Genomic DNA, 54,737 nt, shown 5'->3' with positions numbered 1-54,737 from the left:
GTCAGCATGTCGGAGAAGCCGGCGGAGCCCATTCCGCGTGTCGCCGAGGCGACGCCGTCCTGCGCCAGGAAGCTCAGATCCTGCTTCTCGCTCTCCGGCGGCGCCTCGGTCAAAACCGCGATCATCCGCTCCATGCCGAAACTGGTGTCGGTGAAAGCCAGCAGCCCCTCTTCGAGCATGGCTTGCGGGGCGAGGCGTTCGGCAACGATATGAGTGATCGAATAGTCGCTGCCGACATAGAGCACGTTGATGTCGACCAGCAGGTCCGAGCCGTTCTTGGCCAGCACATGCACTTCGTCGCCCGGCGACACGCGCGGCACCACCGAATCCTGCAGCGGTTCGAGGCCATCCTTGTCGCGACGTTTGACCTGAAACTGAACGTCGACGTCCTCGGGCTTGTAGTCCGAGGCCGCCGCCAGCCGCGAAAGCCCGGTGGCGCGGAAGATGGTGCGCAGGTTCCTGGCCGTTGCATCGGCCAGTTTCTGGCGGTCGTGAATGATTATCAGCGGCGGTTTGCCGCCCTCCTTCAGGCTCACGTCGCCCGATGCCGGCAGGAACCACAGCGCCGGCTTGTCTGTCGCATCCTTGGGGGCACCGGGAACAGCATTCTCGCGCATCACCGCGAGGCGGAGGTCGGCGCTCTTGCCGGGCTCGACCAGTTCGATGTTGAAGCCGGTCTCCCTGGCCGTGGCCAGTTCGTCGAGAACCGAATTGACCAAAGCGGTTTCCTTCTCAAGTCCCTTGGCTATGGCCGGCCGCGCCAAGACGAGCTTGTAGTCGACGGCGATCTCCGCCACCCGCGCATAGGCGTTGGCGGGAATGTCGGCGACTTTGAGCGCCGGCTTCTTGTCGAACTCGACCGGCTTGACGCGGCTTTCCAGGTTTTTTGCCGACTGCACTTCCAAAAATCCGACAGCGTCGGACAGCGGCGATAGCGCCGACGGCAGGATGGCGAGCTTGCTGCCGGGGGTGAGGCGATGCAGCAGCCCGGCGCCGATCGTCGCTTCGCCGTCCTTGATGACGACAGGCCACTGCATGACCGCGTCGGTCTTGTCGGTGCCGAACACCCGCGCATCCAGTTCGCCCTCGAACAGCGGTGTCGGCCGGGTGCGGCTGTCGGCCGAATATTGCTGCAGCACGGCCTGGCCCAGCTGGCGGTAGGTGACGTTGGGATTCTCGGCCAGTTTCGACAGGATGGTGAAGGTGAACAGGCCGAACCGGGGCGCATCCGGCGTGCCCTTCGGCAGCGGCATTTCCGGTGTCGTCTCCACCGTCTGCGCGGCATAGAAGGCGACCAGCTTGCCCTTGGCGATCGGTTCGCCGCCGGTAGGGCTCAGGCTGAAGGCAGGCTTGCGCGTGCCATTGTCGTCGATGCCGCGCGAGCCGGCGGACGAAATCACCTCGTCATAGGCCTTGATCGCGGCAGCCCGTTCGGCCTCGTTGCCGCCGACCAGGTCGGCGAACTCGACCTTGCGTTCCAGCTCGTCATCGACCTCGACGGCGCGTGTCGCGGTGCCGGAATGGCAGCAGTCGAACACGACCCAGACGAAAGCACCCTTGTCGCGGATGGCGTCGAGTGCCGCGCCGATCTCGTTGTCGATCAGCGCATTGGGCACGCCGGCATCGCGGTTGATCCATTTGCCGATATCGACGGGCAGGAAGATCTCGTCGAGCCCGTCGGTTTCGTCGCCCTTGACCATCTGCGGCTGCTGGGCGCCGTGACCGGACAGATGCAGGTAGACGAAATCGTCGCGCTGAACCTTGGCGGCAAGGTCAGCCAATGCGGTTTTGATGGCCGCATGGGTCGGCAGGCCACTGGCGCCGGGGACATCCTTGGCGAGCAGCGTGACGTTCTCCGGCGCGAAGCGCACCGGGTCGGGCACATTCTTCAGGAGATAGTCGCGGATGAGGGCTGCATCGTTCTTCGGCCCGACCAGCCAGTTCCTCTGCGGCAGGTTGGGATATTCGGTGCAGGCGACCAGCAGCGCATGATAGGTGCGCGATGCGGCCATGGTCGGGAACGACACCACGCCGGCCATGGTCAAGGCGGACGTGCCGACCAGCAGCGTCCGCCGCGTCAATTTGATCATGATTGCTTCCCCAAGCCCGACCGAATTTCCAAGCGCGGCAATCCTTGCCGAAGATATTGTCAGTATTTTGAACGCTACATCGCAAAGCAACCTGCCTGTTGCGCCGCTCCGATCGATGTTCTCGACCGCCTTGCAGGCAGAATGCTGGAAACAGTAGCAAAAATGCCTGTTCGTCGCTATCTGGATGGGACATGGATCGTTTGTGCGCGGCACAAGCGACGCAAGGCGAGTTGGAAACAGGATCATGGCGGCAAGGGATGTGCTGACGAAGAACCAGCTGTGCGTGCTCGAGAAACTCGAGACCGCCAGCGGACCGCTCAGTGCCTACACCTTGCTCGACCAACTGCGCGAGCGCGGTTTTCGCGCGCCGCTCCAGGTCTATCGCGCGCTCGACACGCTGGTGAAGTCAGGTTTCGTGCATCGGCTCGAAAGCATCAACTCCTTCGTCGCCTGCGCCGAGCCGCACGACCACAGCCATTCGATGACCGCCTTCGCCATTTGCGACACATGCGGGCAGGTCACCGAAATGTCCGACCACGATGTCGGCCACCGGTTGGACGAATGGGTGCGCTCCACCGGCTTCGCCGCCAAGAAGGCGGTGATCGAGTTTCGCGGGACGTGTGCCAAGTGTTTGGCCGAGGCCGCTTAAGGCCCCTCGCTTCGTCATCCTAGGGCCTGCGCCGCGTCGCTTCGCTCCTTGCTTCGCCCTAGGATGACGAAGCGAAGGGCTTCAGTGCGCCTCGTCCCAGTTGTTGGCGGCCCGCGCATCGACATGCAGCGGCACCGACATCGATACCGCTGGCATCGCCGCGTTTTCCATGACGTGACGCACGACCGGGATCGTCGCCTCGACTTCCGCCTCGACGGTCTCGAAGATCAGTTCGTCATGCACCTGCAGCAGCATGCGTGCGGAAAGCCCTGCTTTTTCCAGCGCCTCCTCCATGCGGATCATGGCACGGCGGATGATATCGGCGGCGGTGCCTTGCAGGCGGGCGTTGATCGAGGCGCGTTCGTTGAAGGCGCGGAGCGAGGGATTGGACGATCTTATATCGGGGTAATGGATGCGGCGGCCGAAGATCGTTTCGACAAAGCCATGCTCGCGGGCATAGGCCTTGGTCTCCTCGATGTAATCGCGGATGCCGGGGAAGCGCTCGAAATACTTCTTGATGTAGTTGCCGGCCTCCTCGCGCGGGATCGACAACTGGTTGGCGAGACCAAAGGCCGAAATGCCGTAGATGATGCCGAAATTGATCGCCTTGGCGCGGCGGCGGACTTCCGAAGGCATGCCTTCGACCGGCACGTTGAACATCTCCGACGCGGTGATGGCATGGATGTCGGCGCCGTCGGCGAAAGCCTGCCGCAATTGCGGGATCTCGGCGACATGGGCGAGCACCCGCAGCTCGATCTGGCTGTAGTCGGCCGAGACCAGGCGGTGGCTCTTGTCGGTGATGAAGGCGGTCCTGATCTTGCGGCCTTCGGCGGTGCGCACCGGGATGTTCTGCAGGTTCGGATCGGAGGATGACAGGCGGCCGGTCGTCGTCGCCGCCAGCGCGTAGGAGGTGTGGACGCGCTTGGTGTCGGGGTGGATGAAGCCCGGCAGCGCATCGGTATAGGTCGATTTCAGCTTGGTCAGCTGGCGCCAGTCGACGATCTTGCGCGGCAGTTCGTGGCCTTCGGCGGCGAGATCTTCGAGAAGCTGCGCCGAGGTCGACCACTGGCCGGTCTTGGTCTTGGAACCGCCGGGCAGGCCCATGCGCCCGAATAGGATGTCGCCGAGCTGCTTTGGCGAGCCGATGTTGATGCGTTCGCCGATGAGCTGGTAGATTTCCTCTTCAAGGCGAGCGGCGCCCTGCGCCAGTTCGCCGGAGAGCCGCGACAGGATCTGCCGGTCGACCGAGATGCCGCGCTGTTCCATGCGCGCCAGCACCGGCACCAGCGGCCGTTCCAGCCGCTCATAGACCGACACCAGGCCTTTGGCGGCAAGCCGCGGTTTCAGCACCAGCCAGAGCCGCAGCGTCATATCGGCGTCTTCGGCGGCATGAGCGGTCGCCTTGTCGATGTCGACCTGATCGAAACCGACGGAGCTTTTGCCGGAGCCGGTGACGTCCTTGAGCAGGAGAGGGGTATGACCCAGCCATTTCTCGGCTAGCGAGTCCAGGCCGTGACCATGGGGCGTGCCGGCATCGAGCACGTAGGAGATCAGCATGGTGTCGTCGAACGGTGCGACATCGATGCCGTAGCGGCTCATGATGACAAGATCGTATTTCAGGTTCTGCGCGATCTTGAGAACCGATCTGTCTTCCAGCAGCGGTTTCAGCACGGCCAGCGCCTCGCGAAGCGGTATCTGGTTTTCGAGCGCGCCACCACCGAGCAGGTCGCCATTGCCGCTCATGTGGGCAAAGGGGATATAGGCGGCGCGCCCGGGCGCCGTGGCGATGGCCATGCCGATCAGTTCGGCCTGCATCGGGTCGGCGGATGTGGCCCTGACATCGAAGGCGGTGATGCCGGCCTCTCGCGCCTCCGCGACCCAGGCTTTCAGGGCCGCGATATCGCGGATGCAGTGATAGGCCGAAGTGTCGATCTTGCCGGTGGCCGCGCGCTCCAGCCTTAGTGCCGCGAGCAGGGAAGGGGTATCGCCTTGTTTTGACGTCTCCGCCGTCCCGCCGGCTTCGTCCGCTCCAGTGCCGGACGCGTTTCGGGCAACCGGCGGCAAACCGGCCCCAACATCCGGGCCATGGGCATGGTCGGCGCGTTCGACGGTGACCGCGACGGCCTGGACATCGCCGGCCTCGGTGCTGGTCGCCTCCGCGACACGGCGGGTCAGCGAGGTGAATTCCATGGTCTTGAGGAAGCCGATCAGCTTCGGGCCGTCCGGCGCGTGCAGGACGAAATCGTCCAGTCCCTCGGCGACCGGCACATCGTTCATCAGCGTCACCAGCTGACGCGAAATGCGCGCCTTGTCGGCGTTGGCGATGATCGATTCGCGCCTCTTGTCCTGCTTGATCTCGCCGGCCCGGGCCAGCAGCGTGTCGAGGTCACCGAACTGTTCCAGCAGTTGCGCCGCCGTCTTCGGCCCTATGCCGGGCACACCAGGCACATTGTCGACCGAATCGCCGGTCAGTGCCTGCAGATCGACCATCTTTTCCGGCGGCACGCCCCATTTTTCGATGACCTCCGGAATGCCGATCTGGCGGTCCTTCATCGGGTCGTACATCCCGACCGTGTCGCCGACCAGCTGCATCAGGTCCTTGTCGGAGGAGATGATGGTGGTATCGCCACCGGCTTCGCAGGCCAGCCTCGCATAGGTGGCGATCAGATCGTCAGCCTCGTAACCTTCGATCTCGATGCAGGGCAGGTTGAACGCCCTGGTCGCCTGGCGGATCAGGCCGAATTGCGGGATCAAATCCTCCGGCGGTGCCGAGCGGTTGGCCTTGTATTCGGGGTAGAGGTCGTTGCGGAAGGTTTTCGACGAATAATCGAAAATGACGGCGAAATGCGTCGGCACAATGCCTACATCGGTGTTGCGGGCGTCGAGCATCAGCTTCCACAGCATGTTGCAGAAGCCGGAAACGGCGCCGACCGGCAGACCGTCGGACTTACGGGTCAGCGGCGGCAGCGCGTGATAGGCACGGAAGATGTAGCCGGAGCCGTCGACAAGGAAGAGATGATCGCCTTTTTTCATGTCGGCAGGGATAGCGCGGCGCGGCGGCTTGGTCCATGCCAAAGGCAGCCTCGACTATCGGTTCCGGCAACACCCTGACAGATCGCCGTCACCCCGCTCACGCCTATGTTACAAAACTGTAATTTTCGTGCCCTTGAATCGCCACGTTCAGAGACCCAAATACACGTCATCGGCAGTTTTCGCCGAGTCCGGAGCAAGGCCCGTCCCCCGCCTATCCCGGACACCTGCGGCAGCCTATCCCCCCTCTCCGGGCTGCCGCATCGTTTCGAGTAGAAGGCCGCCGTGGTTCCCCCTCCACCACGGCGGTCTTTTTTATCCCAGACAGACGTTTGCAGCCCGTGGTCCAATGATCGCGGGCTTTTCGTTTTCCTGTCCTGCCTTTACGGTTCCGGTTCTGAATCGAAAGGCTTCACATATGTCCGCAGTTTCCCCCGTCCTCGACCGTCTCGACAACAATCTCGACCAGAGCCTCGAGCGTCTGTTCGGCTTGCTCAGGATCAAGTCGATCTCCACCGACCCGGCCTATGCCGCCGACTGCCGCAAGGCGGCGGAATGGCTGGTGGCCGAACTCAAGCTGATCGGCTTCGATGCCAGCGTTCGCGACACGCCAGGCCACCCGATGGTGGTTGCGCACCATGACGGCCCGGCCGGTTCGCCGCATGTGCTGTTTTACGGCCATTATGACGTTCAGCCGGTCGACCCGATCGAATTGTGGGAAAGCGATCCGTTCGCGCCTGCTGTCAAGGAGGTCGGACCGGACCACAAGGTGATCACCGGTCGGGGATCGGCCGACGACAAGGGCCAGTTGATGACCTTCGTCGAGGCTTGCCGCGCCTGGAAACAAGTGCACGGCAATCTGCCGTGCCGCATCACCATCCTGTTCGAGGGCGAGGAGGAATCCGGCTCGCCCTCGTTGAAGCCGTTCCTCGAAGCCAATGCCGACGAACTCAAGGCCGATTTCGCGCTGGTCTGCGATACCGGCATGTGGGACCGCGACACGCCGTCGATCTGCGTCGGATTGCGCGGACTGGTCGGTGAGGAGATCACGGTGAAGGCCGCCGACCGCGACCTGCATTCCGGGCTCTATGGCGGCGCCGCCGCCAACCCGATCCGCATCCTGGCCAAGGTGCTGGCCGATATCCACGACAAGGACGGTCACATCACCATCCCGGGCTTCTATGACGGCGTCGAGGAAACACCGTCGCAGATCCTGAAATCATGGGAGACACTCGGCGAGACCGCCGAGACGTTCCTCGGACCAGTCGGCCTGTCGATCCCGTCGGGCGAAAAGGGCCGTTCCGTGCTAGAATTGACCTGGGCGCGGCCGACGGCCGAGTTCAACGGCATCATCGGCGGCTATACCGGGAAGGGCTTCAAGACGGTGATTGCGGCCGAAGCCTCGGCGAAGGTGTCGTTTCGCCTCGTGCACAAGCAGGATCCCAAGAAAATTCGCGCTGCGTTCCAGAAATTCGTCAAGGAGCGCATCCCGGCCGACTGTTCGGTCGAATTCCATCCGCATGGCGGCTCGCCGGCAATCCAGCTTTCCTACGACTCGCCGTTCCTGGCCAAGGCCAAGGATGCGCTATCCGACGAATGGCCGAAGCCGGCGGTGACGACGGGCAGCGGTGGCTCCATTCCGGTTGTCGGCGATTTCCAGACCTATCTCGGTATGGAATCGCTGCTGGTCGGGTTCGGCCTCGATGACGACCGCATCCACTCGCCCAACGAGAAATACGAGCTCAGCTCCTTCCACAAGGGCCAGCGCTCGTGGGCGCGGATTCTCGATGCCTTGACGCGCTGAGCAGCGGCACCCCTGTTTTCCTGTTGATTTTTCAGCCGATCGCGGCGAGGACGGGCCACAAGATAAAGCGCTGCAGCATCCCCTGCGGGTCAGGGGACACTGTAGGGCTCGACCGGAGAAGATAATGGCCGATATCCGTTTCCATAAAAACGACCTGCCCGACCTCTCGCACTACAATGTCGGGGCAGTGGCCATCGACACCGAAACGCTCGGGCTCAATCCGCATCGCGACCGGCTGTGCGTGGTGCAGATTTCGCCCGGCGACGGCAGCGCCGACGTCATCCAGATCGCGCCCGGCCAGAAGAAGGCGCCGAACCTCGTCAGCCTGCTGAGGAACCGTGGCGTAACCAAGCTGTTCCACTACGGCCGCTTCGATCTTGCCGTTCTCTACAATGCGTTCGGCGTCATGCCGGAGCCGGTGTTCTGCACCAAGATCGCCTCGCGGCTGACCCGCACCTATACCGACCGCCACGGGCTCAAAGACATCTGCTTCGAGCTTCTCGGCGTCGGGCTGTCCAAGGCGCAGCAATCGTCGGACTGGGCGGCCGAGACGCTGTCGCCCGAACAGCTCGAATATGCGGCTTCCGACGTGCTCTATCTGCACCGGTTGCGCGATGTACTGGCCGGACGGCTGGCGCGCGATGGGCGGACCAAGGAGGCCGATGCCTGCTTCCGCTTCCTGCCGACGCGTGCCAAGCTTGACCTGATGGGCTGGGACGAAGAGGATATCTTCGCCCATAGCTGAGGGCCGTTGGCGCGCTCCGCGGGCCGGTGACCGTTTGGAACCGGATACAGGCCGTCGCGTTCTGTCGGCTCAGTTTGTCGGTGCAATTGGGGATAATGACATGGCGGACAGAAAGCCGATTGCGACCGCGCCGACAGACGGCTCCAAGGTCTCCGTGACCTGGAAGGACAGCGACGGCGTCATCAACGAATCCATCGCGCAATATCGCGACGACGGCTGGTGGGTCTATATCGACAGTCACACGCAAAAGAAGGTCGAGCCGACCAGCTGGCGCCCTGCCGCAAGCGACGACGACGACTAGAGCAGTTCACCGTTTCACGGAAACGGCGAGCTGCTCTAACTCTTTGTTTTGACGCAATTCTCTAGGGGAAGCGCTGCGCGCTTTCCCGGGAAAACCGCTTACACTTTTCCTAGAATTGCTCTAGTGAGCGCGCCGCTGGTGAGGCCGGCTGCTTTCGAATAGCCTGAAGCTGTTGATATCGAGGCCGATTCGGGGCTTTCCGTTCCGCGGTCGCCCTCTTGCTCGGAGGAAATCGCTATGGGTGTCGAAAGCCTGCTCGTCTTCATCATCATCGGTGCCATCGCCGGCTGGCTCGCCGGTCTCATCGTTTCCGGCTTCGGCTTCGGCTTGATCGGCAACATTATCGTCGGCATCGTCGGCGCGTTCATCGCCGGCTGGCTGTTCCCGCGGATCGGTTTTTCCATCGGCGGCGGCACTCTCGCCGCGATCATCCATGCCACGATCGGCGCCATCATCCTGCTGGTGCTGGTCAAGGTCCTGAAAAGAGCCTGAGGCTCGACAACGCAAAGAGCGCGCCATGAAACAGAATACGCTCTATCTCGTCATTGGCGCGCTCGTCGTCGTGGTCATTGCGCTCGGCATCTACGTCTATCGCGAGCAGACCAAACCCAAGGGCGTCGAGCTCAAGATCGACGACAAGGGCATTTCGATCCAGCAGAACTAAGCCATGCGGGAGCGCGACATGGTTGCTTCTGACGTCCCGGAAGGCGTCGATCAGCCTGGGATTACCGTGGCGGAATGGGAGAGGCTGAACAGGCCGCCAAGACGCGAGGCGCTGCTGCGCTATCATTGGCGGGTGTTTCGCTTTCTGAGGACATCCGCGCCGGTCAGCGAATTGCAGGGGCAAGAGCGGGTATTCCGCGATGCGGTCATCGCCACCGTGGCCTTCAACCGGCCCGAAATGATCGAATGGCAGATCCACCTGGTACGCCGATACCTGGCTGAGCACGAAAGCTACATCGTCTTCGACAACAGCAGCAAGGGCGAGGCAAGGGAAGCGATCCGTGACCTCTGCCGTCGCCAGCATGTCCCCTATGTCGCATTGCCGAAGAACAGGCTGGTCGTCAGCAGGTCGCACGGTCAAGCGCTCAACTGGATCGTGCGGAATTTCTTGCCCAGGTTCGGGCCGAAGCTTTTCGGCTTCATCGATCATGACATCTTTCCGACTGAGCCATTTTCGATCCGCGCCCGGATGGAGGGCAATAGCCTCTATGGCAGCGTGCGGCGCGATACGCCGACGCCGGGCGGCTGGTTCCTGTGGCCCGGCTTCTGTTTTTTCGAGGGAAGCCTGTTGCGGCGGCGGCTGGATTTCGCCCCGAGCTACAAGTTTCATATGGATTCCGGCGGCGGCAACTGGCCGGTGCTCTACAGGTCGATCGATCCGGCGCTGGTTCGGTTCGCCGAAAACAAATCGCTTCGCTTCGGCGCTGGACATGATCAATCCGAGGATTTTTTCATGGTGGTCGATGGCTGGCTGCACGTGACGAACGCCTCGAACTGGAGACGACAGCAGCTTGACAGGGGCGAACACATTCTCGCGCTGTTGCGGCAAGCCGGGGGTCCCGACCAGCCGGATGTGAAGTTCGAGCCCATCTGAACGAGACACCGAACAGCGTGGTGGCAGTGACCTGCAAAGAGCAGACGCTGGCCTTTTCGTTGCCCAACCCCCAAGGCCGGCATTCGAACACGACTTAACCCGCCCTTAAATCGCCGCATCTACTCTTCAACCCGAACGCCATAGGCATCGGGGATATCAAGCACAGCGCATGGCGAACCGCAGAGACAGTCGCATCGAACCCAGTTTCGAGGGACCGCCGCAGGCGCGGTCCTCGGCTGGTCTTTCGGTGAACGAGGAGGATCGCGTCGTGCCGAGCAATCGCAAAGCCTCCGCCAAACGCAAGCCGGCCAAAGGGAAATCGTCGCGGGCCAAGCGCGGCAGAAGCCGGCGCGGCCTGTTCGGCGTGCTCGGCCGGCTGTTCTACTGGTGCTTCGTGTTCGCCATCTGGGGCGGCATCGCGGGGGCCGGCATCGTCATCTACTATGGCGCCAAGATGCCGGCGGCGACGACCTGGTCGATTCCCGACCGCGCCCCCAACATCAAGATCGTCTCGGCAGATGGCCAATTGCTCGCCAATCGTGGCATGAGCGGCGGCGAGGCCGTCGGCCTGCATGAGATGTCGCCCTATATACCGGAAGCCGTCATAGCCATCGAGGACCGGCGCTTCTACTCGCATTTCGGCATCGACCCGATCGGTCTGTCGCGCGCCATGGTCACCAATGTGCTTGGCGGGCGTTTCTCGCAGGGCGGTTCGACGCTGACCCAGCAATTGGCGAAGAACCTGTTCCTGACACCCGACCGCACGCTGGAACGCAAGGTGCAGGAAGTGCTGCTGGCGCTGTGGCTGGAGCACAAGCACACCAAGGACCAGATCCTCGAAATGTACCTGAACCGGGTCTATTTCGGTTCCGGCGCCTATGGCGTCGAGGCCGCCTCGCGGCGTTATTTCGGCAAGAGCGCGCGTGACGTCACCCTGTCGGAAGCCGCCTTGCTTGCCGGCCTGTTGAAGGCGCCGTCGCGGCTGTCGCCGGCACGCGATCCGAAGGCTGCCGAGGAACGCTCGCAGCTGGTGCTTGCCGCCATGCGCGACGAGGGCAAGATCAGCGCCAAGGAACTGACCTCGGCGATGAGCGCGCCGGCAACGCGTGCGCCGTCCTATTGGACCGGCTCGGAGAATTACGTCGCCGACACCATCATGGAGGAACTGCCCGACCTGATCGGCGACGTGCGCGGCGACATCGTCATCGACAGCACCGTTGACCTGAACCTGCAGAAGCTCGCCGAGCAATCGATCCGCAGGCTGATCGACGACAGCGGCAAGAAGCTCAACGTCACACAGGGCGCGCTGGTGTCGATCGACGATTCCGGTGCGGTGCGCGCAATGGTCGGCGGCTACGACTATTCGACCAGCCAGTTCGACCGTGCTTCGGAGGCACGTCGCCAGCCGGGCTCGGCGTTCAAGCCGTTCGTCTATATGGCTGCGCTTGAGGCCGGTCGCACGCCCGACAGCATCCGCAACGATGCGCCGATCAAGATCGGCAATTGGACGCCCGACAATTACGGCGGCAAGTATTTCGGCAAGGTGACGCTGGCCACCGCGCTGGCCAAGTCTCTGAACTCGGTCGCCGCTCAGCTGACCATGGAGGTCGGGCCGAACGCGGTCGTCGAGGCGGCGCACCGCATGGGCATCCAGTCCGACCTGATAGCCAACACCTCGATCGCGCTCGGCACTTCGGAAGTGACGCCGCTGGAGCTGACCTCGGCCTATGTCCCCTTTGCCAATGGCGGCTACAAGCCCGACATCCATTTCATCCGGCGGGTGACGACCACCGAGGGCAAAGTGCTCTACGATAGCGGCGGCGGCAGCGCGCCGCGCGTCGTCAAGCCCGAGATCGTCGGCATGATGAACTCGATGATGACGGGCACGGTTGAGATCGGCACTGCCCGGAAAGCGGCTTTCGCCTGGCCATCGGCCGGCAAGACCGGCACCAGCCAGAATTCGCGCGACGCCTGGTTCGTCGGCTACACCGCCAACCTCACCACCGGCGTATGGTTCGGCAATGATGATGGCAGCCCGATGAAGAAGGTCACCGGCGGCGCACTGCCGGCGCAGGCCTGGCACGAGTTCATGGTTGCGGCCCACGAGGGTGTGCCGGTGCGGCCGCTGCCCGGCACCTGGAAATCGACGCCGGCCGACACGATCGTGCCCGACGAGATACCCTCGGCGAACAACACGGCACCGGTTCCGTCCACGTCGGTCGGCCAGCAGGCACCGGCGCGGCCAGCAGCGCCGGTTGCCCAAGCGGCGGTCCGCGCGACTCACCCCGCCCAAACCGTTGATGCCGATGGCCTTTCCATGCCGGAGGATGACGGCGCCACCGCATCGATCAAACATCCGGTTCCGCCAGGCGACGTCGGCGGTCCGCGCAAGAAGCGGCAGACCTCGATCCGCGACCTCCTTGGCGGCTGATCCGATCCGCTAATTCCGTGGCTTGGCGCTGCCCAACTTCTTGCTGTCAAAGGTCAGTTTGTCGCTGTGAATCTTGCCGTCGCTGATGGTGAGGTGCTTGGCGCAGGAAAGCGCGCCGGACGACTTTGTCATCAAGTCATACATCAGCAGAGCCTGGTGATCGTCTCCGAAGGCCGCAATCATGCGCACACCGGTCACATCCTGCGAAAGCTTGGTCAGGCCCTCGAGATAGGGTTTCTTGCCGGTCGATTGCTGCATCGGCCCATCAAAGACGACGTCGTCGGCGACCAAGGATGCTGCTTTCTCGAGGTCGTGGCTTGTCCACGCCTTGGTGAAGGCGGTGGCTATGTCGAGGGGTGCTGTCTGCGTCATGGCTCTGTCCCGATTGATTTGATCTGAGACCCCGCGCCCTTGTCCTGCAACTCCCGAACCAACGGCGAGCCGGCTTCCCGGTTCCTCCTCTGAAGTGAATGGTGACATTTCGGCCTCTCGCCACCTCGGCGGCGTTCGGCTACATCTGCCGGCCGGAGACCTTGAAATGACTGAGCTCGACACCCGAAAGACCATCGTGCTGACCGGCGCCAGCCGCGGCATCGGCCATGCCACCGTCAAGCGTTTTTCGCGCGAGGGCTGGCGCGTCATCACCTGCTCCAGGCAGGCTTTCGCCGAGGACTGCCCGTGGCCGGCCGGGCCGGAAGACCACATCAAGGTCGATCTCGCCGATCAGGAGGATGTCGGCATCGCCGTCTCCGAAATCCGCCACCGGCTGGAAGCGCATGGCGGCCAGTTGCATGCGCTGGTCAACAATGCCGGCATTTCGCCGAAGCTCAAGGACGGCAACAGCCGCATGGATTCGATCGACACGCCGATGCATGTCTGGCGCGACGTGTTCCAGGTCAATTTCTTCGCGCCGATCATGCTGGCGCGCGGCCTGTTCAAGGAGCTGGCGGCGGCCAAGGGCTCGATCGTCAACGTAACCTCGATCGCCGGAACCCGCGTGCATCCCTTCGCCGGCACGGCCTACGCGACATCGAAGGCGGCACTAGGCTCGCTGACGCGCGAGATGGCACATGATTTCGGCCCGCACGGCATCCGCGTCAATGCCATTGCGCCCGGCGAGATCGACACCGCGATCCTGTCGCCGGGCACTGACAAGATCGTCGAGACCATTCCTCTCAGGCGCCTTGGCACCACGGCCGAAGTCGCCGACATCATCTTCTTCCTGTGCTCGCAGCAGGCGTCCTATGTGACCGGCTCGGAAATTCACATCAATGGCGGCCAGCACGTGTGACAAAACAGGATGCTCATCCTGTTATGGTGAGAACGGCCTTGCCGCTGAAGCTGCGCTGTCGCAGTGCGTTCAGCGCTTCGGCGATGTCTGTCCACGGCACGGTCAAGGCCACGCGCGTTTCGAGCCGGCCGGCTGCGACCAGAGCGAGCAGCGAGGCGATGTCCTCGCCAATGCCTGGACCAGACGTGTAGTACGCGAAAGTCTGGAGCCTTGCCCCTTCGTGATCCGGAACGAACTGACGGAATCCAATGGGCGTCAGGTCGCCACTGCTCGAACCGAACATGACGATGGTCCCGCCAGGTGCGACGCGCTCGATCGCGTGAGCGAGGCTTTTGCCGCCCACCGACTCCGTGATCAGCGAGAACGGTTCCTCGGCCAGATCGATCGCTTCGACAACCTGCTCGGCTCCAAGGCCGCGGAGATCCTCGGCGTGCCGGGTGGCGGCGATTGCCGTCACCGAGGCGCCCTGCTCGCGGGCAAGCTGGATCTGGAAACGGCCGACCGCACCGCTTGCGCCGGTGATCAAGACCTGCTGGCCGGCGAGGTCGCCGCCATGGCGTAGAGTCCTCAGCGCCGTCGTGCCCGCGACTGGCAACGTGGCGGCGGCGGCAAAGCTGACGTCATCGGGCAGGACGGCGAGACGGTCGGTCGGAACGGCGACACGTTGCGCCCATCCGGCTTGATCGACCAAAGCCGCGACGCGGGCGCCAACGGCCGGTCCTGAGCCATCGGCTGCTGCCCGTTCGACGATCCCAGCGATGTCCTGGCCGGGTATCCAGCCGTTCGGACGTATGCTGAGCAGGCGCAGTTCGCCGCGATTCAACGAGGTCGCGTGGACCGAGACAAGCGCCTCGTTCGAGGCCGGTTGAGGCTCGGCAAGCTCCGAGATACTCAGTCCGGTCGCGCTGTCGGAGGAAATGACGAGGGCGAGCATGGTTGATACCTCCTGGCTGCGCGGCGGTCGCACCGCTCATTCGCAAGTGTACCTTATCGACTTTTGCCTTTGAATAATTTAGATATGAAGGCAATTGATCGCTAAAAGCCGTCAACCATGAAGCAGCCTCTCAGCTATCCCTGGCCCGATTTCGATGTGGATGACCTTTCCGCGCCCGCGATTGCCGTGCGCGTCGATGTCCCAGAGACCAGAGCGGAGGTACCCTCCCATTGGCACCGCAAGGGCCAACTCGTTTTCGCGCTTGCAGGCGGCGTCACATGCCGCGTCCCAAGCGGTTTATGGATGGTGCCGCCGCATTGCGGGGTGTGGATCCCCGGCGGCATGGAGCACAGCAATGTCGCAACCGCCAACGCCCGGATTTTTTTCGTCTACATAGAGCCGGGAGCCGCCGATCTGCCGGAGCGGTGCTGCACGCTTTCGATCTCGCCACTGCTGCGCGAATTGATCATCGAGCTTTCCGATCGGGTGGAGGAGGACGGGGCGAGGGGCGAACTCTTGATCAAGATACTGCTCACCGAATTGCCACGCATGGCTGTCCAGCAGCTACACCTGCCGATCTCGTCCGAGCCGCGCTTGAACAGCATCGCCGAGGCGTTGGCGCAGGACCCCGCCGACCGCAGCACACTGGCGGAATGGGCCAATCGCGTGGCGCTCAGCGAAAGCAGCCTCGCCCGCCTTGTGGCAAAGGAGACAGGGCTGAGTTTCGGGCGCTGGCGCCAGCAATTGCACTTGATCGTTGCAATTCGGGAACTGGCTTCCGGCAAGAGTGTCCAGCAGGTCTCGGGCGATCTCGGCTATGGTTCCGTTACGGCCTTCATCACCATGTTCAAGAAGGCGCTTGGGAAGCCGCCGGCCAAATACCTCAGTGGGATCGCGCAAAATGGCGGCTCTGCATTCGTGGCGTGATGCTCGCTTGAAAGGGTGGTCGAGCCGATCACGATGCCAGCGTGCGAGAGTGCAGCTTGGGCTTTGGAACTCAGGCCACCGATGGCTCGGCGGTTTCGCGCCTCAACTCCGGTTTGGAACCGAGAACTTCTTCCACAATCCCGCGCGCAATCTCGCGTTCACCCATGATCACCGTATCGGCGCCCAAACCCTTGAGATGTTCGACCTCGGCATCGGAATGGGCACGGGCGATGACGTTGATGCCAGGGTTGGCGGCGCGGGCGCGGAGCACGATCTGGCCGGCTTCGAAGGCATTGGGGATAGCAAGGATCAACCGGCTGGCGCCTTCGGGATTGGCGGCGGCGAACACTTCGGCATTGGCCGCATTGCCGGCGACGGTCTCGATGCTGTCCGCTTTCAGCTTCGCCAGCGTCTTGTCGGCGTCCTCGATGACCAGGAAGGGCATTGCCGCGTCTTTCAGCGCCGAGCCGACCAGGCCACCGACGCGGCCGTAGCCGATCAGGATGGCATGGCCGGTGAGTGCCGTCTTTGGCGGCGGCCCATCCTCCCTTTTCGTCGCTGCCGCGACAGAGGCTACCTGGCCCGGCTCCGTCGCCGGACCAACCGGTTTTGCCTCGACCGGCGGTGCTGTCCTGGCGGCGCGCCGTTCCAGCCACGGCTTCATCCAGTCGATGGCCAGGAACATCAGCGGATTGAGGACAATCGACAGGATCGCACCGGCCAGAATGAGGTCGCGGCCCTGTTCCGGCAGCAGCTTCAGCCCGACGCCGAGTTCAGCCAGGATGAAGGAGAACTCGCCGATCTGGGCAAGGCTTGCCGAGATTATCAGCGCCGTGGCGATGGGATAACCGAAGGCAACAACGATGGCGAACGCGGCCAGTGATTTGCCGATGACGATGATGGCGAGCGTCGCCAGGATCGGCCAGCCATTGCTGATCAGGCTGAACGGGTCGAACAGCATGCCGACCGAGACGAAGAACAGCACGGAGAAGGCATCGCGCAGCGGCAGCGATTCTTCCGCCGCGCGGTGGCTGAGCTCGGACTCGCTCATGATCATGCCGGCGAAGAAGGCGCCCAGCGCCAGCGAGACACCGAACAGTTTTGCCGCACCGAAGGCGACGCCGAGCGCGATGGCCAAAACCGCCAGCCGGAACAGTTCGCGCGAGCCGGTATGGGCGACGTAATGCAGGATCCAGGGAATGACCCGGCGGCCGACCACCAGCATGACGATCACGAAAGCGGCGACCTTGGCCAGCGTGATGCCAACGACACCCCAGATGCCGTAGCTGGCCGGCAGCGACAGCAGGCCGCTGGCATGGGCGTCAGCCTGCTCCTGACCGCCGAGCACGCCGGCGAGCGCCGGCAGCAGCACCAGCGCCAGCACCATGGCCAGATCCTCGACGATCAGCCAGCCGACGGCGATGCGGCCGCGCTCGGTCTCGATCATCCGCCGTTCCTGCAGGGCACGCAGCAGCACCACGGTCGAGGCGACCGAGAGCGCCAGGCCGAACACCAGCCCCGCGCCCATCGACCAGCCAAGCATCCAGGCAAGACCGGCGCCAAGTGCGGTGGCAAAGCCGATCTGGACGATGGCGCCCGGTACGGCGATGGCACGCACCGACAGCAGGTCCTTGAGCGAGAAGTGCAGCCCGACGCCGAACATCAGGAGGATGACGCCGATTTCGGCCAGTTCGTTGGCAAGGCCGGCATCGGCGACGAAGCCGGGCGTGTTCGGCCCGACGAGCACGCCGGCTACGAGATAACCGACCAGCGGCGGAATACGGAAGCGGTTGGCGAGAGCCCCGAAGACGAAAGCCAGCCCCAGACCGGCGACGATGGTGGCGATAAGGGGCGTGTCATGCGGCATTGTCTATGGAGCGCCTTTCAAAAACAGCGATGTTGGATGAGCGCCGCCCAAAGCCGCCGCCTGTTTGCAATATGGTGGATGGTATGTTGGCGATGCAACCCGCAAAGCCATGAAATCGACCGCGCTGCCGCAAATATTTGACCGGCAGCGGAAAAGCTGCCGGCCGGATCGGAATTCGTGCGGTGCTATTCGTCTCGATCGGTCAGGGCCGATCGACAATGATCAGGCTGCCCGCAGCAAGGCCTCGATTTCCGGTATGGCATGGTTGGTCAATGTCTTGGGAATTTCGGCGGTGACCTTGTCCCCGACCTCCTTGTGCAGCTTCTTGCGCATTGTCCCAAGCACCACCGGCGGTGCGACGAGCACGATCTCGCGGAATTCGCCGTCATGCGCGAGCTTGTAGAGCCGGGCGGCGATTTCATCGGCGAAACGCTCCTTGCCGATGCGGTGCCAGTCCGTATCCTCGACTGCGCTACGGTGTACGGAGGGACCATCATTGTATCGGCCCGGGCTGTCACTGCCTTGCTCGCGGGTGGGCGGGTTGTCCTGCTGCATTTCGTGCACCACCTCGAGATTCGGATATTTGTTGTCGCCGGCGTTCCGGAGGAAAAGCGCCTTCTCGCCATCGGCCACCATGACCCAGATACCGTGCTTGAGTATGATTGTGCTCATGATGACAGGCTCCTTTTAGTTAGCCGCGTGGCGGCCTTTCTTGGCATTCCGCAGCCGGGTTTCGATCCGACATGACGGGCCTTTTGAGAACGCACCCCGAGCCGGTAATGTTCCAGTCGGCACCCGCGTCGGCGTTGGACATTCTGGCTATCCGGTGTTTGCGACTTTAATCTACTAATTTGGTAGAATTTAGAAAAAACAGTTTTGCGGCTTTTCTCGCCGGGCGCTAAAAGAGCCACAAATCAAGGCCTGCGACAGCAGCTTCAATCGGCTCTATCTGTTAATGAGAAATATTTTTCTCTTGGCCGGGATGCTTTCAGAAAAGCAATTGCATCCCGATAAGGGATGCGCGAGTGCGTTCCTTCTGGTTTCTCGCGCCTGCGCGTAGAACTGCAGGCTCATTGAGGATTCCGCTCGCGTCCATGTCGCACACTGCTCCCAAGCTCAACGCCTTCCCCGTGTTCATGCGGGTCGAGGGCGAAGCCGTGGCCATCGTCGGCGGCGGCGAAGAGGCGCTGGCCAAGGCGCGGCTGATCGGACAGTCGAGTGCGGTCCTGCGGATCATCGCGGAACACGCCGAGCCGGACCTGCTGGCCTTCATCGCCCAGACCGGCGCGAGCCATTTTGCCGCCGCTTACGACGCTTCGCGGCTCGAAGGCGCGGTCTTGGTGTTTGCCGCCAGCGGCGACGAGGAACTCGACCGCCGGGTGGCCGCGGATGCGCGCCGCCTAGGCATTCCGGTCAATGCCGTCGATCGGCCTGAGCTTTGCGATTTCTTCACCCCGGCGCTGGTCAACCGCGCGCCGGTCGCTATCGCCATCGGCACCGAAGGTGCAGGCCCGGTGCTTGCCCAGATGTTGCGCGGCCGCATCGACCGCATGCTGTCGCCGTCGCTCGGGCCGCTGGCAATTCTTGCGGCTTCGTTTCGCGGGGCTGCCGAGAAGCTGCTGCCGAGAGGCAATGCCCGTCGCCGCTTCTGGAATGATTTCTTCTCTGGTGCTCCTGCGCGCGCGGCCGAAGCTGGCCACCTTTCGCAGGCGCATGACGCTGCCGTCGATCTTCTGCTGTCGAACACGCCCGCTTGCGGTCACATCGCGCTGGTTGGCGCCGGTCCGGGCGCCGAGGATCTTTTGACCTTGCGGGCCCATCGTCTGCTGATGGAAGCCGATGTCATCGTCCATGACGCGCTGGTGCCCGAGGCGGTCGTTGCCATGGGTCGCCGCGATGCCGAGCGCCTGCCGGTCGGAAAGCGCAAGGGCTGCCACACCAAGAGCCAGGCTGAGATCAATGCGCTGCTGGTCGAGCTTGGCCGTGAAGGCAAGCGTGTCGTGCGGCTGAAGTCAGGCGATCCGCTGGTTTTCGGCCGGGCCGGCGAGGAAATGGCGGCACTTCGCGATGCCGACATCGCCTATGAGGTGGTTCCGGGCGTCACCGCGGCCTTTGCCGCCGCCGCCGATTTCGAACTGCCGCTGACCTTGCGCGGTGTCTCCTCGTCGATGGTGTTCACCACCGGCCACGACCTCAAGGGCAATTCGCTGCCCGACTGGGCCAAGCTCGCCATTTCGGGCGCCACCGTCGCCGTCTATATGGGCCGCTCGGTGGCCGCCGAGGTTGCCGGACGGTTGATCGAGGCCGGTCTGTCGCCGGACACTGCGGTGGCCGTGGTCGAGAATGCCAGCCTCGCCAACCGGCGTCGCTTCCACGGCACGCTTGCCGACCTGCCGTCGCTGGAAGCGCGCGCCGATCTTTCCGGCCCGGTCATGACCATCATCGGCGATGCGGTCGCCGGCGCCAACTTTGAACGATCCGAGCCGCTGGCGGCACACAGGCATGAAGGCGCGTCCAGTTCGATCGCCGCAGGAGTTCAGCAATGAAGATACTGACCGCCAACCGCCTCACCGACGGCATTGCCGTCTGGTACGCCGATGGCGGCTGGGCCGAGACGGTGGACCATGCCGACCTCGCCCATGACAAGGCAGCCGAGGACAGGCTCGAGGCGATCGGCGCCAAGGCCTATGCCGCCAACGAAGTGGTCGACGTCAATTTGATCGACGCTGAAGTCGTCAACGGCGTCGTCCAACCGGTGCGGCTGCGCGAGAAGATCCGCGCCGCCGGCCCGACCATCCGCAACGATCTCGGCAAGCAGGCTGCGCGGGCAGCATAACCAAGACACCAGGCATGGGCGGACGCGCCCTGAAAGACCAAGCATGTACCGTTACGATGAGTTCGACCACGATTTTGTCCAGGCCCGCGTCGCCGAGTTCAGCGACCAGGTGCAGCGCCGCCTTGCCGGCGAGATCACCGAGGAGCAGTTCCGGCCATTGAGGCTGATGAACGGCGTCTATCTTCAACTGCATGCCTACATGCTGCGCATCGCGGTGCCGTACGGCACGCTGAACGGCAAGCAGTTGCGCATGCTTGGCCACGTCGCCCGCAAATACGACAAGGGCTACGGCCACTTCACCACACGCCAGAACATCCAGTTCAACTGGCCGGCGCTGTCGGACATTCCGGCGATCCTGGCGGATCTCGCGAGCGTCGAGATGCATGCCATCCAGACCAGCGGCAATTGCATCCGCAACGTCACTGCCGACCATTTCGCCGGCGCTGCCGCCGACGAGGTCGCCGATCCGCGCCCCTATGCGGAAATCCTGCGCCAGTGGTCGTCGGTGCATCCGGAATTCTCGTTCCTGCCGCGCAAGTTCAAGATCGCGGTGACGGGTGCCGAGCGCGACCGCGCCGCCATCCAGACGCATGACATCGGGCTGCACCTGAAGAAGAACGCCGCTGGCGAACTCGGTTTCGCGGTCTATATCGGCGGCGGTCAGGGCCGCACGCCAATGGTTGCCCGGAAAATCCGCGACTTCCTGCCGGAAGCCGACCTTCTGTCGTACTGCACGGCGATCCTGCGCGTTTACAACCTCTATGGCCGCCGCGACAACAAGTACAAGGCGCGCATCAAGATACTTGTCCATGAGACCGGCGTCGAGGAGATCACCCGTCAGGTAGAGGCCGAATGGCAGGAGTTGAAGGACGCCGAGCTGAAGCTGCCGGAAGCCGACATCCGCGCCATCGAGGCCTATTTCGCGCCACCGGTGCTCGCTGGGCGGCCGGAAGGCGACCAGGCGGTCAAGCTGGCGCGGCTCGATTCCAAGGGGTTCTCGGAGTGGCTCGACCGGAATGTCGTGACGCACCGCCATCCCGACTATGCGGCGGTGACGATCTCGCTGAAGGGCATCGGCGAGGTGCCCGGCGACGCCTCGGACAGCCAGATGGAAGCGATCGCCGACATCGCCGAGAAATATGGCTTTGATGAGCTGCGTGTCAGCCATGAGCAGAACCTGATCCTGCCGCATGTGGCCCGCGCCGACCTCAAGGCGGTCTATGATGCGCTGGTCGGCATCGGCCTGGCGACGGCCAATTCCAATTTGATATCGGACATCATCGCTTGCCCGGGCCTCGACTACTGTGCGCTGGCCACGGCGCGCTCGATCCCGATCGCGCAGGAAATCTCGCGCCGCTTCGCCTCGCTTGAGCGGCAGCGCGAGATCGGCGAACTGAAGCTGAAGATCTCCGGCTGCATCAACGCCTGCGGTCATCACCATGTCGGCCATATCGGCATCCTCGGGGTCGAGAAGAAGGGCTCCGAACTCTATCAGGTGACGCTGGGTGGCTCGGCCGACGAAAACACCTCGGTCGGCGAGATCATCGGCCGCGGCTTCTCTTCGGAAGAGATTACCGACGCCATCGAGCAGATCGTCGAGACCTATCTCGGCCTTCGGCTCGACCCACAAGAGAAATTCATCGACGCCTACCGCCGAGTCGGTCCCGCGCCGTTCAAGGAGGCGCTCTATGCTGGCGAAGCCAAGGCCGCTTGACCGTATCGGAGACGTCGATGACGGCATCGCCGCCAAGGCGGCGGGGCTCGACGCGCTCTATGGTCATCTGAAACCGCTCGAGATCATCGAACGCTCGGCCCGCGAGCTGTTCCTCGACGAGATCGCGGCGGTGTCGTCGTTCGGCGCGGATTCGGCCGTGCTGCTGCACATGATCGCCAAGATCGACCGGACGCTGCCGGTCATCTTCCTCGACACCGGCAAGCATTTCGAGGAGACGCTGGGCTATCGCGACGCGCTCGCCGCCGATTTCGGGCTGACCAACATAAGGGTGATCAAACCCGAGGAAGCGGCGCTCGAACGGATCGATCCGACGGGCAATCTGCATCAGAGCAACACCGACGCCTGCTGCGACGTGCGCAAGGTGGAGCCGCTGGCGCGCGGTGTCGCGCCATTTCGTGCCTGGCTCACCGGCCGCAAGCGTTTTCAGGCCGCGACGCGGGCAGCGCTGCCGGTGTTCGAGGCGGTCGGTCCGCGCATCCGTATCAATCCGCTGGCGCATTGGACGACATCGGACCAGGCCGACTATATGCGCGCGCACGCGCTGCGCGAAAATCCGCTGGTCGCTTATGGCTATTTGTCGATCGGCTGCTTCCCGTGCACGCAGCCGGTGCAGCCGGGCGAGGACGCGCGCAGCGGCCGCTGGGCCGGTCATGCCAAGACCGAGTGCGGCATTCACCTGTCGGGGCTGGAGAAGTCGCTGACCGACGCATCACTATAGGGTATGCTGATATTCAGCCGGCCTGCGAACGGCGACCTTCACCCGGAGGCCGCCGGCTTTGCGTGGGACGGACTTTCAGCGGACTTGGATCTTGGGGCTTTAGGAATCTTTATGACTGAACCGACGACACCGGAGACCCGGCTCTGGACCCCTGCGGGTTTTCACGAGGATGAGTGGGCCCATGCCGAAAGTGCGGATGCGCTGTCCGGCAACGGCCGCTTCATCGTGCCGTTGCAAGTCTTCCTCGATCTGGATCCGGAGGTGCGCCGCTCGGCCAAGGAACGGCTCGGCGTCCTGCTGCAGCCGGGTGATCAGATCGAGAAGATTGCCGACCTGCTCGACCAGCTGTCGCTGGTGGCATTGGCCTTCCCGGCCTTCAGCGACGGCCGCTCCTTCTCCAAGGGAGAACTGCTGCGCGGCCGCTACCATTTCGAAGGTGCCGTTCGCGCCACCGGCCAGGTGCTGATCGACCAACTGCCGCATATGCTGCGGCTGGGCTTCGACGAGTTCGAGATATCGAACCCCGTGCTGTTGAAGCGCCTGGAGGAGGGCCGCACCGGCGGATTGGGGCTCTACTACCAGCCAGCCGCCGTGCCGGAACCAAAAGGCCCGAAATATTCCTGGCGGCGCGTTCGCAGCAGCTGACGTTGCGGTAATTCCGCGCGTCTTTACATCAGTCGTGTTCAGGCCTTCTCTTGATCATCCGGATGGAAAATCCGTGGACGATCGGGGAGGGGTCTTCATGCGTTACGACTATGTCATAGCCGGCGGTGGGTCCGCCGGCTGTGCGCTTGCCGCGCGTCTTTCGGAAGATCCATCGAAAACGGTCTGCCTGATCGAAGCTGGCGGCGAGGGCCGGGATATGCTGATCCGCGCTCCGGCTGGCATTATCGGCATGCTTTCCGGCCGGCCCAGAATCAACAACTGGGCCTTCGAGACCGTGCCGCAGCAAGGTCTTGGCGGCCGCAAGGGCTACCAGCCGCGCGGCAAGGCGCTGGGCGGCTCCAGCGCCATCAATGCAATGCTCTATGTCAGGGGTCATCGCAGCGACTATGACGAATGGGCGAATCTGGGCTGCGAGGGCTGGTCGTGGGATGAGGTGCTGCCTTATTTCCGGCGCGCCGAGGGCAATGAGCGCGGCACTGATGCTTTGCATGGCGGGGACGGCCCGCTGAAAGTGTCGAACCAGCGCTCGCCGAGGCCGATCGCCAAGGCCTTCATAGAGGCTTGTGCCGAGAACCAGATTCGCGCCTCGGACGATTTCAACGGACCGGAACAAGAGGGCGCCGGCTATTTCCAGGTGACCCAGTTTGCCGGTGGTGCCCGCAATGGCGAGCGCTGTTCGACTGCCGCCGCCTATCTCCATCCGGTGATGCAGCGGACCAATCTGACCGTGATCACGCGGGCGCACGCCACAGGCATCGTCCTTGACGGCAAGCGCGCCACCGGCATCCGCTACCGGACACGCAAAGGCGAGGCAGTGGCGCAGGCCTCGCGCGAGGTGATCCTCTGCGGCGGTGCCTTCGGTTCGCCGCAGCTTCTGTTGCTGTCGGGTATCGGCCCGGCGGCCGAACTTGCCGTGCACGGCGTTCCCGTCGTCCACGAATTGCCGGGCGTCGGCAAGAACCTCCAGGACCACCTCGATTTCATCGTTGGCTGGAGATCGAAGGACACCGATATGCTTGGCATGAGCCCGCGCGGCGCGTTGGGTTTCCTCAGGCATATCGCGCAATGGCGGCGGGATGGAACCGGGCTGATCGCCTCGCCGGCGGCCGAGAGCGGCGCTTTCGTCAAATCCGACCCGGCGCTTCAGCGCCCTGACCTGCAGTTGCAATTCGTCATCGGCTTGGTCGAAAACCATGCGCGCACGCTGCACTACGGTTTCGGCTTCTCCTGTCATGTCTGCATATTGCGGCCGCACTCGCGTGGCGAGGTTGGGCTGGCCAGAGCCGATCCACTTGCCGCGCCACGCATCGATCCGCGCTTCCTCGGCGACCAGCGCGATGCGGAACTGCTGCTGAAAGGCGTGAGGATCACCCGGCAGGTGTTGGCTTCGCCGGCGCTGACGCGCTACCGGCACAAGGAAATGCACATCGCCGGCGAGCCGAGCGATGCCGATCTGATGACCCATATCCGTACCCGCGCCGACACGGTGTATCACCCGGTCGGCTCCTGTCGGATGGGGGTTGACGAGATGGCGGTGGTCGATCCGCAACTCAAGGTGCGCGGGCTTGACGCCTTGCGTGTCGTGGACGCCTCGGTGATGCCGACACTGATTGGTGGCAACACCAATGCCCCAACCATCATGATCGCCGAAAAGGCCGCCGACATGATCAAGGCTGCCTGATCGGAGCTCCAGGCCGCGGCGCCCAGGGAAAACGTTACGTGCTTTCCCTGGAAAACCGTTCAAACTTCTCGTGGAATTGCTTAAACCGCCGCCCGTGCCTCGCGGAACGACACCAGCTTGCGGCGGTTCTCGTCCCACAATGCCAGTTTGACGCAGCGCAGGCTTTGGAGCAGCGTGACACGACCGATGTCGCGCAGCTCGGGATAATCGCGCAGCACTTCCTGCAACCGGTAGCACGGCACCTTGGCGGAGAGGTGATGGACGTGGTGGACACCGATGTTTCCGGTGAACCAGTTCAGCACCGGCGGGAGATCGTAATAGGACGATCCGTGTAAGGCAGCGTGCTGGAATTCCCAGTCGGCATCCTTCGCCCATTCCGTTTCCTCGAACTGGTGCTGGACGTAGAACAGCCAGATGCCGGCCGAACCGGCGAGGATGACGATCGGCAGATGGACCACCAGGAACGCGCCGGGGCCGACGAACCAGATGAGGATGGCTGCTGCGACCGCGATGCCAAGATTGGTGGTCATCGACGACACCCAAGGGGTCAGGCCGCCGCGCATCATGCCGACGGGCAGCCTCTGCTCGAAGATGAACAGCCAGATCGGTCCGAGCCCGAACATCACCAGCGGGTGGCGATAGAGACGGTAGGCGAGGCGGCCTCGCCATGACATCTGCCGGTATTCCGCAACGGTCAGCGTCCGGATGTCGCCCATGCCGCGTTCGTCAAGATTGCCGGCGCTGGCGTGGTGCGTCGCGTGGGCGCGCCGCCAGCAATCGTAGGGCGTCAGCGTCAGGATGCCGAGCGCGCGGCCAATCCAGTCGTCCGCGTAGCGGTTGGCGAAGAAGGAGCCGTGGCCGCAATCGTGCTGGATCATGAAGATGCGCACCAGAAATCCGGCCGCGGGGAGGATGAGGATCAGTCCCCACCAATGGCCATAGGCATAGGCCGCCGAGGACAGTCCCCAGAGTATGGCGAATGGGATGAGGGTGATGGCGAGTTCGACGGCGCTGCGCCGCCTGTCAGGCTTCTTGTAGCGGGCGAGAATTTTCAGCCAGGCGCGCTTGCTGTTGGCGACCGCCTCAGGGGAAATCATGTTCATCAGGAAGCATAGGCGCGGTGCCTCGCCGCCGCAAGGCAACATCACGCAAAATTACTGTGCGTAATTGTCGCGTGGCTCGGCGGTCGAGCCAGCCGACCGCCGGTTTTCCGTTGACGTCGATCGCTATTCGCGATCGAGGATGGGACAGCCGCGCTCGGTGCCAAAAGTCACGCGCACGCGGTCGCCACCCTGTCTGCCGCGGACCGTGATCTCCCGGCGGCCGACGGACTCTATCCTTGCGCGGCGAATGCCCATTCGGTCCGCCTTGTCGAGAGCCCGGTCTTCCGTGCAGCCTCGTTGACGGCGGTCGCGCCGATCGTCGCGACGGGGGCCTTCGCAATCGTCGTAGGCGGGGTCGCAATCTTCCATGAGCTTCAGCCGCGGGCCATGTTTGCCCAATTGCAGCTGCAGATTGTCTGCTTGTGCCGGAAAGGCCGCCAAGGTGATGGCGCCGAGGCCGACAAACGCCATCAGCGATGAGGTGATCGAAACCTTGCGCATTACGTCCTCCATTTGAACCACAACACATCTATCCTTAGATGGTTCGGCTCTCCCCGGCTATTGCCGATAGGAGGTTTGCTGCCAGGATCGATTGTTGCGTCACCGCCGGCGCCAGCCGATATCGCCGCGCTCCGCCCCATCGAGGCGGTCGAGCAGTTCTCTGAGCCGGTCGGGAATGTCGGCCTCGGTGCGGAAGGCCGGCAAGGTGCGCAGAAAGCGGGTCATCGCCTCGCCACCCAACTGGCGCCTGACCTCGATGGCCAGACCTTCTGCCTTTTCGCCCATGTTGCGGGTCATCATCTCAAAATCCTGTGTCGGCTTCGAAACTCCTCCAGCAAGCGAATGGTTCCCCCATCCTGCCTGTGTGGCAAGCAAAGCCGGCGGTTAAGGTAAAATTTGAATTAAAATCGAAATGTCTTGGCCGTCATTGTCCGGCCTTGGCTGGCGGCCTCTCTAATCGCTTACCCCTTGATTTTTGACCGCCAAACATCGATATCGGGCACAAAATCCACATCATTCGAGATTGACGGGAAACGGCGATGAGCGACCAGGCAAAAGACGAACGCGCGCCCGATGAAGTCGAGGCGACCGAGCCCCCAGCCGAGCGCACGGAAGGCAGCACCGACGGTGACTATGAAGCCCTTGTGCGGCTGCTGAAGGAAAATGAAGAGCTGAAGGACCGCGCGCTGCGCGTGGCGGCCGAGATGGAAAACCTGCGTCGCCGCACGGCGCGCGATGTCCACGATGCGCGCACCTACGCGGTCGCGAACTTCGCCCGCGACATGCTCTCGGTGTCGGACAATCTGCGCCGCGCGCTGGATGCGATTCCCGCCGAGGCCAAGGCATCGGGTGACGCTGGCTTCAAGGCGCTGATCGAAGGCGTCGACCTCACCGAGCGCGCCATGCTGTCGGCGCTGGAACGGCACGGGGTCAAGAAGCTCGCGCCTGAAGGCGAGAAGTTCGATCCCAATTTCCATCAGGCGATGTTCGAAGTGCCCAATCCGGATGTTCCGGCCAACACCGTGGTCCAGGTCGTGCAGCCGGGCTATTCGATCGGCGACCGCGTGCTGCGCCCGGCCATGGTCGGCGTCGCCAAGGGCGGTCCGAAGTTCGCCGCCGCCGAAGCATCGGTCGAGCCGGGGCCTGTCAATGAACAGGCTGAGAAGGATGCATAGTTAAGGGTAGGGGAGTAGGGAAGCGTACCAACGGTGCGGCTTTGTGATAAACATACTCCCCTATTCCCTTACTCCCCTGGTCTGCATGAATGCCATCGTGCTTCTCGACTATGCCGGTGTCGCCGTCTTCGCGGCGACCGGGGCGCTTGCGGCTTCGCGCAAGCAGCTCGACATCATCGGCTTTCTGTTCCTGGCCAGCGTCACCGGGATAGGCGGCGGCACGCTTCGCGACGTCATTCTCAACCTGCCGGTTTTCTGGGTCGCCAACTCCGGCTATGTGCTGGTCTGCGCCGCGGTTGCGGTGCTGGTCTTCTTCAGCGCGCATCGTGTCGAATCGCGCTGGAAATGGCTGCTCTGGCTCGACGCCATCGGGCTCGCCGCCTTTTCGGTAATGGGCGCGGCCAAGGGGCTTGCGATTACCGGCTCGCCGGTCGTCTCCGTCATCACCGGCGTGCTCACCGCCACTTTTGGCGGCATTCTGCGCGATCTCCTTGCCGGCGAGCCATCGGTGCTGCTCAGGCCCGAAATCTACGTCACGGCGGCCCTTGCAGGTGCCGGGCTTTACACACTTGGCGATCTTGCCGGACTGCCGCCGCTCGCCTCGAACCTTGCCGGCTTTGCGGCCGCGTTCCTCGTGCGTGGCGGTGCGCTCAAATTCGGCTGGTCGTTTCCGTCCTACAAGAGCCGACCCGGCCGGCGGCCGGAGGATATTCCGTGAAAAGGAAGCGAGTAGCGAATAGGGAGTAGCGAATAGGGGCTGAACGAGATAGCTCTCGCTACTTTCTATTCGCTATTCGCTATTCGCTATGCTGCGAAGCGCTGGGCTTCGCCGCCATAATAGTTGACGTAGCGTGCGCCGATCTCCTTGACCGGCATCACGACGAACACATCGACCGTCGAGAATTCGCGATCGATGACGCAGCCGTCGCCGATGCGGGCACCGACGCGCAGATAGCCCTTGACCAAAGGCGGCATCGCCGCGATCGCCGCCTTGGCATTGACGGCCTCGATCGGCATCAGGTCCATCGAGCAATAGCGCCCGGACACCGCGCGCACGTCCCAGGCCGAATTGGTGCGGCAGTGGTGGGCGAGGTAGGTGAGCGCCTCGGCATGCGCCGCCGGCACGGTGCCGTGAAAGGACGCGCAGCCGGTCATCACACCGATTTCGTAATGGTTGATGTAAGCCCAGATGCCTTGCCACAGCGCCTCGATGGTGCGCTTCGAGCGGTATTCCGGTAAAACGCAGGAGCGGCCGAGCTCGAGGAAACGCTGGCCGGGGTGACGGGCGATGAGCTTGGTCAGCTCGAATTCCCCTTCGGAATAGAAACCACCGGCCGTGGCCGCGATTTCTTGCCGCAGCAGCCGATATGTGCCGACGATGCGGCGATGTTCGGGGCCGGAAAGCGTGGTGTCCAAAACCAGCAGATGGTCGCAGAGCGGATCGAAGCGGTCGGCGTCACGGCGGTCATGGGCCTGGAACAGGTCCTTCCTGGCGCCAAGTTCGTCGTAGAACACCCGGTAGCGCACTTCCTGCGCGGCCGCGATCTCGGCCTCGTTGCGAGCGAGCCGCACTTCAAGATTGCCTATACGGCCCAGCGCCGCGCCCTTTATGACGGAATCGACGTTACGTCCGGCAAGCAAGGCGCTGCTGGCGTTCGGCCGAGTGTCACATTCCGGCATAACTGTATGCACGAGTGATTCTCCTTCGAGCCATCCCTCTTGGCACGGGGATACGGTGTAGGTGCAACAGGATTGTGACAGTACCGTGATACGACGCCGTGGGCAATACTTCGTCGGCTGGCGAATACGATCAACCGGCTACGTTTAAGTGATCGCGCGGCGCGGAATGGGCGGTGGAAAGCTCAGGCCGCGACGACCTGGCCCTCGACCGCATTGACCAGCGCCTCGGGGTCGAGCGGCTTGGTGACAAAGCCACTGGCGCCATGGGCCAACACCGCATGGCGGGTCTTTTCCTGGCTGTCGGCCGACAGCACCATGATCGGCACCGGCCGCACGGCACTTTCTTCCTCATGGCGGCGGATGGCGGCGATCGCGTCCAGCCCGTCCATGACCGGCATGTGCAGATCCATCAAGACCACGTCGAAGCGGTCCTTGTGCGCGGCGCCGGTGACAGCCTCGACGGCGGCCTTGCCGTTGCCAACCACCTTGACGCGATGCCCGGCCTTCAGCAGCGTGGCGCGGGCCAGCATGGCGTTGATGTCATTGTCCTCGGCGATCAGCACCGACAGGCCGCGCTGGCGGTTGCCGACGGCGCGCAGCGACGGCGCGCCGCGCTTTTCGGGCTGCGGCGGGCCGAGGCTCGGAGCATGGCTGCTCAACAGAACACGCAAAAGTGTTCCGCCGCGCACCGGCCTGGCCAGGAAGGTTGCGTAGCCGCTGGCACGGAACTCGCCAAGCATGCCGCGATCGGTCGGCGCGATCAGCGTGATCGCCTCACAGTCGGAGAAGCCGCTCTGGCGCAGGCGCTTGAGCAGCCTTCCGTCGCCTTCTTCCATCGCTGCATCGACCAGGATCGCATCGCAGCCAGCGGCGAAAGGCGCGGCCTGTGCGGCAGTGGTGGCAATGTCGACCGCGCCGCCATTGGCGCGGATGGTGCGGGCGATGGCGTCGGCCTCGACAGCGTTCTTCGACAGGATCACCGCGCGTCTGCCCGAGAGAGCATTCTGGTGGCCCTGCGGCGCTTCGGTGGCCGCTGTCGCAGGGATTTCGAAGACGAACTCGGATCCCTGACCGAGCCGGCTGGATACCGAGATCGTGCCGCCCATGGCGGCCACCAGGCGCCTGGAGATGGCAAGGCCGAGGCCGGCCCCGCCATGCGTGCGTGTCGACGTGCCGTCGGCCTGCTCGAACTCCTCGAAAATGCGCTCCAGGTCGGCATCACGCAGGCCCGGACCGGTATCGGCTATGGTGAAGCATATGCGGTCGCTGGTTTCGGTGCGTGCGCGTGCAATGCTCACCAGCACGCCGCCGCTGTCGGTGAACTTGATGGCGTTGCCGATGAGGTTGAGAAGCACCTGCCTGACCTTGCCCGGGTCGGCGGTGATCAATTGCGGCACGTCGGGTTCGACATGGCAACCCAGCCCGATATCCTTGGCGAAGGCGCGCGCGGCCAGCAATTCGATGATGTTGTCGGCGATCTCGCGCACCGACATCGGCTGCGGCTCTGGGTCGAAGCGTCCGGCTTCGATCTTGGAATAGTCGAGAAGATCCTCGATCAGGGCAAGCAATGCGCTGGCTGAGGTCGAGACGGCGCCGACATAGGTTTGCTGCTCCGGCGAGAGGCTGGTGTCGGCGAGCAACCTGGCCATCCCCATGATGCCGTTCATCGGGGTGCGGATTTCATGGCTGACGGTGGCGAGGAAGCGCGATTTGGCCTGGCTGGCATATTCGGCCCGTTCGCGCGCGGTGATCAGCGAGGATTCGGCGCGTTTGCGGGCGGTGATGTCGCGGGCGATGGCGCGGTGCGAAACCGCGCCGCTGTCCTTGTCGCGCACCGACAGTTCGATCCACGAGAACCAGCGCTGCCCGCTCGGCGTGCTGATGGAGACATCGGTGGAACTCAGGCACTCGTGGTCGGAAAAGGCGGCATCGGGAACCATGCCGACCTCGATGCCGAGTTCCGCCAAGGTCTTGCCGGCAAGATCGCGCTGGTCGATCTCGACGAGATCGGCGAAGACCTTGTTAGCATAGACGATGTAGCCGTCGCGGTCGCGGTGGATGACGAGATCGCCAAGCGCGTCGATCAGGCCGCGAAAGCGTTCATCGCTCTCCTGCATCTCCCACATGCGGTCGGCCAGCGTCTCGATCTCGGCGCGGCTGCGGGCAGTGGTTTCGTCAAGAAGGGCGGAGGTGCGATGTTCGCTCCGCCTGGCGCGCAGATGCAAGGCAAGACCGGCAAGACCGGTTGCCAGCAATGCAACGCTGATGAAGATTGGTGCCCCGGTCAGATGCGCCGGCCCGGCCACCACCACGATGGCGACGAACGTCAGAAAGGGCAGGCTTTCGCGCCTGGAGAATTCCGGCTCGGGCACCAGCGGCGGCGCGGCGACGAAGCGCCGCGTCGACGCCGGCGGGAGCACCGCATCGACGTCGTCGCCAGTGTCCGCCTGTTGGCTGCCGGATTCCGCGATCATGCGAAATCCTTGCCAGACAGAGATTATGGAAAATTGCGGCGGATCGTTCGAATTTTAGCGGATGAGCGCTTTTTGCCGAGGCGCGGCGGATTTGCCACCAGACCTGGCGATTCCATCTACCCTTCCGGGGTTGGGCTCAGTCACATATCCACGACGACGCGGCCGCGGATTTTGCCGTCGACGATGTCGCGTGCGGCATCGACGATGCCGTCGAACCCGATGGTGCTGGACAGGCTGGCGAGCTTCTGCAGATCGAGGTCGGTGCCGATGCGGCGCCATGCCTCGAGGCGGACTGCTTTCGGCGCCATCACTGAATCGATGCCGAGCAATGAGACGCCGCGCAGGATGAAGGGCGCGACGCTGGTCGGCAGGTCCATGCCGCCGGCCAGGCCGCAGGCGGCGACCGCGCCGCCATAGGAGGTCATCGAGAGCACATTGGCCAGCGTGTGGCTGCCGACAGCGTCGATGCCGCCCGCCCAACGTTCCTTGGCCAGCGGCTTGGCCGGCCGGGCAAGCTCCTCGCGCGATATCACTTCGGCGGCGCCAAGGTCGATCAGATAGGGGCTTTCGGCATTGCGGCCGGTGGAAGCAATGACATGGTAGCCAAGGCTGGACAGGATCGAGACCGCGACCGAGCCGACGCCGCCGGCCGCCCCCGTCACCACCACCGGGCCGCGATCGGGCATGATGCCGTGCCGCTCCAGGGCCATGACGCAGAGCATGGCGGTATAGCCTGCGGTGCCGACTGCCATCGCGTCATGCGGGCTGATGCCTTGCGGCAGCGGCACCAGCCAGTCGCCCTTGACGCGGGCACGGCCTGCATAGGCGCCGAAATGGGTTTCGCCGACGCCCCAGCCGTTCAGAATGACCTTGTCTCCGGTGCGCCAGTCGGGATTGGAGGACGAGATGACGGTGCCGGCGAAATCGATGCCCGGCACCAGCGGCCAGCGGCGGATCACCGGCGCCTTGCCTGTGATCGCCAAACCATCCTTGTAGTTCACCGTCGTTGCCTCGACCGCGACGGTGACATCGCCTTCCATCAGGTCGGCGTCGGTGAGATCGGTCACGCTGACCGACTGCTTTTTCTCGGCGTCACGCGAAACGAGGATGGCTTTGAAGGTTTCGGACATCTCTTTCTCCGCGATCTTGACGACATAACTGTGCGGCGATGGCCGCACGGGGTCAATCCTTGGAAGGCCTGGCTTTGGGCTCGCGCCGCCAGCCGAACAGCTCGTCGAAGACGACCAGTGCCGCGCCCACCGAAATGAAGGCGTCGGCAAGGTTGAAGACGGCGAAGGACCAGACCGGCGTGTGGAACAGGATGTAGTCGATGACGTGGCCGTAGACGGCGCGGTCGATCAGATTGCCGAGCGCGCCGCCGACGATCAGTGCAAAGCCGGTGCGGGCAAGGATCTGGGACGGCGCGATCCGCGTCGCCAGGAACAGCACGAAGGCAACGACGCCAAGCGAAATGACGATCAGCCCGGTGTCGCCGAAGGACGAGAACATCGAGAAGGCGATGCCGGTATTGTAGGTGCGAAACAGCGCCAGGAAGGGCAGCAGATCAACCTTCTCCTGAAAAGGCAGATCGGCCTCGACCAGGTATTTTATCCACTGGTCGAGCGCGATGGCCGCGACGACGAGCAGTGCGTAGGGAGACCATGATCTCACGGGCAGGCAACCTTCATTGCTGGTCCAGGATTGGCTCGAGCTTCAGCGCGCCGCGCCGGATCTCGAACAGCATGATGCCGGTGGCAACGGCCAGATTGAGCGAATCGGCACGGCCCGCTTGCGGAATCCTGAGCAGCCTGTCGCAACTCGCAGCCAGGCTTTCGGGCAGTCCCTGCTGCTCGTTGCCCATCATCAGCAGCACGGGCCCGCGGGAAAAATCGACCGAGCGGTAGTCGACGGCGCCTTTCAGGTGGGTTCCGGCGACGAGGCCTGAGAAGCCGCCTCGCCAGGCAAGGAAAGCCTCGGTTGTCGCCTTGGCCACCGGCACGGCAAAGATCGAACCCATGGTGGCGCGCACCGTCTCCACCGAAAAAGGATCGGTGGTATCGCCGACCAGGATGACGCCCTTGGCGCCGACGGCATCGACGGTGCGGATGACGGTGCCGAGATTGCCGGGATCGCGCACCCGGTCGAGCGCCACCCAGACGTCGCCATTGTCGGCGCGCACATCCTTCAAGGCGAGGAATTTTTGCGAAAAGACGCCGACCACCATTTGCGGATTGTCGCGACGGGTGATGGCGACGAGCACTTTTTCCGACACTTCGAGCACCATGCCGCCGGCGGCAACCGTGCGTGCCGCGACCTTCTCCACCGCCGCGTTGCCGCGCCCGGCCTTGGAGAAAACCAATGTCCTGATTTGCCAGCCGAGATCGAGCGCATCGATGACCAGCTTCAGTCCCTCGGCCATGAAGGCGTTCTGCTGGTCGCGGAATTTCTTCTGCGCGAGCGCCTTGATGTCCTTGACCAGCGGATTGGCGAGGCTGGTGACCTCCTTCACCTGGCCAGGTGCGCCTGCATGCCGCTCGTTCATTCAGCCACCCAACGCGAAAACAATGAGGTCGAGAGCGCCCGGCCGGCGGACTTTTCGCGGATGATCAGCTCACCCGATTCAATCTTGCCGCCCATGCCGGCAAAGGTATCGCGCATCAAGGCGTGGATGGCGAAGAAGGAGGCGCGGATCGAATAGGCGGTCAGCACCACGGCAAGCGGCTTCGGCGTCAGGATCGCCCGGCAAAGGTCGGTCAAATCAGGCAGGTCCTCGAACAATTGCCAGACCTCGCCCTTGGGGCCGCGACCGTAGGCCGGCGGGTCGAACAGGATGATGTCGTAGCGGCTGCCGCGGCGCTCCTCGCGCTCGGCGAATTTGACCGCATCGTCGACGATCCAGCGGATCGGCTTGCTGCCGAGGCCTGCCATCTCCTGGTTTTCGCGGGCCCAGCCGATCGCTTTCTTCGAGGCATCGACATGGGTGACCTCGGCGCCGGCGCGAGCCGCCACCAATGAGGCGAGACCGGTATAGCCGAACAGGTTCAGCACCTTGACCGGCCGCTTCGCCGCCGCGATCAGTCCGGCCATGTGGTCCCAATGGGAGGCCTGCTCGGGAAAGACGCCGACATGACGAAACGAGGTGAAACGGCCGAGATAGTCGATGCCGTCATGCTTCATCGGCCAAGTCTCGCCGAGCGGCAGCTTGGGGAAACGCCAGCGGCCGATGCCCTCCTCGTCGGTGTCGCCGGTGAAGACGGCGTCGGCGCGCTCCCATTCCTTTGCCGGCAAGGCCTTTTGCCAGATCGCCTGGCCCTCGGGCCGCACGATACGGTAGGGGCCATATTGTTCGAGCTTTTGGCCGGTGCCGCTGTCGAGCAGCGCATAATCGGCATTGGGCGCCACTTCCAGGATCACGGGAAGATGTTCGGCGGGCAGGGCGCCTTCGCGGCGGGCCAGGATGCGCGGCGCCGAGTTCGGTTCGGAACGACTTTCCGTCTTCGCCTCATGGCGCTCGCGCGGTGGCGCTTCCGGTCTGGCAGGAGGCTGGCCGGGACGCGGACGTGACACGTCCGCCGCACCCTTCGCGGATGGATGTGGACGGTTGTCGCGGCGTTTGTCGCGAAAAGACTTCAAGCGGGGGCAACTCCGAACGGCGTGGCCGCTTTTGACATAGGGCAACCCGCTTCGCAACCAAGTCCGACAGGTCGGCCTCTCCGGTTCAAGTTGGCCGTGGTGGACCAATGTCAAGGAAACGGGCAAATCTACCGGATGTCCCGCTCCGAACGCCTACTCGACCTCATACAGTGCTTGCGCCGGCATCGCCGGCCGGTGAGCGGGCACATGCTTGCCGACGAGATGGGCGTTTCGATCCGCACGCTCTACCGCGATATCGCGACGCTGCAGGGCCAGGGTGCGCCGATCGAGGGTGAGGCAGGGCTGGGCTATGTGCTCAAGCCCGGCTTCATGCTGCCGCCGCTGATGTTCAGCGACGAGGAGATCGAAGCCATCGTGCTCGGCTCGCGCTGGGTCGCCAAGCAGCCGGACCAGCGCCTCTCGGCCGCCGCCGCCAACGCGTTGGCCAAGATCGCTGCCGTGCTGCCGGACGATCTGCGCGAGGATCTCGACGCGAGCACACTGCTGGTCGGCCCTTCCGCCGCAGTCATCGAAAGCATCGATCTTGGTCTGGTGCGACAGGCCATCCGCAACGAGCGCAAGCTCGGCTTTCTCTACCGCGACGGCGGCGGCGCCGCGTCCGAGCGTGTCGTCTGGCCATTTGCGCTGGGCTTCTTCGACAAGGTGCGGGTGGTGGTGGCGTGGTGCGAGATGCGGCACGATTTCCGGCATTTTCGCACCGATCGCATCGCGGAACTCCAAGCAATGGACACGCGCTATCCGCGTCGTCGCCAGGCGCTGCTCAAGGAGTGGCGGACGACGCTCGACAAGCCGCGTGGCTCGTGACGACTGCTGCCATAATCTGACAGTAGCCCATCTTATGTTCGCCAAGTCGAAACACCGAACCTTGGAGAACAGATATGGCCACCCCGAATTTCGTCATCCTCTATGTCGACCAGCCGCTTGAGAGCGGTGCCTTCTACAGCGCGCTGCTCGGCCGTCAGCCGGTCGAAAGTTCGCCGACCTTCGTGCTGTTCGTGCTCGATGCCGGCTTCAAGCTCGGCCTGTGGTCGCGCCATACAGTGGAGCCGGCAGCCGCCGCGTCAGGCGGTGGCGCCGAAATCGTGTTTGCGCTGGATACGCCCGATGCGGTCGATGCCGCCCATGCCGACTGGTCCGGGCGCGGGCTGAATATCCTGCAGACGCCGACCGACATGGATTTCGGCCGTACTTTTGTCGCGCTCGATCCCGACAATCATCGCCTGCGCGTCTATTGGCTGTCCGACGGCGCACAGGCCGATGGTGACCAGAAATGAGCGCGTATTGGATCGCGGTGGCATCGGCCGAACATGTCCGGCGGGGTCGCGCAGCCGGCTTCATGCAGGTCAATCACGGCAAGGCGGCACCGCTGCGTCGCGTCAAGGCAGGCGATGGCATCGTCTACTATTCGCCGACCACTGTTTTGGGCGAGAAAGATGGCCTGCAGGCCTTCACGGCGATCGGCACGGTGCGGGAAGGCGAGCCCTATCAGGGCGACATGGGCGCTGGCTTCACGCCGTTCCGCCGAGATGTTGCGTGGGCCAAGGCCGAGGAAGCGCGGATCAAGCCGCTGCTCGACAGGCTGCACTTCACCGTGGCCAAGTCGAACTGGGGTTATCAGCTTCGCTTTGGCCTTTTCGAAATCGGGGATCACGATTTTCGTGTCATCGCCGAGGCGATGGGCGCCAAAATGGCGGTGCCGGCAAACTAGGCCGTGAGCGCCTTGTAGACGGCAATGCCGGCGGCAAGATCCTCGAGCGCCGCGCCGACCGACTTGAACAGCGTGATCTCACCGGCGCTCTCGCGACCCTTCTTCTGGCCGCGCGCCAATTCGTGCAGATCGGCGACGATGGCTTCCGGCTTCAGCACGCCGGAGGCCAGAGGCTGGACGATGTCGCCGGCTTCCTTGGTGGCGCCGGCGCGGGTGTCGACATAGACGCGGGCGAGCCTGATCGCGTCGTCGTCGCTCTCGCGCATCGTCGGCGTAAAGCCGCCGACCAGGTCGACATGGGTTCCCGGCCGCAGCAATGCGCCCTTGATCAAGGGCGTGGTCGTGATCGTTGCCGAGGCGACGATGTCGGCCTGCCCAAGCTCGGCATCGAGTTCGCTTGCGGCGCTGGCCGCAAAGCCTTCGGCGCGCAGATCGGCCGCGACTTTCTCGGCATTGGCCGGGGTGCGGTTCCAGATGCGGATGGTCTTGATCGGCCGCACGGCCGAGTGCGCCTTGGCGAGGAAGGGGGACAGCGCGCCGGCGCCGACCACAAGCAGCCGCGAGGCGTCGTCGCGGGCGAGATAAGAAGCCGCAAGCGCCGAAGCACAGGCGGTGCGCCACTGTGTCAGCCGCTGGCCGTCGATCAAGGCTTCAGGTTCGCCGGTAGCGCCATTGAGCAGGAGATAGAGCCCCATCACCGCCGGCTTGCCGATGGCATTGTTGTCGGGGGAGACAGTGACGATCTTGACGCCGACGTGACCGCCGGCCGACGTGCCGGCCGCGTTGAGATCGGTCCAGGCCGGCATCAAAAGCAGGGTGGAGGCCGCACCGTCGGGCCGCTCGATCGTATGGTGATGCCTGACCGGCTGCACCGCGCCGTCGCGAAACGCCGTGCGCAGCGTCTCGACCAGTCCGGGAAAGGTCAGCGCATGGTCGACCTCTGCGGCCGAAATGGTCAGCATGAAAAACTCCGTGGGGACAAAGCCGCCTGCGGGCGGTTCAAGCGGTCGGTTTCGGCAATGCCGACCCTTGGGCGGACCCGTGGGCCGGGCTTTGCGGTGCCGCCGGCGCACGGCTGACCGCCTGGCGCAGGTTCTCGGCTTCGACGCCGCGCTGGCGCGCCAGCTTGCGATAGCGACCTTGCTTGACCCAGGTCGCCAGGCTGCCGACGATCATGCCGATGGCAAGTGCCAGGAACAGGAAGATGAACAGCGGCAAAGTCAGGGTCAGCTTCGGATTGCCGGGGTTGAACGGATCCAGGGTGAAGGCGACCAGTTCACGGTTGGCAACGGCGAGTGCGATCAGGATGATCGCCAGGGGCACGAAGATCGCGATGAGGATGAAGCGATTGAACATGATGTTTTCCGTCGGAAGCTGGCCTGTCCGAAAGGCCGTCAGGCGCTGACGCCGCCTACTTGCCGCCGTTCAGCCTTTCACGCAGTTCCTTGCCGGTCTTGAAGAACGGCACCCATTTCTCCTCGACCTCGACGGATTCGCCTGTGCGCGGATTGCGGCCGGTGCGGGCGGGACGGTTCTTCACCGAAAAAGCGCCGAAGCCTCGCAACTCGACCCGGTTGCCTTCGGCAAGGGCGTCGGTGATTTCATCGAAGATCGCGCCGACGATGTTTTCGACGTCGCGCAGGAAAAGATGCGGATTGCGCGTGGCTATAATCTGCACAAGTTCGGACTTGATCATGAGACGGGTCCCCGTGAAAGCAGTGCGGTCAAAATTATGAGGATGATTTTATTTGCTTTTTTCACTTGCCCCAAACGGCATCTCAAGGGTGCCAGACGGAAACGAGACCGTCAAGAAACAAGCGGTCGGCTCCGAGTTCATGGATGACGTCGCCGCTGTAGGCGGGCAGGCCGAGCGCACTGCCGATCGTTTGCGCCATCGCTTTCGAGAACAGGAAGCCGCCGCGCCGTTCGGTATCCTTCCACTCGACGACCTTGAGCTTGGCATCGACGCCCTTGGTCGCCAGCCATTCGACCGCTACGGTCTCGCCGCCGACGGCGTCGATCAGTCCGTTGGCAACGCCCTGGCGGCCGGTGAATATCGAGCCGTCGGCAAGCACAAGCGCTTGTTCGCGGGTCATCTTGCGGCGTTCGGCGACGATGTCGACGAACCAGTTGTAACTGTCGAGGATGAGTTTGCGAACCATGGCGCGCTCGTCGTCATTGGTCGGCTTGAAGGGAGAGGGCGCGGCTTTCAGCGGCGAGGATTTCACTTCCTCCAGCTTGACGCCGAGTTTGTCCATCAGGCCGCTGACGTCGGGATACTGGATCAGCACGCCGATCGAGCCGACGATCGAGGTCTTGCGGGCAACGATGTGATCGGCGGCACTGGCGATCATATAGCCCGCCGATGCGGCGAGCGTGCCGACTTCCGCCACCACCGGCTTGTCGGCGGCCAGCTTGCGCACTTCTTCATAGATCGATTCACCGCCAACGGTGGTGCCGCCAGGCGAATCGATCGACAGGATCACGCCTTTCACCTTCGATGAAAGACGAATGGTTTCCAGCCGCTTGATCAGTTCCTCGTCCTCGGTGATCGTGCCTTCGATCTTGACCTTGGCAATATGGTCGACCGTCGAGCCGCCTAAATCGTCGCCATAGAACCAGGTTGAAAGCGCAATCACCCCAAGGGCTACGATGCCTATGGCGACGAGGCGCCAGAATGTCAGCTTGCGCCGCAAACGGCGGCGGTCGATCAGGTCGTCGGCTCTCAGTGCCATGGTCAGCCTTTCAGTCGGCGGGAGGAGACGCTTTTAGACCATGATCCTCCCATCTGGAAGCAGTTCTCTCTTGCGCATGGCGAGACAAGTCAGCGCCTGGACGTGAGGTGGCTATCCGCGTCGACCGTTGATCCGGGCCGGCCAGGCCCTCTCCAAGCATTGGTCTGCTCACATATTCGTGCAATCGGCACAGGTCGGGCGACGAGACCGATGGCTGATAAATTTTACGCCGCGTGTCTGTTTCTGCTATGGAGAACACGCAGTTGTGCGGACTTCGTTTTCGTCTGTACAAAGGCGGCTGTCACATTTTTGCAGTTTTCGTGGGCTTGTGCTTGCTTGAAAGCGCCGGCGTCCCACCTATAGGCGGTGCTCAAGGGCGGGCAGGTTAGAAGAAAGCAGTGAATGTTAGCGCGACCGATTGAACCGACCAACGCCGAGGCGGTGTTGGCTCCCCCGGCGGACGGCCGGACGCGCGGCGATGCTTTCGACCGTGCACAGCGTCATTCGCGCCGCGTGCGCGTTCTCAAATTTGCCGTGCCGGTGGCCGCGGCACTGATAGCGGTGGCTTTCCCGGTCTATTCCTATCTCGCCGCACCCGTCTCCGTGAAGATTCAGGCGGAAGGCACTGCCTTTTCCAACGGCAAGCTGGTGATGGCCAATCCCAAGCTCAACGGTTTCACCAAGCAGAAGCAGCCTTATTCGATGACGGCGCTGCGTGCCATTCAGGATGTCAGCACGCAAGGTATCATCGAACTGGAAGGCATCGACGCCAAGGTGCCGATCGCGTCCGACAATGTGGCGGTGGTCAAGGCCTCGCACGGCACATACGATCGCGACGGCAATACGATGAACCTGACCAGCGACGTGACGATCACCACGACCGACGGCATGCAGGCCAAGTTCAAATCGGTCTTCCTCGACATGGGCAAAGGCACTATGAAGACGGGAGATCCCGTCGATGTCAGCCGTGGCGGGTCGCGGATCACGGCGGATACGATGTCGGTCCAGGACAATGGCAAGGTTCTGGTTTTCGAGAACAAAGTGCGCGTCAACATCGATTCCGCCGCCTTGAAGGCGGCACAGGGAAACAGCGGAGAAACCAATGCGGCTCAGTAGTTCGACGCGGCTCGCGGCAGCAACTTCAGCGTTGCTGCTGCTCGGACTCGTGCCGTCATGGGCGCAGACGACCAGTCAGTCAGGCCTCAAACTGTCCGGCGACAAGCCGATCCAGATCGAGAGCGACAAGCTGGAAGTCCGCCAGGCCGACAGTGTCGCCATCTTCACGGGCAATGTCAGCGTCGTCCAGGGGCCGACATTGATGAAGGCCGGCAAGATGACGGTCTACTACGTCAAGGACCCCAACGCCGCTGCCAAGGGCACGGAGGCCGCGGGTGCGGCGATGACGGGCTCGGCCAACATCGATCACCTGGAGATCTCCGACAAGGTTTACATCAAGTCGGATGCGCAGGTCGCGACCGGCGATCAAGGCAGCTTCGATATGAAGAGCCAGGTGCTGGTGCTTTCGGGCAAAAAGGTCGTTCTGTCGCAAAACGACAACGTTCTGGTGGGCTGCAAGCTTACCGTGCAGATGAAAAGCGGGCTGGCTCAGGTGGATCCATGCGCTGGGCAACGCGTCCAGATGTCGATCACGCCGCCGCCGAAATCGGGAGCGACGAACCCCTGATGGCCAGCCTGTCGTCGCTGACGGCGCGTCTTCCGGGACGGGCCGCCGGCAAGCTTTCGGCGCCGGCCACGGTGACCGTCGATGCGGGAAAGTTCAAGGGAACCTTGATCGCCAAGGGGCTGACCAAGAGCTACAAGGGCCGCAAGGTCGTCAGCGGCGTCACCATTGGCGTGCGCGCCGGCGAGGCCGTTGGACTGCTCGGCCCCAACGGCGCCGGCAAAACGACCTGTTTCTACATGGTTACCGGCCTCGTGCCGGTGGATGAAGGCACGATCGAGATCGACGGCTTCGACGTCACGTCGATGCCGATGTACCGTCGCGCACGCCTCGGCATCGGCTATCTGCCGCAGGAAGCGTCGATCTTCCGCGGCCTCAATGTCGAGCAGAATATCCGCGCGGTGCTGGAAGTGGTCGAAAAGGACCGCAAGGTGCGCGAGCGCAATCTCGACGAACTGCTCGAGGAATTCCACATCAGCCATCTGCGCAAGGCGCCATCCATGTCGCTTTCGGGCGGCGAGCGGCGACGCCTGGAAATCGCGCGGGCGCTGGCGACGCGTCCGGCCTACATGCTGCTCGACGAGCCTTTCGCCGGCATCGATCCGATCGCTGTCGCCGATATCCAGCAACTGGTGCGCCACCTGACGGCGCGCGGCATCGGCGTCCTCATCACCGATCACAATGTGCGCGAAACGCTCGGCCTCATCGACCGCGCCTACATCATCCATGCCGGCCAGGTGCTGACCCATGGAAGGGCCGACGAGGTGGTGGCAAACCCGGATGTGCGGCGACTCTACCTCGGCGAGGGTTTTACGCTCTGAGCGTGAAATTTGTTTCCTGACACGATTTTTGCGGTTCGCGCGGCGCTTTTTTCTCGATTTTGCTCCGGGATAACGCTCCGGTAAGCGCGTTTTGCTACCAATTGCCTTGACAAGCAAAAGCCGGGCCAGTTTCTATGGCCGGCTGCAAAAATTTTTGCCCGGAAGTCCGGATGCATAGACGAGGCGTTTGAAACCGAACCATGGCGTTGGCGGCCAAACTACAGCTACGACAATCGCAGTCGTTGGTGATGACGCCGCAGCTGATGCAGTCGATTCGGCTGCTGCAGTTCACCCATGTCGAGCTCGAGCATTTCATCGATGAGGAAATCGAGCGCAATCCGCTGCTGGAGCGCGCCGAGCCGCAGGACGATGCCGCCAGCGACCAGGCCCAGAAGATCGAGGCGGAGCCGCAAGCCGCCGCCGAAGGCGACTGGTTCGAAAACGAGACGCAGTGGAGCGCCGAGGCGATTTCGGACAAGCTCGACACGTCGCTGGAAAACCTGTTTCCCGACGACCCGGGCACCAGCGAGCGGCTCGGTCCCGACCTGACGGCGCAATGGAAATCGGCTTCGGGCAATGGCGCGGGTTCCTCATCCGAGTGGTTTGACGCCGGCGATATGGCGAGTGCCGCGATCACGCTGCGCGACCATGTCGGTGAACAGGTAGCGCTAGCCTTCGCCGACCCGGCTGCACGGCTGATCGCCGTCGACCTCGCCGACGGCCTTGACGAGAGCGGCTATCTGCGTGCCGACCTGGCCGAGATCGCCGTTCGTCTCGGTGCGGATGCCGCCGCCGTCGCGAAGGTGCTGGCGGTGTGTCAGACCTTCGAGCCGGCCGGCCTGTTTGCCCGCGACCTGGCCGAATGCCTGTCGCTGCAACTTGCCGTGCGCAACCGGCTCGATCCGGCGATGAAGGCGCTGGTCGCCAATCTCGAACTCCTGGCACGACGTGACTTTCATGCATTGAAACGGATATGCGGTGTCGACGAGGAGGATCTGCTCGACATGCTGGCGGAGATCCGGGCGCTCGATCCCCGGCCGGGCATGGCGTTTTCGGGCGGCGCCAGCGACGCGATCGTCGCCGATGTTGAGGTGCGCGCGGCCAATGACGGCAGCTGGACGGTCGAACTCAACGCCGAAACGCTGCCGCGCGTTTTGGTCGACCATATCTATTTCGCCCAGGTCTCACCGCAGGCCAAGAACCAGGCGGAAAAGGATTTTCTGGCCGAATGCCTGCAGAACGCCAACTGGCTGACGCGCAGCCTCGACCAGCGGGCAAAGACCATCCTCAAGGTCGCCTCGGAAATCGTTCGCCAGCAGGATGCCTTCCTCGTCCATGGCGTGCGGCAGTTGAAGCCGCTCAATCTGCGCACGGTGGCCGACGCCATCGGCATGCACGAATCGACGGTCAGCCGGGTCACAGCCAATAAGTACATGCTGACGCCGCGCGGCGTGTTCGAGCTTCGCTACTTCTTCACCGCCTCGATCGCCGCGTCGGGCGGCGGCGATGCGCATTCCTCGGAAGCCGTGCGTGACCGCATCAAGCAGTTGATCGACGAGGAAAAGCCCGTCGACGTGCTTTCCGACGATGCAATCGTCGACATGTTGCGCGAAAGTGGCGTCGACATTGCAAGGCGTACGGTCGCCAAGTACCGGGAAGGCATGAATATCCCCTCCTCGGTGCAGCGCCGACGCGAGAAACGGGCGATGGCCAGCGCCGGGCGCTGAGGCGGGTCGACTTTCCACAGGCCAGCACTTCATTGACAAGCCGCGGTGAACTGGCTAGAAGCCCGCCCGCATGAGACGGGCTAGATGCCCGCATGCGGATGGTCCGTCACGACGTTGGCCTCGGGACGGTCAAAGGGCGGCTTGTGATCAACCGGAAAGTTTGGATTTAAAATCGGCGCAAGTGACGCCGCAAAGCTTGTGCGCACGGATCACGAGTATAAACTCGGGCGAGTTTGAAGCCTGAGCAAGGAAGGTCAGTTTTCAGATGAATCTGCGCATATCGGGAAAACACATGGACATCGGCGATGCGTTTCGAACACGCATCAACGATCGTGTCGGCGAAGCGATCGGCAAATATTTCGATCGCGGCTTTGCAGGACATGTCACAGTCATCAAATCGGGCTCGCGCTATTCGGCGGACTGCATGATCCGGCTGGATTCCGGCGCTTCGCTGCAGGCCACCGGCGATGCCCAGGATCCGACGCTTGCCTTCGAGGCGGCGGCGGATCGTCTGGAAACCCGCCTGAGGCGCTATAAACGCCGGCTGAAATCGCACAATTCGGGCGCCGCTAACGGCCAGCCGACCGACATAGCCTACACGGTGATGGCGCCGCTTGCCGATGACGACGAGGACATTCCGGAGAATTTCGCGCCGGCCATCGTTGCCGAATCAACCATGACGCTGAAGACCATGTCGGTGGCGTCGGCGGTCATCGAACTCGACACCAAGGACAGCCCGGTCTTCGTCTTCCGCAACGCGGGAACCGACCATCTCAACATCGTCTATCGCCGACCCGATGGAAATATCGGCTGGATCGACCCGTCGACGACCAAGGTCGCACAAGCGTGACGACAAAGGTCGTACGGTGACGACAACGGTCGCACGGCAATAAGAGCCGGCCGCACGAGGGGTGGGGACTGGTGACGGCAGGCGAACAAGGGATTTTCTAGCATGGATCTGAGCGATCTTATCAACGTTCCGGCGATACTGCCGGCGTTGAAGGCGAACTCCAAGAAGCAGCTGCTGCAACTGCTGTCCGAACGGGCAGCGGCGATTTCCGGCATTCCGGAGCGGGAGGTGTTCGACACCATCCTGCAGCGTGAGCGGCTGGGTTCGACCGGCGTCGGCAACGGCATCGCCATTCCGCACGGCAAGCTGGCCGGCGTGAAGCGCATCGCAGGTGTTTTCGCCCGGCTGGAAACGCCTGTCGATTTCGAATCGCTGGACGATCAGCCCGTCGATCTGGTGTTTTTGCTGCTGGCGCCGGAAGGGGCGGGCGCCGATCACCTCAAGGCACTGTCGCGCATCGCACGGGTCCTGCGCGACGCCGACACGGTGGCCAAGATCAGGGGTACGCGCGACGCCGCGGCTATCCACGCGCTTTTATCGGACACCCAGGCCTCGCACGCGGCCTGATTTTTTGGTGAGACGACATTCAAGGGCCGCCACGGGGCGGCCCTATGCGTTTGAGCCTGCTGGTCGCGCCTAACAGGCGGCGCGCTGGGTCTTAGTGAATGGCGACCGTGGTCAGGTCGTTTTCCATGGCACCGGCCAGAGCGCGGTCACGCGCATCGGAAAGCAGGATCGGCTGGCCATTGGCGGCAAACAGCGCCCACAGTTCCATGCCGGGAGCGATTTCGCCGAGATTGGGGAAACGGCCGAGCAATTCGTCGCTCGAGACCTTTCTGAGATAAGCGACCGAGCCTTCGCCGAGATGAGCGAATTCGCCATTGGTCATGGTGATGTTTTCAGTTCTGGTCATTTCAAAGCCTCCTTGGCGCGAGGACGCCGCTCAAGGCCATCCCGCATGAGAGCCATTTCAATTTGCTGCATCGTGCTTTCGGAAAGTCGGAGCCGATTTCCGGCCGATGCAGTGGTAAAGATCAGTCTTTCACCGATATGTTTATTTTCCGTACCAGCCGTTCGGACTCAGGCCGATCGAGGTCGATCGCCAAAAGGCCGTTCTTCAACTCCGCTGCGATCACCCGCATGCCGTCGGCCAGCACGAAACAGCGCTGGAATTGGCGCGCGGCGATGCCGCGATGAAGAAATTCGCGCTCGGTGTCGTCGGTCTGACGGCCGCGCACGACCAGCTGGTTTTCCTCCGTGGTGACATCGAGATCGCTTTCGGCGAAACCGGCGACCGCCAATGTGATGCGCAACCTTTCGGTCTTGCCGTCGGCGCCGCTGAGGCGTTCGATGTTGTAGGGAGGGTAGCTGTCGCCGGATTTCGCCAGGCGTTCCAGGGTCTTTTCCATGGCGTCGAAACCAAGGAGAAGCGGGCTGGAAAAGGGCGTCATTCGGCTCATGTTACACTGTCCTCTCAAGAGCGACATAAAGTGGAAAAACCCAGATGGCATTTTTCCCGATGGCCTTGATATGGTCCGCCCCGCGACCAAGTTCAAGCCGTCAACAGACCCGCTCAAAAAGACCAGGCGTGGACTCACAGGAATGACCGACATGGCGCTTGAAACGGCGAGCAGATGCAAGGAGAAGCGCGCAGGCCGGGATTGGCTTCCCCCGGTCGAGCGGTTCATCTGGCAGCTCGCGGCCGCTTCGGCGTCATTTGGATGTTTCGATCGGATCGATGCAAGCCCACGACCTCGCCAAACAAGGAATTGAAATGCCCCAGTCACGCAAGATCATCATCGACACGGATCCCGGCCAGGATGATGCCGTCGCCATATTGCTGGCGCTCGGCAGCTCCGAACTGGAGATCGTCGGCATATCAGCCGTTGCCGGCAACGTGCCGCTGAAGCTTACCGAAAAGAATGCCCGCAAGATCTGCGAGCTGGCCGGCCGCCCGGACATCAAGGTCTATGCCGGCGCCATCCGGCCCCTGATGCGCGAATTGGTCACCGCCGAGGAAGTGCATGGCAAGACCGGCCTCAACGGACCGCAATTACCCGAACCGACGATGAAGCTGCAGGACCAGTACGCGGTCGATTTCATCGTCGAGACGCTGATGAGCGAAGAAAGCGGCACGATCACGCTTTGCGCGCTCGGGCCGCTCACCAACGTTGCGCTGGCGCTGATCCGCGAGCCGCGCATCGCACCGCGCATCAAGGAAATCGTGCTGATGGGCGGCGGCTTCTTCGAGGGCGGCAATGTCACCCCGACCGCCGAATTTAACATCTATGTCGATCCGCAGGCCGCCGATGTCGTGCTCAAATCCGGCATCCCGATCGTCATGATGCCGCTCGACGTCACCCACAAGGCGCTGACCACCGCCAAGCGCACGCAAACCTTCCGCGCGCTCGGCACCAGGGTCGGCACCGCGACCGCGGAGATGCTGGAGTTCTTCGAGCGCTTCGACGAGGAGAAATACGGCACCGACGGCGGCCCGCTGCATGACCCCTGCGTCATCGCCTATCTGTTGAAGCCGGACCTGTTCAAGGGCCGCAACTGCAACGTCAGCGTGGAAACCGCCTCGGAACTGACCATGGGCATGACCGTGATCGACTGGTGGGGCGTCACCAAACGGCCGAAGAACGCCATGGTGATGCGCGACATCGACCATGACGGCTTCTTTGCGCTCTTGGTGGAGAGGCTGGGGCGGCTGTGAGAGCTTCCTTCGCCCCGTTCACGGGGAGAAGGTGCCGGCAGGCGGATGAGGGGCGGCGCAAACGTTGAAATTCTGCTTGCGGCCTCGGCGCTGCCCCTCACCCGATCGCTTCGCGACCACCCTCTCCCCGTAAACGGGGCGAGGGAAGGCGCGCTGTTACTTCACCTTTGAAAACGCCAGCCACAGGCCGCCGCCGACCATGAAGCTGCCGCTGATCCTCGACAAAAGCTTGATGCGGCCGGCCGACAACAGGCGCCCGGCGCGGCCGGCGGCCAGCGCATAGGTCGAATCCGAGAAGGCGGCGAAGATCATGGCGGTCAGGCCCATGATGGCGATCTGCAGCGAATAGTTGCCTTGCGGCGAAATGAACTGCGGAAAGAAGGCGCCGAAGAAAATCAGCGTCTTGGGGTTGCTGAGCGCCACCAGCAGGCCCTGCAGGAAGAAGCCGCCGCGCGGTTTCCTGGCCGTTCCATCGGCGTTCAGCGTGCCTTTGGAACGGAACATCTGCACACCCATCCAGATCAGATAGGCGGCGCCGATCAGCCTAACCCATTCGAACCAGTGGCCCATGCCTGCGATCAGCGTGTTGAGGCCGATGCCGACGATGGCGATCATCACGGCAAGCCCGGCCTGCGTGCCGGCGACATTGGCGAGGCCGGCGCGCGAGCCGTGGCGAATGCTGTTGGCGATGATCAGCGTGACCGTCGGACCGGGCACCAGGATGATGACGATGCAAGCGAGGACATAGGCGGCGTAGAGTTCCAGCGACATGATTTTTCCCCAGGAATACCGCCGAGGCGGCGCGGTTGAGGATAATCAATGCATAGCAGCGCAGCCGGTGCAAGCCGCTACCTAGCGCCCTGCGACACGCCAGTCCGCCCGGTTCAGGCGCCGGCCTGCCAGGGCAGTGTGGCCTCATAGGCCGCCGCCGCCTTCAGTACGGCGAGGTCATCGCGTGGCCGGCCGATCAGCTGCATGCCCATCGGCCGCCCCTTGCCGTCGAAGCCGACCGGCACGTTGACCGCCGGGCAGCCGCCCAGGGTCGCGAAGGCGGAAACCTGCATCCAGCGGTGGTAGCTGTCCATTGCGCGTCCGGCGACCTCGCGCGGCCAATGCATATCGACATCGAAGGGGAAGACCTGCGCTGTCGGCAGCGCAATTAGATCGTAGCGGTCGAAGAGCGACAGCAGCATGCGATGCCAGGATGTACGGGTCACGGAGGCGGCGCGGATCTGCGGCGCCGTCAGCCGCATGGCGTTCTCCACTTCCCAGATGGCTTCCGGCTTGAGCAGGCGGCGCCTCGCGGGATCGTCATAGTGGGTTTTGAGCGCACAACCGCTGCTGGCCTGGCGCAGCGTCACGAAGGCCTGCCACAGCGCTTCGAAATCGAAATCCGGCAGCAGGGGCTCGGTCGCGAAGGACGCTTCCGCAAAGCGGCCGAGTGCCGCCTCGCACAGGCCGAGAATGCCTGTTTCAACCGGCAGATGACCGCCGAGGTCACCGAGCCAGGCGATGCGGCCGGCAGTTGCCGGTATTCCAAGCCCTTCGAGGAACGAGCCGGGTTTCTCGTAGGACAATGGCGCGTGCGGGTGGTAACCGGCCTGCACATCGAGCAGCAGGGCCATGTCACGGACGTTGCGGCCCATCGGCCCGTCGACGCCCATCTGCGCATGGAAGACTTCGAAATCGGGTCCGCCGGGAACAAGTCCTTGCGACGGGCGGAAGCCAAAAACATTGTTCCAGGCGGCCGGGTTGCGCAGCGAGCCGCCGAAGTCGCTGCCATCGGCGACAGGCACCATGTCGAGCGCCAGCGCCACTGCCGCGCCGCCGCTTGAGCCGCCGGCGGTCAGGGCCGGATCGAAGGCGTTCAGCGTCGGCCCGAACACGGCGTTGTAGGTGTTGGAGCCGAGCCCGAATTCGGGGACGTTGGTCTTTCCGATGATGATGGCGCCGGCATTGCGGATACGCTCGACGAAGAAATCGTCTTCCTGCGGCACGAAATCGGCGAAGATCGGCGAGCCGAAGGAGGTCCTGAGGCCCGTGGTCGAGGCGAGATCCTTGATGGCCATCGGCAGGCCGAAGAGCGGCCCCGCCGCTTCGGCTCGCGACAGGCTGGCATCGGCCGCATCGGCTTCGCGCAGGATGTCGGCGCGATCGCGCAAGGAGACGATGGCGTTGACCAGCGGATTGACCGCCTCGATGCGATCGAGGAATGCCGCCACCACCTCGCGCACGGAAAGCTCTCTCTCCCGGATCGCGCCGGCGAGTTGGACCGCGGACAGACGGCAGATGTCGCCTGCCGGCGGCACGGCATGTTTCGTTTGAGGACGCAGCATTTTAACGGCTTTCCTGCAGCGCCTGATCGACGTCTTTGGCGAGCGGGATCGCCGGTTGGGCGCCAGACTTCAGGCAGGCCAGCGAACCGGCCGCGCCGGCGCGCGCCAGCGCCTGTTCGAGCGTGAGGCCGGACGACAGGCTGGCGGCGAAATAGCCGCAGAACGTATCGCCGGCGCCGACCGTGTCGACAGGGGTGATCTTGCGTGCCGGAACGGCCAGGAATTCGCTCGGCGTTGCCGCCATCACGCCATCGCCGCCGAGCGTGACGACGACGGTGCGGCCGGTCTTTCCGGCAAAGTCGCGCATGCGGGCCGCCCGGTCGCGACCTTGCAGCGACAGCGCTTCGCCATAGAGGTCGAACTCGGTTTCGTTGGCGACGACATAGTCGGCCTTGCCGATAAAGCCGGCTGCTTGCCCCTGGAAAGGCGCCGTGTTGAGCACGGTGAAGGCGCCGGCCGCCCTTGCCTGGTCGAGGGCGGCATCGACGGTGGCCAGCGGAATCTCATTTTGCAGCAGCACGACGTCGCCTTTTTTCAGAAAGGCCTTGGAGAGATCGCCTGGCACCACGGAAGCGTTGGCGCCCGGCACCACGGCGATGATGTTTTCGCCGTCGTCGGCGACCATGATCAGTGCCGTGCCGGTCGAGGCGTGAGTCTCGGCAACGCCGGACAGGTCGACCTTGCCGTCGCGCAGCAATGCCAGTGCCTCGGCTGCGAAGCTGTCCCTGCCGACGGCGCCGACCATGCGCACCGAGGCACCGGCGCGTGCGGCGGCCAGTGCCTGATTGGCGCCCTTGCCCCCAGGCGCGGTGGTGAACGCCGAGCCGCCCACCGTCTCGCCGGGGCTCGGCAAGCGGTCGACCTTGGCGATAAGGTCGAGGTTGATCGAGCCGATGACGATAATCAAGCAGGGCCTCCTGGCAACGCAAATTCAAAATGTCGGAGCGTCTTCGTGCGTCCGGGCGAACGCAGATCGTTCCGATTGCGTGAAAGCTAACCTGTAAGGCCGCGGCTTGCCAGACCACGCGCATGGTCCAGTCCGATTTGAGGTGTCGTGGCCTATTCGCAGCGCACGGTGACCGTGCCCTGATAGTTGCCGGCGGGAAAGATACCGCTCGACTTGGTGGCGGTGAGGTCGACCTGCATCGTGTGGGTGCCGTTGGCAACCCTCTGCGGCACACTTCCGTTGACATCGGCCCCCGAGCCATCGAGGCGGAAGACCGAAGCGAAGGTCACGTTGGTGCCGCCGCCGCTCGGCGCGGACGAGAATGCGGCAGGCGCCGGCGCCGAAACCGAATAGCAGTCAAGCAGGTTAAGTATCGAGCACAACAGGGAGCTTGCCACTACGGTGGCGCTGGCGCTCGATCCGCCTGCCTGTTTGGAGCCCAGTATGCTGATGGCGGGATTGGCCTTCATCGTTCCGGACGCCCCGACCATGATGGTGCAGGTGCCGATGATCGCTGCCTGCACCGGAAGGCAGGAACCGGCAAGTGCAGCCATCGCAAACAGCGCGCGGCTACTGCTTCTTCTTTTTCTTGCCATCGGCATTTCCGGTCCTGATGCTCCAGCCTTCGTTGGCCCACCCCGGTGACGCGGCCGTGGAAGCGCTGGCGGCCACGCTCGCCGTCTGGCCGTCGGCGCCGAGGCCCATTTTGAGGAGCTTCAGCTCCAGCTGCAGGCGCTCGACCTCAAGCTCGTAGAGACGGCTGCAATCGACGCGCTTCGGCGTACGCCCGATCGGGATCACCACGCGGCCGTAAGTGGCGACATCATTGTCGGACTGGCTGTTGCCTCTGATGACGCCGAGATCGACATAGGCGCCGGAACCGGAGACGGCGGAACGGCAAGTGGTGCCGTCCGCGGCACGGACCTCGTCCTGGCCCTGGGGCAAGGTGACACCGGGCAGGTTGAAGCCGCTCTCATTCTGGTTGAGGTTATAGACGTCCTCGGCCCCGGCCGGCGAGGCACACGCCCAAGCAGCCGCGAGCGCCAGTGTCAGGACTTGCGGCGCCCAAAGAACTTTCCGCATATCTGTGCCCTTATCTGCGTCTGTTGATTGGGAAAGGGGATGCTTTCGGTACAGATACGCACTTTACGCTCGGCCGCGCCGTCAAAGGGCACGACCACAAGGACAGAACGGGAAGCCTGGGAAGCCAGTTGGAAGACATTTGGAGAGATTCTGGCATCTACCGGCTGAAAATCCTGATCGTAGACGTGGATTTCGACCCGGATCTTCCGGTCGTAGGGATTGGCAGGGAAGATGCGGACCGCGAAGACGTCGGTGAAGCTGTTGATCTCGCCACGCATCGGCGACATTGATTGTGCATTGGCGGCAATGGGCGCCAATCCGATGGCCAGTGCCGTCGCCAGGATTCGAACATGTTTCAACGACCCCTCCTTCGCTGCGCGTCATTCGCAGCGCAGCGTTACCGTTGCCTGATAATTGCCGTTGGCGAAGCGATTGCTGCCGCCCTTGGTTCCGGCGAGGTGAACCGAGACGAGATCGGCGCCGGGTGTGGTGATGCTGGTTGCCGAGCCGGTCTCGACGATGGCATGCGCGCCGGTGGCGGAGTAAGTGGGCGTCCAGGTCGTCGACGTGCTGTCGGCGGATGGCACCGTCATGGTGGTGACCGGGTCGACACTCAGCGACACACCTCCGGTCGTCGTCAGCGTCACGGTTCCAGCCGAGCCGCCGCTGTTGTGGGAACTGAGGGACTGGAGATCGGGACTGGCCGTCATCGTGCCGTTGGTGGCAACGACAAGCGTGCAGGTGGGCGCGATCGTGCCATTGAAGATGACATTCTGCGTCGCGGCCAACGCGACCTCGTCGATGCCGGCAACCAGCAGAGCTGCGGCGCAGGCGGCGCGAACCAATGACATCGGGACCTCCTATCAAGCCGGATCGTCCGGATTAATATGAGGGCATCATCACTTTATCGTGGTTAATTTAGAGTTACCTAAAATAATTCCTTAAATAACAATCACAGGAACCGGAGGTTGCCCTCGGTTGCAAAGACAGTGAAAATCGCGCTTATACTTATCAGTGCCGATATATCCATGTTTTTCTTCGCAGTATCGAGAAAATCGATATTACGACACCTGCCCGGCTTCCCAGCCCAGAATGGCGCGCTTGCGGGTCAGGCCCCAATGATAGCCGGTCAGGTCGCCGGATTTGCCGATGGCGCGGTGACAAGGCACCACGAAGGAGAGCGGATTGGCGCCGTTGGCCGCACCCACCGCCCGGCTGGCGGACGGGGCGCCGATGCTGGCCGCGATCGAGGAATAGGTGCGGGCCTTGCCCATCGGGATCTTGAGCAGCGCCTCCCAGACGCGAACCTGGAAGTCGGTGCCGATCATGACGACATGCAGCGGCTGGTCGGGGCGCCACAGCGTCGGATCGAAGATACGGGCGGCATAGGGGCCGGTAGCAGTCATGTCCTCGACATAGATGGCGTTCGGCCAGCGGCTGGACATGTCGGCGAAGGCGGCGCGTTCCTCGCCGGGGTCGCTGAAGGCGAGGCCGGCAAGCCCACGCTCGGTGGCCATGATCAGGGCGGTGCCGAATGGCGAGGAATGGAAGCCGTAGCGGATGGTGAGCCCGGCGCCGCGTGTCTTGTAGTCGCCCGGCGACATCGCCTCATGCGTGACGAACAGGTCATGCAGCCGGCCCGGGCCGGACATGCCCAGCTCGAACGAGGTCTCGAGCAGCGGCATGCCGGAATCGAGCAGCCTGCGCGCATGATCCAGTGTCACCGCCTGCAGGAAGGCCTTGGGCGACAGGCCGGCCCAGCGGGTGAAGAGTTTTTGCAGGCCGGTCGGCGTCTCGCCGACCTCCTCGGCCAGTTCTTCGAGGGAAGGCTGATCACGATAGTCGAGACTGATCTTCTCGATGGCACGGCGCACGATTTCGTAGTCGCTGCCTTTAGGCGTGATGTCCTTTTTGAGGACTGCTGTGTGTGTGCTCATGGAACTGTCTCCTTGAGCCGGAATATCGCCCCTCGGGGCGTCGATCGCCACCCGAAACTTGCCTTCTTGCGGCGCATACCCCGATAGACACGGGATTCGAGCCCAAAAGCCGCTCGTGGCTGGCTCAGCGTGCCTTGGCGGTCGCCAGCGCCCGCGAAAAGGCGGTGGCAAAGCTCTCGCGGGAATCGGGGTCCAGGAACGATCCGATCGGCACGTTCCGGCCTTCGCCTTCCACCGTCATCCCTGTGATGCCGATCTCGGCGTGGCGGGCCACCGAAAACCGCGCCCAGAACGGATTGAAGCGATGC

At 63.4% G+C, this 54,737-nt stretch carries 58 protein-coding genes (2 of these 58 running past the window's edge); 28 read left to right on the top strand and 30 right to left on the bottom strand.

Going from position 1 to position 54,737, the window contains the following annotated elements:
- Window positions 1–2,090, bottom strand: the 5' portion of a protein-coding gene (locus tag MESCI2_RS0117705; RefSeq protein ID WP_027037744.1) for a caspase family protein. 109 nt of this gene lie to the left of the window's left edge; the window shows 2,090 of its 2,199 coding nt (coding positions 1–2,090); the start codon lies at window positions 2,088–2,090; the stop codon falls past the left edge of the window.
- 244 nt (window positions 2,091–2,334) lie between these two features.
- Between MESCI2_RS0117705 and MESCI2_RS0117700 the strand changes: the two genes are divergently transcribed.
- Window positions 2,335–2,739, top strand: a complete 405-nt coding sequence (locus MESCI2_RS0117700; RefSeq protein WP_027037743.1) for a Fur family transcriptional regulator — start codon at window positions 2,335–2,337, stop codon at window positions 2,737–2,739.
- Window positions 2,740–2,820: 81 nt separating this feature from the next.
- On the opposite strand, the gene polA is transcribed toward MESCI2_RS0117700, so the two are convergent.
- Window positions 2,821–5,772 (bottom strand): DNA polymerase I, encoded by a 2,952-nt coding sequence (gene polA / locus MESCI2_RS0117695; RefSeq protein WP_027037742.1) that lies wholly within the window; start codon window positions 5,770–5,772, stop codon window positions 2,821–2,823.
- A gap of 415 nt (window positions 5,773–6,187) precedes the next feature.
- On the opposite strand from polA, the gene MESCI2_RS0117690 reads away from it, so the two are divergent.
- The 7 genes from MESCI2_RS0117690 (at window position 6,188) to MESCI2_RS0117660 (ending at window position 12,647) form a co-directional block, all read left to right on the top strand.
- Window positions 6,188–7,573 carry a M20/M25/M40 family metallo-hydrolase gene (locus MESCI2_RS0117690; protein WP_027037741.1) on the top strand — a complete coding sequence of 462 codons (1,386 nt, stop codon included), beginning with the start codon at window positions 6,188–6,190 and terminating at the stop codon, window positions 7,571–7,573.
- Between the two features lie 124 nt (window positions 7,574–7,697).
- Entirely contained in the window at window positions 7,698–8,318 is a 621-nt protein-coding gene (locus MESCI2_RS0117685; protein WP_013529549.1) for a ribonuclease D, read from the top strand.
- A 100-nt stretch (window positions 8,319–8,418) separates the two neighbouring features.
- Entirely contained in the window at window positions 8,419–8,619 is a 201-nt protein-coding gene (locus MESCI2_RS0117680; protein WP_027037740.1) for a hypothetical protein, read from the top strand.
- Between the two features lie 237 nt (window positions 8,620–8,856).
- Window positions 8,857–9,111: a GlsB/YeaQ/YmgE family stress response membrane protein gene (locus MESCI2_RS0117675; RefSeq protein WP_013529551.1), complete on the top strand. Its 255-nt coding sequence runs from the start codon at window positions 8,857–8,859 to the stop codon at window positions 9,109–9,111.
- A gap of 25 nt (window positions 9,112–9,136) precedes the next feature.
- On the top strand, window positions 9,137–9,283 hold the full coding sequence (locus MESCI2_RS1000000136955) for a hypothetical protein (protein ID WP_013529552.1): 147 nt from the start codon (window positions 9,137–9,139) through the stop codon (window positions 9,281–9,283).
- Between the two features lie 18 nt (window positions 9,284–9,301).
- Window positions 9,302–10,216: a hypothetical protein gene (locus MESCI2_RS0117665; protein WP_027037739.1), complete on the top strand. Its 915-nt coding sequence runs from the start codon at window positions 9,302–9,304 to the stop codon at window positions 10,214–10,216.
- Between the two features lie 169 nt (window positions 10,217–10,385).
- Window positions 10,386–12,647, top strand: coding sequence for a transglycosylase domain-containing protein (locus MESCI2_RS0117660; RefSeq protein ID WP_027037738.1), 2,262 nt, complete (start codon window positions 10,386–10,388; stop codon window positions 12,645–12,647).
- A gap of 9 nt (window positions 12,648–12,656) precedes the next feature.
- On the opposite strand, the gene MESCI2_RS0117655 is transcribed toward MESCI2_RS0117660, so the two are convergent.
- The gene (locus tag MESCI2_RS0117655) at window positions 12,657–13,019 is read right to left on the bottom strand and encodes a nuclear transport factor 2 family protein (RefSeq protein WP_027037737.1); all 363 of its coding nucleotides are present in this window, start codon (window positions 13,017–13,019) and stop codon (window positions 12,657–12,659) included.
- Between the two features lie 166 nt (window positions 13,020–13,185).
- Between MESCI2_RS0117655 and MESCI2_RS0117650 the strand changes: the two genes are divergently transcribed.
- A complete protein-coding gene (locus MESCI2_RS0117650) occupies window positions 13,186–13,938 on the top strand; it encodes an SDR family NAD(P)-dependent oxidoreductase (protein ID WP_023812510.1) in 753 nt (250 codons plus the stop codon).
- Between the two features lie 13 nt (window positions 13,939–13,951).
- Here MESCI2_RS0117650 and MESCI2_RS0117645 read toward each other — a convergent pair whose 3' ends face one another.
- Entirely contained in the window at window positions 13,952–14,872 is a 921-nt protein-coding gene (locus MESCI2_RS0117645) for a zinc-binding dehydrogenase (protein WP_027037736.1), read from the bottom strand.
- A gap of 117 nt (window positions 14,873–14,989) precedes the next feature.
- Here MESCI2_RS0117645 and MESCI2_RS0117640 point away from each other — a divergent pair, with 117 nt between their 5' ends.
- Entirely contained in the window at window positions 14,990–15,799 is an 810-nt protein-coding gene (locus MESCI2_RS0117640) for an AraC family transcriptional regulator (RefSeq protein ID WP_027037735.1), read from the top strand.
- A gap of 70 nt (window positions 15,800–15,869) precedes the next feature.
- Here the strand turns inward: MESCI2_RS0117640 and ybaL are convergent, their stop codons facing one another.
- The gene (gene ybaL / locus MESCI2_RS0117635) at window positions 15,870–17,666 is read right to left on the bottom strand and encodes a YbaL family putative K(+) efflux transporter (RefSeq protein WP_027037734.1); all 1,797 of its coding nucleotides are present in this window, start codon (window positions 17,664–17,666) and stop codon (window positions 15,870–15,872) included.
- 222 nt (window positions 17,667–17,888) lie between these two features.
- Window positions 17,889–18,338 carry a host attachment protein gene (locus MESCI2_RS0117630; RefSeq protein ID WP_027037733.1) on the bottom strand — a complete coding sequence of 150 codons (450 nt, stop codon included), beginning with the start codon at window positions 18,336–18,338 and terminating at the stop codon, window positions 17,889–17,891.
- Between the two features lie 422 nt (window positions 18,339–18,760).
- Between MESCI2_RS0117630 and cysG the strand changes: the two genes are divergently transcribed.
- From cysG to MESCI2_RS0117600, 6 genes are all read left to right on the top strand, one after another.
- Window positions 18,761–20,212, top strand: coding sequence for a siroheme synthase CysG (cysG, locus tag MESCI2_RS0117625; RefSeq protein ID WP_027037732.1), 1,452 nt, complete (start codon window positions 18,761–18,763; stop codon window positions 20,210–20,212).
- Window positions 20,209–20,502, top strand: a complete 294-nt coding sequence (locus tag MESCI2_RS0117620) for a DUF2849 domain-containing protein (RefSeq protein WP_027037731.1) — start codon at window positions 20,209–20,211, stop codon at window positions 20,500–20,502. Before cysG ends, MESCI2_RS0117620 begins: the two co-directional genes overlap by 4 nt.
- 43 nt (window positions 20,503–20,545) lie before the next feature.
- Complete coding sequence (locus MESCI2_RS0117615; protein WP_027037730.1) at window positions 20,546–22,216, top strand: nitrite/sulfite reductase; 1,671 nt, start codon at window positions 20,546–20,548, stop codon at window positions 22,214–22,216.
- Window positions 22,191–22,955, top strand: a complete 765-nt coding sequence (locus tag MESCI2_RS0117610; protein WP_023812518.1) for a phosphoadenylyl-sulfate reductase — start codon at window positions 22,191–22,193, stop codon at window positions 22,953–22,955. The genes MESCI2_RS0117615 and MESCI2_RS0117610 overlap by 26 nt, the downstream gene beginning before the upstream one ends.
- A gap of 111 nt (window positions 22,956–23,066) precedes the next feature.
- Window positions 23,067–23,600 (top strand): DUF934 domain-containing protein, encoded by a 534-nt coding sequence (locus MESCI2_RS0117605; RefSeq protein WP_027037729.1) that lies wholly within the window; start codon window positions 23,067–23,069, stop codon window positions 23,598–23,600.
- Between the two features lie 97 nt (window positions 23,601–23,697).
- Window positions 23,698–25,302: a GMC family oxidoreductase gene (locus MESCI2_RS0117600; protein WP_027037728.1), complete on the top strand. Its 1,605-nt coding sequence runs from the start codon at window positions 23,698–23,700 to the stop codon at window positions 25,300–25,302.
- A gap of 80 nt (window positions 25,303–25,382) precedes the next feature.
- Here the strand turns inward: MESCI2_RS0117600 and MESCI2_RS0117595 are convergent, their stop codons facing one another.
- The 3 genes from MESCI2_RS0117595 to MESCI2_RS0117585 form a co-directional block, all read right to left on the bottom strand.
- Window positions 25,383–26,405, bottom strand: a complete 1,023-nt coding sequence (locus tag MESCI2_RS0117595; RefSeq protein ID WP_027037727.1) for a fatty acid desaturase — start codon at window positions 26,403–26,405, stop codon at window positions 25,383–25,385.
- A gap of 123 nt (window positions 26,406–26,528) precedes the next feature.
- On the bottom strand, window positions 26,529–26,906 hold the full coding sequence (locus tag MESCI2_RS0117590) for a hypothetical protein (RefSeq protein ID WP_027037726.1): 378 nt from the start codon (window positions 26,904–26,906) through the stop codon (window positions 26,529–26,531).
- Window positions 26,907–27,005: 99 nt separating this feature from the next.
- The gene (locus MESCI2_RS0117585) at window positions 27,006–27,206 is read right to left on the bottom strand and encodes a hypothetical protein (RefSeq protein WP_027037725.1); all 201 of its coding nucleotides are present in this window, start codon (window positions 27,204–27,206) and stop codon (window positions 27,006–27,008) included.
- Between the two features lie 239 nt (window positions 27,207–27,445).
- On the opposite strand from MESCI2_RS0117585, the gene grpE reads away from it, so the two are divergent.
- Together grpE and MESCI2_RS0117575 are read left to right on the top strand one after the other, a co-directional pair.
- Window positions 27,446–28,081: a nucleotide exchange factor GrpE gene (gene grpE, locus MESCI2_RS0117580; RefSeq protein ID WP_027037724.1), complete on the top strand. Its 636-nt coding sequence runs from the start codon at window positions 27,446–27,448 to the stop codon at window positions 28,079–28,081.
- 85 nt (window positions 28,082–28,166) lie between these two features.
- Entirely contained in the window at window positions 28,167–28,799 is a 633-nt protein-coding gene (locus MESCI2_RS0117575) for a trimeric intracellular cation channel family protein (RefSeq protein WP_027037723.1), read from the top strand.
- Between the two features lie 86 nt (window positions 28,800–28,885).
- Here MESCI2_RS0117575 and MESCI2_RS0117570 read toward each other — a convergent pair whose 3' ends face one another.
- The 6 genes from MESCI2_RS0117570 to MESCI2_RS0117545 form a co-directional block, all read right to left on the bottom strand.
- Window positions 28,886–29,761: a GNAT family N-acetyltransferase gene (locus MESCI2_RS0117570; protein WP_023812526.1), complete on the bottom strand. Its 876-nt coding sequence runs from the start codon at window positions 29,759–29,761 to the stop codon at window positions 28,886–28,888.
- A 182-nt stretch (window positions 29,762–29,943) separates the two neighbouring features.
- Window positions 29,944–32,235 (bottom strand): hybrid sensor histidine kinase/response regulator, encoded by a 2,292-nt coding sequence (locus MESCI2_RS0117565; RefSeq protein ID WP_027037722.1) that lies wholly within the window; start codon window positions 32,233–32,235, stop codon window positions 29,944–29,946.
- Window positions 32,236–32,375: 140 nt separating this feature from the next.
- Complete coding sequence (locus MESCI2_RS0117560; protein WP_027037721.1) at window positions 32,376–33,365, bottom strand: MDR family oxidoreductase; 990 nt, start codon at window positions 33,363–33,365, stop codon at window positions 32,376–32,378.
- A gap of 52 nt (window positions 33,366–33,417) precedes the next feature.
- Window positions 33,418–33,906 (bottom strand): signal peptidase II, encoded by a 489-nt coding sequence (lspA, locus tag MESCI2_RS0117555; RefSeq protein ID WP_027037720.1) that lies wholly within the window; start codon window positions 33,904–33,906, stop codon window positions 33,418–33,420.
- A 13-nt stretch (window positions 33,907–33,919) separates the two neighbouring features.
- A complete protein-coding gene (locus MESCI2_RS0117550) occupies window positions 33,920–34,777 on the bottom strand; it encodes a TrmH family RNA methyltransferase (protein ID WP_027037719.1) in 858 nt (285 codons plus the stop codon).
- Window positions 34,774–35,868, bottom strand: a complete 1,095-nt coding sequence (locus MESCI2_RS0117545) for a class I SAM-dependent rRNA methyltransferase (protein ID WP_027037718.1) — start codon at window positions 35,866–35,868, stop codon at window positions 34,774–34,776. The genes MESCI2_RS0117550 and MESCI2_RS0117545 overlap by 4 nt, the downstream gene beginning before the upstream one ends.
- Window positions 35,869–36,003: 135 nt before the next feature.
- On the opposite strand from MESCI2_RS0117545, the gene MESCI2_RS0117540 reads away from it, so the two are divergent.
- The 3 genes from MESCI2_RS0117540 to MESCI2_RS0117530 all read left to right on the top strand — a co-directional run bounded on the left by MESCI2_RS0117540 (window position 36,004) and on the right by MESCI2_RS0117530 (window position 37,597).
- Window positions 36,004–36,693 (top strand): helix-turn-helix transcriptional regulator, encoded by a 690-nt coding sequence (locus MESCI2_RS0117540; protein ID WP_027037717.1) that lies wholly within the window; start codon window positions 36,004–36,006, stop codon window positions 36,691–36,693.
- Window positions 36,694–36,767: 74 nt separating this feature from the next.
- Window positions 36,768–37,163 carry a VOC family protein gene (locus MESCI2_RS0117535; RefSeq protein WP_027037716.1) on the top strand — a complete coding sequence of 132 codons (396 nt, stop codon included), beginning with the start codon at window positions 36,768–36,770 and terminating at the stop codon, window positions 37,161–37,163.
- Window positions 37,160–37,597: an EVE domain-containing protein gene (locus MESCI2_RS0117530; protein WP_027037715.1), complete on the top strand. Its 438-nt coding sequence runs from the start codon at window positions 37,160–37,162 to the stop codon at window positions 37,595–37,597. Before MESCI2_RS0117535 ends, MESCI2_RS0117530 begins: the two co-directional genes overlap by 4 nt.
- Here MESCI2_RS0117530 and MESCI2_RS0117525 read toward each other — a convergent pair.
- The 4 genes from MESCI2_RS0117525 to sppA all read right to left on the bottom strand — a co-directional run bounded on the left by MESCI2_RS0117525 (window position 37,594) and on the right by sppA (window position 40,332).
- Window positions 37,594–38,559 carry an ornithine cyclodeaminase family protein gene (locus tag MESCI2_RS0117525; protein WP_027037714.1) on the bottom strand — a complete coding sequence of 322 codons (966 nt, stop codon included), beginning with the start codon at window positions 38,557–38,559 and terminating at the stop codon, window positions 37,594–37,596. The two genes, MESCI2_RS0117530 and MESCI2_RS0117525, sit on opposite strands and share 4 nt — an antisense overlap.
- A gap of 37 nt (window positions 38,560–38,596) precedes the next feature.
- Window positions 38,597–38,953 (bottom strand): LapA family protein, encoded by a 357-nt coding sequence (locus MESCI2_RS0117520; protein WP_027037713.1) that lies wholly within the window; start codon window positions 38,951–38,953, stop codon window positions 38,597–38,599.
- A gap of 55 nt (window positions 38,954–39,008) precedes the next feature.
- Complete coding sequence (locus tag MESCI2_RS0117515; protein ID WP_006200394.1) at window positions 39,009–39,293, bottom strand: integration host factor subunit beta; 285 nt, start codon at window positions 39,291–39,293, stop codon at window positions 39,009–39,011.
- An 82-nt stretch (window positions 39,294–39,375) separates the two neighbouring features.
- Window positions 39,376–40,332, bottom strand: a complete 957-nt coding sequence (gene sppA / locus MESCI2_RS0117510) for a signal peptide peptidase SppA (RefSeq protein ID WP_027037712.1) — start codon at window positions 40,330–40,332, stop codon at window positions 39,376–39,378.
- A gap of 402 nt (window positions 40,333–40,734) precedes the next feature.
- Here sppA and lptC point away from each other — a divergent pair, with 402 nt between their 5' ends.
- The 6 genes from lptC (at window position 40,735) to ptsN (ending at window position 45,978) form a co-directional block, all read left to right on the top strand.
- The gene (gene lptC, locus MESCI2_RS0117505; RefSeq protein WP_027037711.1) at window positions 40,735–41,448 is read left to right on the top strand and encodes an LPS export ABC transporter periplasmic protein LptC; all 714 of its coding nucleotides are present in this window, start codon (window positions 40,735–40,737) and stop codon (window positions 41,446–41,448) included.
- Window positions 41,435–42,016: an LptA/OstA family protein gene (locus MESCI2_RS0117500; RefSeq protein ID WP_023812537.1), complete on the top strand. Its 582-nt coding sequence runs from the start codon at window positions 41,435–41,437 to the stop codon at window positions 42,014–42,016. Before lptC ends, MESCI2_RS0117500 begins: the two co-directional genes overlap by 14 nt.
- On the top strand, window positions 42,016–42,834 hold the full coding sequence (gene lptB, locus MESCI2_RS0117495; protein WP_013529586.1) for an LPS export ABC transporter ATP-binding protein: 819 nt from the start codon (window positions 42,016–42,018) through the stop codon (window positions 42,832–42,834). Before MESCI2_RS0117500 ends, lptB begins: the two co-directional genes overlap by 1 nt.
- 200 nt (window positions 42,835–43,034) lie before the next feature.
- A complete protein-coding gene (gene rpoN / locus MESCI2_RS0117490; RefSeq protein ID WP_027037710.1) occupies window positions 43,035–44,561 on the top strand; it encodes an RNA polymerase factor sigma-54 in 1,527 nt (508 codons plus the stop codon).
- A 265-nt stretch (window positions 44,562–44,826) separates the two neighbouring features.
- Window positions 44,827–45,411, top strand: coding sequence for a ribosome hibernation-promoting factor, HPF/YfiA family (gene hpf, locus MESCI2_RS0117485; protein ID WP_013529588.1), 585 nt, complete (start codon window positions 44,827–44,829; stop codon window positions 45,409–45,411).
- A gap of 102 nt (window positions 45,412–45,513) precedes the next feature.
- Window positions 45,514–45,978: a PTS IIA-like nitrogen regulatory protein PtsN gene (gene ptsN, locus MESCI2_RS0117480; protein ID WP_013529589.1), complete on the top strand. Its 465-nt coding sequence runs from the start codon at window positions 45,514–45,516 to the stop codon at window positions 45,976–45,978.
- A 91-nt stretch (window positions 45,979–46,069) separates the two neighbouring features.
- Here the strand turns inward: ptsN and MESCI2_RS0117475 are convergent, their stop codons facing one another.
- A complete protein-coding gene (locus tag MESCI2_RS0117475) occupies window positions 46,070–46,324 on the bottom strand; it encodes a DUF1150 family protein (RefSeq protein WP_023760740.1) in 255 nt (84 codons plus the stop codon).
- A 121-nt stretch (window positions 46,325–46,445) separates the two neighbouring features.
- Window positions 46,446–46,871: an Hsp20 family protein gene (locus MESCI2_RS0117470; protein ID WP_013529591.1), complete on the bottom strand. Its 426-nt coding sequence runs from the start codon at window positions 46,869–46,871 to the stop codon at window positions 46,446–46,448.
- A 314-nt stretch (window positions 46,872–47,185) separates the two neighbouring features.
- Between MESCI2_RS0117470 and MESCI2_RS0117465 the strand changes: the two genes are divergently transcribed.
- A complete protein-coding gene (locus MESCI2_RS0117465; RefSeq protein WP_027037709.1) occupies window positions 47,186–48,127 on the top strand; it encodes a nucleoside hydrolase in 942 nt (313 codons plus the stop codon).
- A 156-nt stretch (window positions 48,128–48,283) separates the two neighbouring features.
- Here the strand turns inward: MESCI2_RS0117465 and MESCI2_RS0117460 are convergent, their stop codons facing one another.
- The 9 genes from MESCI2_RS0117460 to MESCI2_RS0117420 form a co-directional block, all read right to left on the bottom strand.
- Window positions 48,284–48,898, bottom strand: a complete 615-nt coding sequence (locus tag MESCI2_RS0117460) for a LysE family translocator (RefSeq protein ID WP_027037708.1) — start codon at window positions 48,896–48,898, stop codon at window positions 48,284–48,286.
- Window positions 48,899–49,011: 113 nt separating this feature from the next.
- Window positions 49,012–50,463, bottom strand: coding sequence for an amidase (locus tag MESCI2_RS0117455; protein ID WP_027037707.1), 1,452 nt, complete (start codon window positions 50,461–50,463; stop codon window positions 49,012–49,014).
- 1 nt (window position 50,464) lies between these two features.
- Window positions 50,465–51,370, bottom strand: a complete 906-nt coding sequence (locus tag MESCI2_RS0117450) for a ribokinase (protein ID WP_027037706.1) — start codon at window positions 51,368–51,370, stop codon at window positions 50,465–50,467.
- A gap of 152 nt (window positions 51,371–51,522) precedes the next feature.
- Window positions 51,523–52,005, bottom strand: coding sequence for a hypothetical protein (locus MESCI2_RS0117445; protein ID WP_027037705.1), 483 nt, complete (start codon window positions 52,003–52,005; stop codon window positions 51,523–51,525).
- The gene (locus MESCI2_RS0117440) at window positions 51,980–52,492 is read right to left on the bottom strand and encodes a hypothetical protein (RefSeq protein WP_027037704.1); all 513 of its coding nucleotides are present in this window, start codon (window positions 52,490–52,492) and stop codon (window positions 51,980–51,982) included. Before MESCI2_RS0117440 ends, MESCI2_RS0117445 begins: the two co-directional genes overlap by 26 nt.
- Window positions 52,459–52,851 (bottom strand): hypothetical protein, encoded by a 393-nt coding sequence (locus MESCI2_RS0117435; RefSeq protein WP_027037703.1) that lies wholly within the window; start codon window positions 52,849–52,851, stop codon window positions 52,459–52,461. Before MESCI2_RS0117435 ends, MESCI2_RS0117440 begins: the two co-directional genes overlap by 34 nt.
- 21 nt (window positions 52,852–52,872) lie before the next feature.
- Window positions 52,873–53,343 (bottom strand): hypothetical protein, encoded by a 471-nt coding sequence (locus MESCI2_RS0117430; protein ID WP_027037702.1) that lies wholly within the window; start codon window positions 53,341–53,343, stop codon window positions 52,873–52,875.
- Window positions 53,344–53,553: 210 nt separating this feature from the next.
- Window positions 53,554–54,429, bottom strand: a complete 876-nt coding sequence (locus tag MESCI2_RS0117425) for a methylated-DNA--[protein]-cysteine S-methyltransferase (protein ID WP_027037701.1) — start codon at window positions 54,427–54,429, stop codon at window positions 53,554–53,556.
- A gap of 124 nt (window positions 54,430–54,553) precedes the next feature.
- A protein-coding gene (locus MESCI2_RS0117420; protein WP_024502816.1) for a DUF2244 domain-containing protein crosses the window boundary here: on the bottom strand, window positions 54,554–54,737 show its end. The gene runs 311 nt beyond the window's last position; 184 of the gene's 495 nt are visible here — the last part of the coding sequence; its start codon lies beyond the right edge, outside the window; it ends in the stop codon at window positions 54,554–54,556.

The organism is Mesorhizobium ciceri WSM4083, assembly GCF_000519305.1.
Classification (GTDB): Bacteria; Pseudomonadota; Alphaproteobacteria; order Rhizobiales; family Rhizobiaceae; genus Mesorhizobium; species Mesorhizobium ciceri_B.
Note: the sequence above shows the minus strand (reverse complement) of the source record. Positions and strands in the feature narration are given on the sequence as shown.

Bases quoted from the DNA above. Each gene is read 5' to 3' on its own strand.
- MESCI2_RS0117640 (WP_027037735.1), top strand. From the start codon at position 14,990: ATGAAGCAGCCTCTCAGCTATCCCTGGCCCGATTTCGATGTGGATGAC.
- MESCI2_RS0117520 (WP_027037713.1), bottom strand. From the start codon at position 38,953: ATGTTCAATCGCTTCATCCTCATCGCGATCTTCGTGCCCCTGGCGATC.
- MESCI2_RS0117600 (WP_027037728.1), top strand. From the start codon at position 23,698: ATGCGTTACGACTATGTCATAGCCGGCGGTGGGTCCGCCGGCTGTGCG.
- MESCI2_RS0117515 (WP_006200394.1), bottom strand. From the start codon at position 39,293: ATGATCAAGTCCGAACTTGTGCAGATTATAGCCACGCGCAATCCGCAT.
- MESCI2_RS0117530 (WP_027037715.1), top strand. From the start codon at position 37,160: ATGAGCGCGTATTGGATCGCGGTGGCATCGGCCGAACATGTCCGGCGG.
- MESCI2_RS0117595 (WP_027037727.1), bottom strand. From the start codon at position 26,405: ATGAACATGATTTCCCCTGAGGCGGTCGCCAACAGCAAGCGCGCCTGG.
- MESCI2_RS0117650 (WP_023812510.1), top strand. From the start codon at position 13,186: ATGACTGAGCTCGACACCCGAAAGACCATCGTGCTGACCGGCGCCAGC.
- MESCI2_RS0117440 (WP_027037704.1), bottom strand. From the start codon at position 52,492: ATGCGGAAAGTTCTTTGGGCGCCGCAAGTCCTGACACTGGCGCTCGCG.
- MESCI2_RS0117535 (WP_027037716.1), top strand. From the start codon at position 36,768: ATGGCCACCCCGAATTTCGTCATCCTCTATGTCGACCAGCCGCTTGAG.
- grpE (WP_027037724.1), top strand. From the start codon at position 27,446: ATGAGCGACCAGGCAAAAGACGAACGCGCGCCCGATGAAGTCGAGGCG.
- MESCI2_RS0117610 (WP_023812518.1), top strand. From the start codon at position 22,191: ATGCTGGCGAAGCCAAGGCCGCTTGACCGTATCGGAGACGTCGATGAC.
- MESCI2_RS0117570 (WP_023812526.1), bottom strand. From the start codon at position 29,761: ATGCCGGAATGTGACACTCGGCCGAACGCCAGCAGCGCCTTGCTTGCC.
- MESCI2_RS0117430 (WP_027037702.1), bottom strand. From the start codon at position 53,343: ATGTCATTGGTTCGCGCCGCCTGCGCCGCAGCTCTGCTGGTTGCCGGC.
- MESCI2_RS0117550 (WP_027037719.1), bottom strand. From the start codon at position 34,777: ATGAACGAGCGGCATGCAGGCGCACCTGGCCAGGTGAAGGAGGTCACC.
- MESCI2_RS0117680 (WP_027037740.1), top strand. From the start codon at position 8,419: ATGGCGGACAGAAAGCCGATTGCGACCGCGCCGACAGACGGCTCCAAG.
- MESCI2_RS0117585 (WP_027037725.1), bottom strand. From the start codon at position 27,206: ATGATGACCCGCAACATGGGCGAAAAGGCAGAAGGTCTGGCCATCGAG.
- MESCI2_RS0117540 (WP_027037717.1), top strand. From the start codon at position 36,004: ATGTCCCGCTCCGAACGCCTACTCGACCTCATACAGTGCTTGCGCCGG.
- MESCI2_RS0117425 (WP_027037701.1), bottom strand. From the start codon at position 54,429: ATGAGCACACACACAGCAGTCCTCAAAAAGGACATCACGCCTAAAGGC.
- MESCI2_RS0117665 (WP_027037739.1), top strand. From the start codon at position 9,302: ATGGTTGCTTCTGACGTCCCGGAAGGCGTCGATCAGCCTGGGATTACC.
- MESCI2_RS0117685 (WP_013529549.1), top strand. From the start codon at position 7,698: ATGGCCGATATCCGTTTCCATAAAAACGACCTGCCCGACCTCTCGCAC.
- rpoN (WP_027037710.1), top strand. From the start codon at position 43,035: ATGGCGTTGGCGGCCAAACTACAGCTACGACAATCGCAGTCGTTGGTG.
- MESCI2_RS0117525 (WP_027037714.1), bottom strand. From the start codon at position 38,559: ATGCTGACCATTTCGGCCGCAGAGGTCGACCATGCGCTGACCTTTCCC.
- ptsN (WP_013529589.1), top strand. From the start codon at position 45,514: ATGGATCTGAGCGATCTTATCAACGTTCCGGCGATACTGCCGGCGTTG.
- MESCI2_RS0117465 (WP_027037709.1), top strand. From the start codon at position 47,186: ATGCCCCAGTCACGCAAGATCATCATCGACACGGATCCCGGCCAGGAT.
- sppA (WP_027037712.1), bottom strand. From the start codon at position 40,332: ATGGCACTGAGAGCCGACGACCTGATCGACCGCCGCCGTTTGCGGCGC.
- MESCI2_RS0117615 (WP_027037730.1), top strand. From the start codon at position 20,546: ATGTACCGTTACGATGAGTTCGACCACGATTTTGTCCAGGCCCGCGTC.
- MESCI2_RS0117630 (WP_027037733.1), bottom strand. From the start codon at position 18,338: ATGAGCACAATCATACTCAAGCACGGTATCTGGGTCATGGTGGCCGAT.
- MESCI2_RS0117575 (WP_027037723.1), top strand. From the start codon at position 28,167: ATGAATGCCATCGTGCTTCTCGACTATGCCGGTGTCGCCGTCTTCGCG.
- lptB (WP_013529586.1), top strand. From the start codon at position 42,016: ATGGCCAGCCTGTCGTCGCTGACGGCGCGTCTTCCGGGACGGGCCGCC.
- MESCI2_RS0117565 (WP_027037722.1), bottom strand. From the start codon at position 32,235: ATGATCGCGGAATCCGGCAGCCAACAGGCGGACACTGGCGACGACGTC.
- MESCI2_RS0117660 (WP_027037738.1), top strand. From the start codon at position 10,386: ATGGCGAACCGCAGAGACAGTCGCATCGAACCCAGTTTCGAGGGACCG.
- MESCI2_RS0117500 (WP_023812537.1), top strand. From the start codon at position 41,435: ATGCGGCTCAGTAGTTCGACGCGGCTCGCGGCAGCAACTTCAGCGTTG.
- lptC (WP_027037711.1), top strand. From the start codon at position 40,735: ATGTTAGCGCGACCGATTGAACCGACCAACGCCGAGGCGGTGTTGGCT.
- MESCI2_RS0117590 (WP_027037726.1), bottom strand. From the start codon at position 26,906: ATGCGCAAGGTTTCGATCACCTCATCGCTGATGGCGTTTGTCGGCCTC.
- MESCI2_RS0117445 (WP_027037705.1), bottom strand. From the start codon at position 52,005: ATGGCAAGAAAAAGAAGAAGCAGTAGCCGCGCGCTGTTTGCGATGGCT.
- MESCI2_RS0117690 (WP_027037741.1), top strand. From the start codon at position 6,188: ATGTCCGCAGTTTCCCCCGTCCTCGACCGTCTCGACAACAATCTCGAC.
- MESCI2_RS0117655 (WP_027037737.1), bottom strand. From the start codon at position 13,019: ATGACGCAGACAGCACCCCTCGACATAGCCACCGCCTTCACCAAGGCG.
- MESCI2_RS0117475 (WP_023760740.1), bottom strand. From the start codon at position 46,324: ATGACCAGAACTGAAAACATCACCATGACCAATGGCGAATTCGCTCAT.
- cysG (WP_027037732.1), top strand. From the start codon at position 18,761: ATGTCGCACACTGCTCCCAAGCTCAACGCCTTCCCCGTGTTCATGCGG.
- MESCI2_RS0117470 (WP_013529591.1), bottom strand. From the start codon at position 46,871: ATGAGCCGAATGACGCCCTTTTCCAGCCCGCTTCTCCTTGGTTTCGAC.
- hpf (WP_013529588.1), top strand. From the start codon at position 44,827: ATGAATCTGCGCATATCGGGAAAACACATGGACATCGGCGATGCGTTT.
- ybaL (WP_027037734.1), bottom strand. From the start codon at position 17,666: ATGCCGCATGACACGCCCCTTATCGCCACCATCGTCGCCGGTCTGGGG.
- MESCI2_RS0117455 (WP_027037707.1), bottom strand. From the start codon at position 50,463: ATGCTGCGTCCTCAAACGAAACATGCCGTGCCGCCGGCAGGCGACATC.
- MESCI2_RS0117560 (WP_027037721.1), bottom strand. From the start codon at position 33,365: ATGTCCGAAACCTTCAAAGCCATCCTCGTTTCGCGTGACGCCGAGAAA.
- polA (WP_027037742.1), bottom strand. From the start codon at position 5,772: ATGAAAAAAGGCGATCATCTCTTCCTTGTCGACGGCTCCGGCTACATC.
- MESCI2_RS0117675 (WP_013529551.1), top strand. From the start codon at position 8,857: ATGGGTGTCGAAAGCCTGCTCGTCTTCATCATCATCGGTGCCATCGCC.
- MESCI2_RS0117700 (WP_027037743.1), top strand. From the start codon at position 2,335: ATGGCGGCAAGGGATGTGCTGACGAAGAACCAGCTGTGCGTGCTCGAG.
- MESCI2_RS0117460 (WP_027037708.1), bottom strand. From the start codon at position 48,898: ATGTCGCTGGAACTCTACGCCGCCTATGTCCTCGCTTGCATCGTCATC.
- MESCI2_RS0117645 (WP_027037736.1), bottom strand. From the start codon at position 14,872: ATGCTCGCCCTCGTCATTTCCTCCGACAGCGCGACCGGACTGAGTATC.
- MESCI2_RS0117605 (WP_027037729.1), top strand. From the start codon at position 23,067: ATGACTGAACCGACGACACCGGAGACCCGGCTCTGGACCCCTGCGGGT.
- MESCI2_RS1000000136955 (WP_013529552.1), top strand. From the start codon at position 9,137: ATGAAACAGAATACGCTCTATCTCGTCATTGGCGCGCTCGTCGTCGTG.
- MESCI2_RS0117620 (WP_027037731.1), top strand. From the start codon at position 20,209: ATGAAGATACTGACCGCCAACCGCCTCACCGACGGCATTGCCGTCTGG.